Consider the following 51,827-nt stretch of genomic DNA (forward strand, 5'->3'; position numbering starts at 1 on the left):
ACGCCATCTTTCAATTTTGAACCATGCGGTTCAAAATGTTATCCGGTATTAGCTCCGGTTTCCCGGAGTTATCCCAATCTTACAGGCAGGTTACCCACGTGTTACTCACCCGTCCGCCGCTAATCTCAGGGAGCAAGCTCCCATTGATTCGCTCGACTTGCATGTATTAGGCACGCCGCCAGCGTTCGTCCTGAGCCAGGATCAAACTCTCCAATAAAGTGTTTGATATAGCTCATAAGTTTGTACTATAATAGTACGTTGTTTTGTTAATTAAAAATTAACGTTGGCACGCTTGGTTTTGTTTAGTTTTCAAAGATCATTTATTGTCGTTTCGTTCAGAAGCGACCTTATTAATATAACACTTTAAATTTTATAAGTCAACATCTTTTTAAAAGTTTTTTCAAAACAAGATGTTAGCATTTCAGCCGCTCGTTAGCGACGAATAATAATATAACATTTCTTTTTATTACGGTCAACTATAATTCTAAACTTTTTTCTTTATTATTTGATATCTTATAAAACAAACATAAAAGAAGTTCTCTTCTCTCCTTTAGCGCTCTGAATTTTGTCATATCACCCCTTCCTACAATTTCTGCCTTATCCAATAACGCCCTTACCTCCATCAATTCATTACAAAGAAGATCCACTAATTGTACCCTCTCTTTTTCACTAAACAAATAATAAATCACTTTCTCCCTCCTTAATATTCATCAATCATTATTTCTAATAAATTTCTTTTCTAATCATTTTCATTAAAGGCCAAGCATAAACTTGTCACAAGAGTAAGTAGGACGAGGGGGACCATTATGAACCAGTTTCATGTCATTCATATGAAGAAAATTAAGCAACTTGCACTGATTATGATAGCAGCTTTTTTTACTGCGGGAATTTTATATGTTGAAAATGTATTAAATTACCCTGTTTTTTCTACCTCTGATGGACCAAAAGCTATTTATAGAGGTGAAACAAAAAACAATGAGGTAGCATTAACCTTTGATATTAGCTGGGGTGATGTAAAGGCTGAACCTATACTAGATACGTTAAAAAAACAAAATATTAATAACGTAACATTTTTTCTGTCCGCTTCCTGGGCAGAAAGACATCCAGATATAGTTAAACGTATTGTTGAGGAAGGCCATCAAGTGGGAAGTATGGGATATGCCTATAAAAATTACAAGGATCTCGAACCAAATGAAATAAGAAGAGACTTATCAATGGCACAGGAAGTTTTTACAGAATTAGGTGTAAAGGATGTTACATTGTTACGACCGCCTAGTGGAGGCTTTAACAAAGAAGTACTTTCTATGGCTGAAAAACATGGTTACAGTGTTGTTCATTATAGTATTGATTCAGATGATTGGACGAATCCTGGCGTTGAAGTGATTGTAAAAAACACCACATCTAAAATAAAGGGTGGGGATATCGTTCTTTTACATGCTTCAGATTCAGCTAAACAAACAAATAAGGCTTTACCACTTATCTTAAACGAATTGAAAAAGAAAGGATTAAAAAATGTTTCTGTCGGTGATATCATCGCCAATGCAGATGCAAAGTCTTCTGAAGTTAAATGAAAATGGAAAGAGCTAGCCTAAGCTAGCTCTTTTTTGATTTAATAAATTTAGGTAACATTAATAGTTGATACGCATTACAAACCTGTATAGGGATTAGCATAAGTAATAACCAATCCTTCTCATTTACTCTTAAGGCAGGAAACCATTCGATGGTTGTAACCACAATCATAAAAAAGAGAGCAGGAATAAACGCCTCTTTATTTGTGTTCGACCTTTTTATTAATGCGATGATTACTCCTAAAATAAACACATAGAACGCCAAAAGTAGATAAGGGATAATTGTTTCATTTCCCTCTGCAAAAAGCTGAAATCTGAAATAGATTAAATCGAATAAAACAAAAGCAATTAATATGATTTGAGCTAAATTCCACATTGAAACAGAACGAAAAATCCCCAAGCCAAACCTATGTACTGTTAAGTAAGCAAAAAAGCCCATTTGACTAATTACACTAAAAATTAATCCAACTCCAAAAAGCCAGAATAAAATTGAAACAATCTCAACTAAATTAAAACTTATAAATAATTCTTTATATTCTGACCACTTTAACGCAAATCCAATAATTCCTGTTGTTAGACCACCAACAAGTAATGTACTTAGAAAGAAACGAACCCAATTTCGACTATTCACTACATTATCCTCCATCATGTTACTCCTATTGATTTTACCAATCATTTATTAAAAATACCACATCATAAGCATTTTCCTCGTATAAATTCTCTTAACTAATTCAAAATATAAATAGCAAAACGTAAATAGAAAGGGGCTAGGATTACCATGAAGAGATACTCGCTCCTCATGATTGTATCAATGACTATTATTTGTTTAACGATCTCAGGATGTGCACCTAAAGAAGAAGCAGGACAGGTAGATTACGAAGAAACAAAAAAGATGGTTGTTGATATATTAAAGACTGATGATGGAAAAAAGGCCCTCCAAGAAGTGATGAAAGACGAAGAAATGAAGCAAGTTCTTATAATGGATCAAAAAGTTGTAACTGAAACCATTCAAACAACATTAACATCTGATAAAGGGGCAAAATTTTGGCAAAAGGTCTTTGAGGATCCTAAATTTGTGGAGAGCTTTGCAAAAAGTTTAAAAGAAGAGCACGAAAAAGTAATAAAGGGATTGATGACAGACCCTGAATATCAAAAATTACTTATAGAGGTTTTACAAGATCCTGAAATGGAAAAAAGTATTCAAACCTCTATGAAAAGCCAGGAATTCAGGAAGCATCTTCAAGAATTGATCATGGAGACCCTATCTAGTCCTTTATATAAAGCAAAAATCCAAGATACTTTATTAAAGGCTGCTGAAGAGGCTGGGCAAGGTGGTAGCGGTCAATCTTCCGGAGGTGAAAGTGGCCAAGAATCAGGTGAAAGTCAAGAGCAAGGCGGAGGAAGCGGTGGTAGCTAATAACATTCCCGCACCTTGTTTAGCAGAAACAACTTCTTAACACTGAATTACTTGTCATTTAAAAAAGCGCTCAATGAGCGCTTTTTTAAGCTTTTACAGGTATGATATTTGTAACCTGCTTAGCGATGGATTGATAAATTTGTCCCGTTGGATGATCCTCTCCATACACTGATGGAGCAAAGTCATCATCATTCCAGTCAGGCTGCTGTAATGGAATCTTCCCAATAAGTGGAACGCGAAGCTCTTCAGCAAGCTTTTCTCCTCCACCACGACCAAATACATATTCCTTCTCACCAGTCTTTTTACTTTCAAAATAAGCCATATTTTCAATGACACCAACAATTTCATGATCTGTTTGAATGGCCATTGCCCCCGCTCTTGCCGCTACAAAAGCAGCAGTAGGGTGTGGAGTTGATACGATGATTTCTTTGCATGATGGAAGCATTGAATGCACATCTAAGGCAACGTCTCCAGTTCCAGGTGGTAAATCTAATAATAGGTAATCAATTTCTCCCCATTCCACCTCATTAAAGAAATTATTAAGCATTTTACCTAACATAGGGCCTCTCCAAATTACAGGAGCATTATCCTCAACGAAAAACCCCATTGAAATGACCTTCACTCCAAACCTTTCTACTGGGATAATTTTCTCCCCACGTACAACTGGTCTTTTCGTGATTCCCATCATATCAGGTACACTGAAACCATAAATATCAGCGTCAATTAATCCTACCTTTTTACCTAAACGCGCGAGCGCAACAGCAAGATTAACTGAGACCGTAGATTTCCCAACCCCACCTTTTCCACTTGCAATTGCCAAGAAGGTCGTTTTACTACCTGCAGATAATAAAGAATCAGATTGATTAGTAGTAGAATCCTGATATGCAGCAATCGTTTCTTGCGGAAGTTCATGGAAGCGAAGGCCTACTGATTCAGCTCCCGCTTCTTTAATCTTCTCAACAATTTGCTGCTGTAATTGAAGCTGTTCAGCCGTATTCGTTTTAGATATGCCTATTTTTAAGCTAACATGCGATTTTTCTTGTTTTATTTTTATATCTTCAATCGCATTTAGCTCTTCTAACGATTTATGTAAAAAAGGATCTTGTAATTGTCCGATGATTTGTCTTAATTCTTCTTCTCGCAGCATATTTACCACCCTTTTGATTTCGTTTACATAAATTATAACATAATTATCATCTTTCCTAAGTTACTAACCTTGAAAAGTTATGTCTTATTATTCAGGCGGATTTTTTTCATTCGAGAAGTATCGTAAAATACCGTTATATATTGATGCTGCAACTTTTTCTTGATATTCATCTGTAGACAGTAAATTTTCCTCTTGAGGGTTTGATAGAAATCCTACCTCTACTAATGCACCAGGTTTCTCTGTATTTTTAAGTAAATAGATCCCATCGATCGGTTTTGCTTTACGTTCAGTATTCTCAAGGTTTCTGCGTAGCTCATCTTGAATATATTTTGCTACGTTTTCATTTTCAATAAATTTACCGTGAAAAAAGGTTTGAGCACCACTCCATCTAGAAGAGGGAATAGCATTTAAATGTATACTTAAAAATAAGTCAGCATCAGATTCATTAATAATTTTAACGCGATTCTTCAAATCCTCTGCTTTTCTTCTACTGTAACCCGAAGTATCTTCATCAGCTAAATCTACATCTTCTTCTCTAGTTAATAGCACCAGCGCACCTTGTTCTTGTAAATAATCTCTTATTTTCAGTGAAATGCTTAACGAAATGTCTTTTTCTAATGATGAGTTTCCTACAGCTCCACCATCTGGTCCACCATGGCCTGGATCCAGATAAATAACCTTTCCTGTAAGTGGCAGATTCCATGATTCCCATGATTTATTATTGGTGAATTGCCACTGGAAAAGGATTAATAACAATACAAACCCCGCTATAAAGCCAAGCCATTTTATTTTTTTATTCATTTTATTCCCTCCTGCTCGTCCTATCTTCTTCAATATATGGGACAATTAGGAGGAATATGATAATGAAGTGATCGAACTTATATCTTAATGCAACCTCAATTTATATCGTTTTTCCCCTTTAGTAAACCCAAGTTTCCACCATGATTGAATATAATATTCACATGCAAAATAAACTTCTCCAAAGGAGATATCTTTCTCATTCAAATTACCCCAGTTAATAAAATAATCATATAAATCATCAATTAATCGTTTTTCCTCCAACTGACATCTTTTATTAGCTGTCTGCATCGATTCACCATAGTATCCAAAACGGCTATACTTTGCACCAAGCAAAAATGCCTCAATCGCAAAATCAATACACCCATCTTCAATAACTTCCTTTTTACCTTTTTCTGCAAAGCTTCCAAAGCTACCTTCAATACCACTCTTTATTTCTGTTAAAGAAAGCTCCCTAAGCATTCTTTTCTCATATTTTAATTCTTTTTGGTGTCTCTTCTGCTTCAAAGAGATAATATCATTCATAATAGAAGCCTCCCTTTACTTTTATTGTTTAACCGTCTATATTTATCATTCGAGAAATCTCTTCCAATTTTTTTAAAAAATAACTATTGATATGCATGTTTCATTTATCAAGAAATTTGTTCCGAAGGCACCAAAATAATCTGTTCGATAAAAATAGGAATTAAAAAAGGGAAAAACCACACGGATAACCGCAGATTTTTCCCTTCTTTTTTCACTATTATATTTTTTATTTATTTACCTCTGCTAAATTTGATACCTGTGAAGGAGTTAGAGCACCTTCATAAATACGTAATTCATCTAATAATCCCTTGAATGGAGTATCCCAATAGTTAACACCTAAACTAAAGTTAGAATTCGTAGATGTAAATATATTTGGGAAGTTTGTTCCCGTAAACTTTTGAACACCATTAACATAGACATTAATCGTACCGTTATCAACTGAAAAAGCCAAATGTGACCATTCATCATTATTAATCTTCATACCCGCTGTAGCATCATACCAAGTACTACTGCCCGACCATACCATGGTATTGCCATTTGCTGGTCCATTCGGAACTAGACTCAACCAGTTGTTACTATCTCTAGCTCCAAAGAAAGTAGTTGTATACATAGTTAACTGCTCCGGTTTTAACCAAAGTGATACAGAATATGTGTTGCTTGAGATAAGGCCATTTGGTAAGCGGATTCCCGATTCTCCGTTAAACACCGCGGCTTTACCAGTCTTACCGTTCGCATAAGTGATTGTGCCACCTTGATTATCAATTCTATTACCTGTTACTGTACCCGTCTCAAAGTTGCCTGTTAGTTCATTTAGCCCATCTTCAAATGAATATTGAGCAACCAAACCAGCCTCTTTGTATGGCAACACTGTAATTTCAAAGCTTTTTGTTTTCGTTATATCACCCTTTGTGATAGTTGCAGTAAGTGAAGCTGTCACACTTTCAGAATTAACTTCTGGACGATTTATTACACCTGTCTCAGTTACAACTTTAGAATCTGAGGTCTCCCATGAAATTTCTGTGTGTCGAGTTCCTTCAGTAGGCAGTGTCAAATTTGAAATAACATTCTCTGTATCTCCAAGGCTCAAATCATTTAAAACATCTTCTACAATTTCATCATCAGTCTTATTAAGTACTTTACTTCCCCAGACTGATACCCCTTCTTTTGAAACAGCTGTAAATGACATCACATATCGTTCCGAAGTTGGGTCCCATTGACGTACAAATACTCCATCAAAGGTTTCTCCATCCACTGTAATTTCCGCCTGATTATGACTCGTCTTTTTCCATGTACCATCTACATCACCAGTAACTGTATTGTCCTTATTTAAACGAATAAACACAGATTTATGGATGTTTGCAGAAGTATCCTTTCCTTGGTTAATAAATTTGTATTCACCAATTAGATCTTGTCTATTAACTTTATCAATCGTTTCACCTGAATATCGGTACGGTGCTACCACTGGCCATCCATCTTTGTTCATAAACATTTGATGAATTCTCAACTCATGCATCTCACCTGTTTCTGGGAAGCGTGTATGGAAAACCAAAAACTGCTGACCTGTTTCAGAATCATAATAAACAGAATTATGGCCTGGAGAAAGATAGCCATAGCCTATACCTTTACCAGGGTCCCCAACTTTTCTTTCAAATAAGAAATTACCCATAAGCTTCATACCATATGGAGAATGATCTACATTACCTGGTAGAACAGCACTCTTTCCTTCTGCATCTACATAAGGACCATCTGGACTAGTTGATCTGAACAATCTCATATTATAACCACCATCTGCCCCTAACCAACCATAGGTAACATATAAGTAGTAATAGCCTGTATTCTTATCATAAACAATATAAGGGCCTTCACCTGATTTTCCATATCCTCCTGCGATTTTTGTTCCAAAGTAGCGATCAACAAGCCTGCCATCATCGGTAGTTCCATCTTCACCCGGATAGATTGCTTGTCCAGTGGTTTTATTGATTTCAAGCATAAATATTCCGCCAGACCAAGAGCCATATGTCATCCACAATTTCCCGTCCTCGTCATAAAACAGATTAGCATCGATTGCATTTGGGAAGTTACTATTTGCATAAGATCCATTACTATTAAACCAGCCAGATCTTGGTCCTGTTAATGTACCGTTATCAATCAGTTTATTTATATTGGTATTCGTCCATTTCTTATTAACATTACTATTTGCATCATACTCTTCATTTTTAGTAAAACCAGAATATACAATGGTATCAACAGCCTTATATGGTCCCTCTATATTTTTAGATACAGCATAACCAATTGCGGAACGTATATAAGTAGAAGATGCACTATAATAAATCATATAGGCGCCTTTAGTTCCATCATCATTTACGTAATCTTCATTCCAGAAAACGTCCGGAGCCCATACGGCATAACCCCCTTTACTATCAGAGTCATTTTCACCTGCCCAAGTAAAAGAACCCGCTAAATTTTTTGATAAATCTCCATATATCGCATTTCCTGGCGTAGTGTAGCCATTAGCAAAGCTTGTCCAACTTTTTAAATCCTTTGACTTAGCAGCCTCAATATGCGAACCGAACACATAATATGTATCACCATCTTTTATTATAGAAGGATCGTGAACAGATACATTTTTAAACACTGGCGCTTCCCCTTGGAAATCAGTATTTGGCTTGTTACTATTTTCACTAGCCTGATTAACTTGTTTTTCTGTCCCTAAGCCAAGTACAATACTTGGTATCATTACTACAAGAATGAATAAAACAAATGTGGATTTTCTTACGAAATTTTTTCTCATTCTGATGTTCCCCTCTCCTTTTGGAAAAACAAATAAATGCAAATCTAACTCTAACTATGATATTCAAGCGCAGTTTTTTATACGTACCTTATTATTAGAAATTAAATTGTTGTATTTTTCTCGGTGTATGTAGGTTAAGACAATGATGTTGGCATTAAATAACATGTAGCTTTGATCTACATTGTTAATAATGTAGTTTCTGAAGTTGGTGAGTTTTGTTTACCGAAGTTAAATAAATGTTTATCTCACAGAATCCCCCCTGTTAGACCAAAATAACTAAAACGCTTACATTTAGTTGATTAACATATATGTTAATAACTTAATAATAATATAAAATACAAAGACCCTCAAGAGGACCTTTCTCTTATTTTGAAGAAATCGATAGTCGGATTTTTTGCCATTATTCCTTGATAATGTGTAGGGCTTCTTGTAACCTTCCTTAATGGCCAGTATAGTTAAAAGCCATTTTGTTCATAAAAAAGGCCTCAAACAAAAAGTTTGAGAGCATGAACGTATATAATTTACATTTTCAGGACTTTGAAACGCCAGTAATTAACGTTTTGAGAACTGTGGTGCTTTAACATTGTTAAAAGCCTGTTTTAGGAATCTCAACAGGTGGAGTAGATAAAGGCATCTCCACACCAGTCCTTATCGAGTAAATCCGATCATGTGCCATTTTCACTTGTTCTATAAATTCCTCATATGGTCTTTGGCAAACATCAACAAAACCAACTTGATAGTTTTCACCATCAAACCTTCCTAATACCGCTTGGTCATTGTATTGAAAATAATGAACCCCTATTAAGCCTGGAATAGTAGCTGCTTGTTCAACATAATAACGATAAGCCTTTCCTCTATCTGCTTGTGTAGCTACCGCTCGTATCCCGTAAGCAAGAAGCCCTACATCTGCTGCTCCAAAGTGAAATTCACCAATCATTACAGGCATATTTAATTTTTTACTGATATGATCAATCTGATCCGCAACCGGTTTCAATTGATAGGAGTTTATCGAAAATACATCAAACACTTCACAGCCCTCTAATAGGTCATCGTTTGAAATCCAAGCATAGCGCATGCCAAGATTTAAATGATTAGGATCTACATCTTTACAATAATTAGAAGGCAATTCGACATATCTACGTATTAAGATTCGATTAAATGAGGCAAAGTCTTTTTCACGATTTTCATTTACAATTCGCTCATATTGATATTCATCAACGATATGTTCAAAGCTTGAAAAAGACGCTCCCCACGATTCATTTAAATGCGTTATCGTTTCGTACTTTTCCATTAGCCATTGAATAAATCTTTTCTTACTCTCAAAAGGAAATGACTGTTCCATCATCAATTCAGTTAAATTTAAACCATCAACAAAAGCCCAATGTGGCTCATTTCTAATAAAATATCCTACGAGCAAAGGGTCTTCTTTTAACGGGTGAAGCTGTTGGGCAAATTCTTTTGCTTTCACATCATATTCATCACTAAAAACATCAGGAAAATCACGATATATATTCATCTTTGTCGTAGGAAAATCATTTAATGGGTAAACATAAGGGATTTGAGAAAACTTAATAAATTCCCGCTGAGACCAATTTGCAATAGTATTCATTTTCCATTCTTTCAAGCGATTTGTTATTATCTCTGCCCATTTTTCCCACCAAGAGTTTCCGTAGGCCCGAATCATATTAGCAACAGCATAGCTAAAACTATGGTCTGTCCATGCAGACTCATATTTCCCTTTTTTATCTGGAAGCCATGAAACTAAATGCTCCATTCCCGAAACTTTCATCGTATCGTACGGTTGAATACAGTCGATACCTGTACTAAACATTGCATATCCATCTGGATCGACTAGCCACCATTTTTCGTTATCAAATTCCGTGCGAAAAAAACCAGTTTTCCTAAACTGTAATTCTTTCCATCCTCCGAACCTACTTAATTCATTGTTATCACTTTTATTTTGGTGATGTAACTCTTTTTGTAGATATTCTTCTAGCTCTTTTAAAGACGATGTCTTACTATGCCAGTTTCTAATTGCTAGTTGTCCCATTTCATCAATATACGGTTTTCGATCACATAAAAATTCAGGCTTATCTTCTCGCAACTGAAAATTTGAAATTTCAAATTTTCGCCCCTTTTGTGACGGAATCGTTTCAATACTAAAATCATCTATTTTCGAGCGATCAATTGAACTGTCTCCTCGTAGTACACATTGCAGACTACCTGGATAACGATCAAGAAACAATTTTTCACCATTTACTGCTTTTAAAGGAAAACATAATCTCGTTTTAACAAATGGAAGTATTCCGTAATGAACACTTATATACCGTTCATCTTGACTAAACTTTAATATAATGACCAGTACATCTTCACATTCATGATAAATATCAGCTACAAAAAAATCATAGTGTGACCAAATGCTTACATCATATTTTTGTCTATCTAATACAATATTTCCTCCTGCAGGAGATGTTTCAACATGCAATTTTTCATTTGATGCGATTTGCAGGTTTGTATTTTCGCAAGGATAGAATGTATTTACAGTTAATTGCACGATCATTCACCTAACTTTCTGTATACACTATTCTTTCACTGATCCAAGAACAATTCCTTTAACAAAATATTTTTGTAAAAATGGATAAACAAGTAATATTGGTAGTGCACCAATAAAAATTTGAGCTGCTTGAACGGTTCTTTGTGACAGATTTTCTAGCAAGCTAGGGTCTGCACTTATCTTACTCATGTCCTGTTGGACAACAATAGTCTGTAAAAATGTAGCTAATGGGTAGTTTTCTGCTTTCATCATATAAATCAAACCATCAAACCAAGAGTTCCAATGACCAACCATTGTAAAAAGTGCAACTGTAGCAATACCTGGCATAGATAAAGGGAGATAAATCTTAAATAATATTTTAAAGAACCCCGCCCCATCAATACGAGCTGCCTCTTCAAGAGAAATCGGTATCGTTCGAAAGAAATTCATTAATAAAATTAAGTTGAAAACACTAAGGGCACCCGGCAAGACAAGAGCCCAAACCGTATCAATCATATTCAAATTACTAATTAAAATATAATTTGGTACTAGTCCACCTGAAAAAAGCATTGTAAATACTAAAAACCACATATAGTAATTTCTACTTTTAAACTCTTTTGATAATGCATATCCTGCAAAGATCGTAACTGACATCGCTATAAATGTTCCTAAAACTGTACGATAGAAAGAATTAAATAAGGCTTGCGTAAACTGTGGATTTGTTAACGTCTTTTCATACGCATCCAAAGTAAAATCGACTGGTAATAGATTGATAATATTTGCAGAAGCTGCTGCTTTTCCACTGAACGAAACTGCTAACACATGGATTAAGGGTAAAACACATAAAATGGCCATAGTAATGAGGAAAATATGGTTAAAAACACTAAACCATTTATAACCTATCGTTTTATGATACATAATGAGTTACCTCCCTATTTTTTATAAGGCTCTTTTCTAAGGTATTGTTGCTTTTAAAACGAAAACTGTTAAGGTTGATTGGAGCGGAAGTGCGAGACTCCTGCGGAAGCAGCGGGACAGGTGAGACTCATACAGGCATTTACGCCGAGGAGGCTCACCGCCCGCCCCGCGGAAAGCGAGCAACTGGAGCGGAAATCAACCATACCCGCACCACTTAGTAAATAGCTACAAATTTTACAAAAACAACCTTTTTAAAAGATACGATAATTTGCGAATTTATAAGCCATTCGATAAGAAATAACAATTAAAATAAAACTTATGACTGATTTGAACAATCCAACTGCTGTAGCAAAACTAAAATCACCTTGTAACATCGATGCTCGATAAACATACGTATCAATGATATCTCCCTTGTCATATACAAGAGGATTATATAAATTAAAGATCTGGTCAAAGCCTGCATTTAAAATATTTCCCAGCTGCAATGTACCAACAACGATGATAATTGGAAGCATCGCTGGAAGCGTAACATACAATGTTTGTTTGAATCGTCCTGCTCCATCCATTTCTGCTGCCTCATATAAATTTGGATTAACACCAGTAATGGTAGCCAAATATACAATCATTCCAAAACCAAACTCTTTCCAAATGTCACTAACAATAAGCACAAACCGAAACCAATCTCCATCACCTAAAAAGAAAATAGGTCCTACACCGAATAAACCTTCTAGCATTCTATTAACTACTCCGCCTTTAACAGAAAGAAGATCAATTAAAATTCCACCTAAGATTACCCATGAAAGGAAGTGAGGTAAGTATACGAGTGTTTGTATGCTTCTTTTGATCCCAGATTTACGAACTTCATTTAATAATAATGCCATAACAATTGGGACAATCATCCCAAACACAATCTTTAATACTGCAATAATAAAAGTGTTCCAAATGATCTGAACTGAATCTTCAAATTGGAATATTGCTTTAAAATGCTTTAATCCTACCCATTCTTGGTCAAAAATACCGAGCCAAGGTTTAAAATCTTGGAAAGCTATGACAACTCCAAACATCGGTATATAGTGAAAAACAATTGCTAAAACAAGTGCTGGAAGAACCAATACATGGATTGGCCAAGTTTTCTTTAAATCTTTTAACGGATTAAATGCCTTTTTTGTTTTCGTTTGGATCTTAATATCGGTAACGCTTACATCCTGTTTCAAAATGAATCCTCCCATCCAAAATAGTAATTGAATTTTCTTTATTATCTGATATTATTATATCAATCTAAGGAATTCGAACCTATGTCAAGGTATTAACTTTTATATACCCATCTACAACTTTGTGGGATTGTTTATAATATAGAATAGTTTTAAAACCTTTATTGAACGTGAGGATTTCTTTTTTTCACTTGAAATAAAGTATATTGGCATCTTTTCTTAAGAGCACATTAATGTAAGCCGTTTCATAACAACAATCTCTTCGAAAAGGAGCCTTACACAAGGTTGGTGAATAAATGGTAAAATATAAGATTTTTAGAAATAGTATGATATTTTTGCTGATGCTAGTTATACCCACAACTATTCTTTTTTCCTATTCACATAAAGTAAGTAAAGTTGTAGTAAGAAAAACACTTGAAGATTCTGCTTCCAAACAATTAAAGTTTTCTATGAATCAATTAGAAGATGATTTGCGTCAAGTAGAAATGCAGTCAAGTACACTCCTTTACGATTCAAGTGTTAAAGCTTTTGAAAGTTCAAATGATTTTTCGGAGTACTTAGACCATTTGATGGACAGAAAATATTTAGAAGAAAAATTAAAAATCCAGAGAAGTGTAAATTCATTTTTATATGATATAACGATTTATTTACCAAATTATGATAAGGTCATCTCTACAGAAGATGGAAAAACATTTAATAAAGAATTCTTTAAAGCTGCTCCTTTTTATAAGTGGTTTACCTCTACTGAAAATGGAGAAAAAAAGTTTCATTACCTTGTTTCAAGTCCATATCAAACAAAACCTAACCTTTTAAATTCTTCTATTATTATCGAATCTACTATTAATAGTAGCTATTTAAAAAACGTATTATCTAGTGTAGATGCATCTGGGATTGGGACATCTTTTTTTTATTTTTCTAATTCTGAAATTTTTACTAACGCAGAAATTGATCCGAAAATTATCAAGCTACTAAAAAATAATATAAATTTTAATAAAAATCATTCTACCACTCCATCACTTTCTGTTTTAGAAATGAATAACAAACAATATCTAGTCCAGACCCTTTACTCTACATCACTAGAGGGAACATTGGTAAGTTTCATAGAGCTAGATGAATTTTTGTCTCCCTTAGAAAATGTAAGCTTGCTAGTGAATGTTAGTTTATTTGTTTTCTTTATTACTGGTGGTATTTTGACATTTATTTTATATCGACATTTTCGACTGAACATTAGACATTTAATAAAGAAAATTGAGTTGCTTGGAAAAGGAGATTATAAAAGTCGTGTCACAATAAAAGCAAATAATGAGTTTGATTATTTGTTTGGTCATTTCAATAATATGGCAGAAAGAATTCAAACTCTAATTGAAAATGTGTATGAAGAACAAGTCCGAACCCGTGAAGCAGAGTATAAACATTTGCAATCACAAATTAATCCACATTTTTTATATAATTGCTTATTTTACATTATAAGTATGGCTCGTAAGTCTCCTGATGCTGTCATTGCGATGGCAGATAACTTAGCTAAATATTATCGATATAAAACGAAAAAACCTGGAAATCAAACTTCATTACTTGATGAAATCAAATTAAGTGAAAATTACTTAAAAGTACAATCATTAAGAAATAAACGGCTTCACTATTCGATTAACATACCTGAAGAAATGCATAAGATCATCGTTCCAACCTTATTACTTCAACCAATTATTGAAAACGCTATCAATCATGGGTTTGATCAAAAGATAGATTCTGGAAAAATTCAAATAAAGGGTCATAAAAGTGAACAAAATTACATGATAGTAATAGAAGATGATGGTATTGGAATGTCTAATGAAGAAATAAATAGGTTATTAAAACGAATCAATCAAAAGCAACTTCTCGACGAGGTCGGCTGCGGGTTATGGAATATCAACCAAAGACTTATTAACCAGTATGGTCCTTCTTCAGGTATCCATATTACTAGGAGCAGCTTAGGTGGACTTTGTATAAAGATAGTGATAGATAATCATGAAAATGAGGTGTTACAGAATGGAAATATTACTAGTTGATGACGAAGAATATGTACTTGACTATTTAGAAGAAACCATTGAATGGAGTACATTCGGTTTTGAAAGAATTCATAAATCCTCTTCAGTGGATGAAGCATTAGTTATTTCAAACAAAGGTAATATTTCAGTTGTTATAACAGATATTCGAATGCCTGAAAAAAGTGGCCTTGAACTTTTACAAACATTACGCCAAAAAAAACCTGCAATAAAGGTTATCCTTCTTTCAGGATACTCTGAATTTGAATATGCAAAGGTAGCGCTTAAAAATGGTGCGACTGATTATTTGCTTAAGCCCATTATTGAAGAAGACTTAATAGAGAGCATAAAGAAGGTCCTAATAGAGATTGATAAAGAAAAACAAAATGAAATAGACTTGGCAACCGCAAGAGATGTCTTAAAACATGGAACCTTCCGAATGAGAGAGCATCTTCTTCTCGATTTATTACACGGGAAAAAATTTAGCGATGATGAGCTATTACAAATTATCCAACCATTAAATATTAATATCCAATTAAAACAGGAATGTATTCTTGCTATGATTCAAATTGAAACAATATCTGATGGGGATTCAAGAGAAGACTTTGAGCTTTTTTCATCAACCATTTTAAATTTAGCTGAAGAATTATTTTATGAGAGGGTAACCACTCCACCTACCATTTGGTCATGTACCGATTATCATCATTTTATTATTATGGTCCTCCCGACTCATAATAAAAATGAATTTGAGCATATTCAATCGAAACTAAATGAACTGATAGAAATCGTAAATTCGTTTTTAAAGAGGTCGATTTCAATTTTACTTTCACCTACATTTACCTTTTATCAAGAACTTCATTCAATTTATATTAAAACATTAAATTATTTTTTATCAAACATGGTAAGCACGCCTAACAGTATCCATACGATGGATCGGGTTTCTACAAAAGGAGAATTCAAACCATTAACAAAGCTTCATGAATCACCAGCAATTTTGCAGTTAATGGAGGGAAATCGGTGGGACGAGGTATCCGAAAGAATTGATGCTGTACTAGAAGAATTAGATCATTCATCATGTCATACCCACAGTCAAAGGATACAGATTGTTTATTATTTATATAGTTGTTTTTCATATATCTCACATCAAACTGGAGACCCAATATCAGAAGAGATCATTGGAGATTTATCATTCTTTCAAAGCCAGTTTCAATTCCACTCAACAGACCAAATTAGACAATGGTCTGAGTCATTGATTAACCAATATAAACGTAGTATTAACGAAGACAATGGAGGGAAATCTCATATCATTAGACAAGTACAAAAATTCATCGAAAATAATTTACATGAGGATGTTTCTTTAAATAAAATAGGTGAACATGTTTATTTACATCCTGTTTACTTATCAAGATTATATAAAAAAGAGACAGGTGAAAGTCTATCTTCCTATATATTACTTACACGTATGGAAAAAGCAAGCCATTTGCTAACAAACACGAATAAAAAAATAGGAGATATTGCTAAAGAAGTAGGTTACCAGAAACCCCAGTATTTCATTCGCTTGTTTAAAGAATTCTATCATACCACCCCACAAAAGTTTCGAAATGAAAGGAATTAACTATTTTGAAAGTAAAGAGGTGTCCCAAAACAAATTGTCTAACACTGACATCTACAATATCTCTTTTAAATCAACATAAAAAGAGATATTGTGTATGTCATGTAGTGTCAGACACTTATGGGGCACCCTACTTTTATTATTGGTTCACACTTTCATACCATTCATTTACTTCTTTCTCTATTTGCGTACCGCCTTTTTCGTACCAATCCTTAACAAATTGATCATAACTATCTAATGGCACTTTTCCATAAACGATTTTATTGAAGATCTCCACTTCCATCGTTGTCAAATTTTCACCTTTACTTTGCATTGTTTCTGTCGGACCTCCTAAAAATACATCAGGCGCACTAAATTCTCTCATTTGATAATTCAATGCTCCAGCTTTAATTGTATTTTCATTTGCTTGGGAAATTCGATCTTGTAGATTTGTTTTTGGTTCATTACCTTCATAAATATAGTTTTGTTCTTCTGACAATTTAAATGGAACCATCGGAGTAGCCCATAGTAGGCTGTATGCACCTGAATCATAAATTTGCTTTTGAGGTTCAGGGAATTTTGCCGGGTCATATACAGGTTTTCCATCTACTAATGCATAATCATATCCTTCAGCATACCCATATTTAAAATCGCCTGTTTCAAACTCTCTATCATACATTTTATCTAAATACACAAAGAACGCTTCCATATTTTTGAAGTCTTTATTAAAAAGCATAACCTTGTTTTCATTAAGTGTTGATCCAAAACGTGCAGTCTTACCATCAGGACCTGTTGGTAACTTATATGGCGCAACCTTCGCATCTGGATTATTACCTAATATGTCTTTTAACGGCCAATCATATGCAAATGATGGCGCTGCAATCATTCCTGCTTTTCCTTGAATAAAACTCTCTGTTGCCTTCACTGGATCCAATACAGCTAATTCCTTATCTAAATATCCTTTGCTATACCAATCTCTTAATCTTCCAAGTGCTTCTTTAGTACCAGGTTGTGTTGAACCATACACAAGTTTACCGTTATCAGATACTTGGTATGTTTTCGGGAGATATTTCCCAGTATAAGCTCCAAAGACAAAACTAGCATCAGACATCCAGTTGAGATAGCCACCACTACCAGAGAAAGTAAAACCAAATGTATCGTCCTTACCATTTCCATCTGGATCATTATGTGTAAATGCATCCATTACTTTTTCAAATTCTTCAATCGTCGTTGGTGCCTCCAGATTTAAGTTGTCAAGCCAGTCCTGACGTACCCATAACAAAGGGTCTGTAGCATCACCCGTTGTAAAAATAGGAAGTCCCATTAATCTACCATTTACTCTTACCTGATCTAATCCTGCATCATTTTCTTCATATATTTTCTTAACACGTTCAGAAGCATATTTGTCAAAAGCGTCCTGGATATCCATTACTTTCCCTGATTCCATAAGGTCAGCAACTAACCCACGATTTTGAACAACAAATGCATCTGGAAGAGTTTCTTGTGATGTTAAAGCCAATCGAATCTTTGTATGATAAGCTCCATTATCTGCTGAATCCCACATATTATTAATTTTAATACCTAGTTCTTCTTCTGCCCATTTTGTATGAACATTATTATTGATGTCTTCACCATCTTTAAATAGTATACCTGCTGTCGGTCTAGCTGTGTTTATTTCTACAACAGGATCAAATTTTCCACTTTCCGTTTTTGTGGATGAGGATTTTTCTGTCGTTTTCGATGCCTCCTCATTACCCCCATAACTACAGCCTGTCGCTAAAGAGAAAGCGATTACAATCAATGTTAACATGAGTATCCATTTCTGTCTTAACATAATTACCCTCCTTTTATTTTCTTTACAGTTATTATTCTATCAGCCTCTATTTAATCCTTACATGCCCTAATCTTAATAAATATATCCCTTTTATAAACTAGTGAAAGCGTTGTCAATTCAATTGTTTAATAGATTCCTTTTATTAACAATAGGAATCAAAATATAAGATAGCATTTTGCAATTCCTTGTTTATTTAAACTCCTTATTATATATCATAAAAAATAAAAGTAGGGTACCTAGTTATAATAAACTATTGCACCCTTGCGGAAAATAGGTTTATTTATCAGATGTTAGCTACTCTTAAGGTTAGTTTTAAAAATCTTACAAATTTCGGTGGAATATTTAATCAATGTAAAACATCAAGAACAAGTGATGGAATAAAACAATCAAAGAAACTAGATTGAAGCTATTTTAACAAGAGTAAATGACTGAACAAAAAGAAACTAGCTTTTTAACTAGTCTCAAATTTTTGTAGGAAACGTTCCACACTTCCTCTTTATTCAATTATTCTTAACCATTTTGAATTGAATTTATTTTAAATCGGTTAATGACCACTCATCATACCATTTTATTGTTACTTTTCCATTATCATCTATTGTTAGTGGCAACCAAACATAAGGTGATTTCCCTAATTCATCTGGTGTCCAACGATCACCAATATAAATAAACTTTCCATTTTCCTCATCAATCGGTATCACATATGTACTTTGTGAATAAAATGTGGTTCCTTCTTGATCACCCTCACATGGATCACCTAATGTAACATACTCACCAAGAACACTGTCTGCAATCGCATACTCTGCTGGATTAGGTTTCCATCCAGTACATGCAGAGGTAATTAAATAATATTTATCTTGATATTTAAATGGTGTAGGTGCTTCACGCATTTTCCGAATAAATTGGCGAGACCAGACATCTCCTAGTTGCTCTTTCGTACATTGCGGTCTTATACGTGCCGAATTGTCTGTTAAATCAATCCATGTATAATCAGCATTTAATCTGACAATATACATTGTCAAGTTCCCCTCTGAGCTATAGAAGACATATGCATCATTTACACCATCACCATAGGAATCCATATTATCAACAAACAAGTGCATATCACGAAAAGAATTTCCTAGCTCTTTTTCATTCGTATGTTCATCAAAGCCTTCCTCTGGTTCAAATAATACTGGACGATCATAAAATAAAAACTCAAAAGGTCCTACAGGGCTATCACTTATTGCAACTCCTGCACTTGAAAAAGCATAACCAGAGCGCTCAGCATGCATCCACATGACAAATTTATTTGTTTTTGCATTATAAATAACTTTCGGTCTTTCAATTCGACCGTTATTTTCTCCCTGTAATTCTTCAGGCATGTCCTCTTGTTTTAAAACAGTGCCTTCATGCTTCCAGTTATATAAATCTGTCGAAGAATAACAGCTCACCCCTACATTATTTAAGTACCCTTCAGAGTTATCTTCTCCATACCAATAGTAGATCCCTTTATGGAAAAGTATCCCTCCACCATGTGCGCTAATATGTTTCCCCTTATTATCTGGCCATATTTTTCCTGGTTTAAAACAAGGTACATTCTCCATACCTTCATATCCCCTTCTACCATAATATTTCTCTCATTATTAATAAGCTACTTAATCTAATTTAGTTATGATAGCGCTATCTATACAATTCCTACATTGATATCTTTCATTCACTCTATAGTTAAAGTAACAACAGTCATAGGAGGAAGTTGAAGTGCCTAATTTATCTTTTAGTACTTTTATTTTCGAATAATAATATTGACTTAAGCGAACTAGTGCTTCGAAGTAATAATAATCTCCCCATAGGTTACTTTCATTGATTCCCATTCCTCGAGGTTTGTTATATACTCCCTGAAGAAGACCGTGTTCAGCAATTCTAGTTTAGACTATATTGGTAGCTTTCTATTTTCACTAAAAATTCCTTCTATTAAATAAATCCCAATCAAACTTAAATTTCAGGTATAAACTAGTTATTCATCACATGGTAAGCTCTACATTTTTATCAATAACAAACTTATTAATAAATTTATTTTGGAAGAAGATATTTAATAACTTGTCGAGTTCCTGACTTACTTTTAGTGTTTCCTCTGATGAAACCCCATATTTTTTTGCACAAATCTCCATTTCTGTACGTTTCATTTCAATTTTAAAGTTTAATAAAAGCATCTTTATCCTATCCCTTCTCATAATTTATATCCCTCAGCAGAATTTTAAATGTCTCATAATAATTAAAATTATTTTTACTGTTGATATGAAATTATTTCAAATAGGTAACATAAATAACAGAAGTACCCTAATTTTGTTGATAGAACTTTAATTTACTTTATTTAGCTAATTCTATATTAGACTCAAAAGTAATATTATGTGCATACTCATTCATTTCAAAACATTCACTGTCAACACTTCTGATAGCGCGTCCATTAATTCTAAGATTACTAAATGAAACATCTTCAACCGTACGTTCAGAATCATATCCATGTATTCGAGAAGACTTTTCATTTTTACCGTTATATTCAATATTCTTAAACGTTATATTTTGAATTTTATTGCCTGGAACAGGATTATATTTTTTATTAAATACAACTCTAATATCTAATAATTGGCCTAGTTCAAAATCCTCCACGCGTATGTTTTCGAATATGATGTTTTTAATTACATTCCTATCCCCAGCATTGATGGACATTGCTCCCCAATAATTTTCTTGTGGTTCATGATGTTCAAGTATATCAATATTTTCAAAATGAATATTCTCTATCGTATCTCCATTTCCCCCGTGGTCACCGTGTGTCCCTATATTAATAGGGTGTGCTACATCGGCCCACAGAATCGAGTTTTTCACTTGTACGTTTTTCGTGTCACCAAAGAAGTCACCTCGACTACCATAGATGGCAATACAGTCATCTGAATTTCGCATAAACACATAATTAACATTAATATTAGTGCTAGACATCATATCGATCCCATCAGACCAACCTCGAGTGCTAAAAGATTTGAAATTGTTTATCTTAATGTCAGAAGATTGACCAATAAGAATACTGTAATGTGGTGGATCAACCACAATGATACCATCAATCGTAATGTTTTTTGAAGATTCGATCTGTATCCCCCTAAAGTAAGTCGTCTTTTCTATATCAGCCAAATAAATGATGCCTCTGCCTCGAATTGTCACATCTTGTACGGAGTCACATACGAATGAACCAACAACAACACTACCACCGGCTAAATAAATTGTTTTACCTGATGGCACAAGAAGCTGGCTTCCAATCAAATAATGGTAACCAGGTGCAAAATACACCGTATTAGGAATTTCTTTGTCTGAATTTGGCTCTGTAGCTAAACTGACAATATCATCTGGAAGATGAATACCTGGTTCGATTACTACTACATGTCCATGAGTCGAGTTAGGGTGATCCTTTTCTATTGGATTCGCAAATAAGTGAAGGTTATGAAAACGATCTCCATTAATTTCAATCGACAGCTTACACGGATGATCCAACTTCATATTGATGACCTTTTGATATTGTTCGTATGAAATTTTATATGACAACGGACGAATCGTCACATCTTTCACTTCATCTGTATTGTTACATGTTATTTCTACTTCGATGATTCCTTCCATATCAAATTGAACCATCGAAGCCTTCCGAACATTATGCATGTCAACTTTCACTTCATAAATAGATAATTGTTTCCATTCTCCTCCTACTTCACGGACTCTCACAGAAAAATCATTGTTACATACAGCTTCTTTTGGTGCAGGAAATGTTTTTAATATACTCATGAAATCACCTCATAATCTCTCTTAATATCTATAAAACATCTTCATGAACGTTTACTGCGCAAAAAAGAGAAAACTGAAAAACCATTAATAATCTTTCAGTTTTCTTAGTATTTCATTTATTTATAGATTATGTTCTGCTACATACTCATCAACTTGTTTTTGAAACTATTCTAGTTCATTCACTCACAAAACTTCTAACTTCCTTCTATATTAATAAATTATCATTTACAACCCTAACGCCATAAACTCCACCTACTGGCTTAGAGTGCCCTGCTCAAAAAACGGTCGTTACTTAATCTTTCAATTGTATTAATAAATTTAACAATATTTTTGTGTTTTCTTCTGAAATTTCTTTTCCACTTTGAGCTTTTAATTGATTTTCGAAAGCATTTATTTGACCATTCATCGCCTGTTTATTGTTGTTTTCTGCTGATACTTTAGCCTCTTGAAGCTTTTCGATAAGGGAAAGTGCAACTTCTTCCTTGGTGACGAAAGATTCAGTTAAACGACTTAAACTATCAAAGTCAACAGTGACTGTAAATTGAATTTCTTTCTTCGTTGTATTACCTACGTTATCAGTCGCTGTAGCAGTCACCTTATTTATTCCCAATTTAAATTCATATGCTGTTCCCTCAACATTTTGGCATTCCTCTGAAGCAATACCGGACAATTCATCCGTGATATTACAAGTAATCTTAATAGTAGAATCCACCGAATAGGTTTCTTGGTGACCAATAAATTCTATCACTGGTGCAGTGGTGTCAAAGGTAATCGTCTGTTGATATGACTCGCTACTATTTCCGGCTTGATCTTTAAATTCAACAAAGACTGTTTTCTCCCCATCACCAGATGGTAACGTTAATTCTTTTGATGTGTTATATTCCTCCCAATCAGTCCACTCTTCTGCATTAGTGGAATAACGTACAAAGATCCCTTCGCTCATATCATCCGTAGCCTCAAGTGATAATTTGACGGTTTGATTATTTGTAAATTCGGCACCATTATTAATCGTAAACTGACCTTCTGGTGGTGTTGAATCAACTGGTTTTTCTAAATTTTTAATAGATTCATCTAATGCTGCTGATGCATGATCAACAGCCTCTTGTGTCAGATCACCTTCAAACACCAACTCTGCTTGGTCAATCGCCTTCAGAAGTTGTTCTTTTCTTTCATCCGGATAATCTCCTTGATTTAATGCTTTGTTTGCTTCATCCAATAAGAAATCAAGTAGCGTGGTATCCACATTTTCTATTGGATTGTTGTTATATACATCCATAATCTGATCGGCACTCAATGCATAATTAAAAATTGAAAATTCATCTAACATCCCGTTAAACAATGGATCAGGCCACATGCTTTTTCCAATATAGTTGATCGTTGGCGCGAAATCGCTTGGTTTAATGGTAATACCGTCAGCAGATGCAGCTTCCTCACCATTTACGTATAGTTTCGCAGTTTTATTTCCAAGTGTGACCGCCACATGCACCCATTCATTCACTGGTAATGGTGAAGTTTCAACAAATTGTTCCCCACCACCATTTTTTAGTGCAAACCGAAGTTTGTTACTTCCTGATTTAGGTGTCAAAAATAAATACTCGCTTGTATTATTACCAAAATCAAAAATTCGTTGCCAATTACTACCACCATTCCATTTTACCCAAGTAGCTACTGTCATTTCATCATAGTCTGAAAGAGGATGGTTCTCAGGTAGAGTGATATAACTATCACTTCCATTCAATTCAATAGCTTGACCGATTTTCCCATCCTTGTACACAGATGTACCAGATACGGTACCATGTGATATACCGTTAGAACTTTCAGCATTTCCTTCGAACGAATATATGGTCCCTAAATCTTGAACGAGAAATGATTTTGCATCATAAAGCATTTTTGCAAGTTCTGTCTCAGAGTATTTTGGACTATCCAGTTTATCCTTCACCAATTGGACTTGGTTAATGAATTGGTAGTAACTTAATCTTGTATAATTTTCTGCGTCTAGATTTTCTGCTTCTTCTAAAGCAACGTCTAGTGAATCAATTACTAATACCTCTGTGTCATCAGTGGTATTTCCAACAGTTGGACCATTGTCAGAAATAATAACAAATCCAAGTTTACCAACTGTATAATTTCCCTTATCAACTGTATATTGAGCTGACCAAGTTCTGTTGTCTTTAGAAAATACATTCAGCTCTTCTTTACCAAAATACACACGAGCATTTTTAAGTGAATATTCGGTTGTAAATGTCAATGTTACTGTATCTCCTGGTAATGCAATGGAAGAATCGTCAGGATTATCGGATCGAATAGAAACATTTTCTATTGGTACAAAATTCTCCACAAATGACTCACCGTGAAATCTTACTTCTGACATGTTGCCATACCAGTTGCTCGAGTTGTAAATGCGGATATAACGGTATTTCTCTGTACTGTTGATTGTCAAGGTTTGCCACTCCCGTGTAGCAGCAGCTCCATCGGAGATCGTTGACCACGTCTCACCATCATTGGATCCTTGAATTACCGTATTCCCAATTCGGTTATAGTGTCCATCTTGCCTAGCAAGCAGCTCCACCCTTGTTAGCTGTGCATAACCGCCTTCTTTAAAATCAAAAGTAACCCATCCACCGTATCCACTGCCATTGACCCTATAATCTGTTATTGATCCTGGGTCTCCGTCAAATAATACACTCGCCGTCTTCGCCGCATCCTCCTTCGATCTTCCACTCGAATCGGTGATGTCGGTAGTTTCAATGATATACCTAATCAGATCACTTTCATCGGCAAGGTACAAGGAAGAGTTGTCAGTGGTAAACAAAGTTTCCGCTGCTTCGACACCGTCTTTTGTTTTGTAATTAATACTAAATTTCACAGTTCCCACAGTTGCATCGGGACCCATCACTGCTTTCGCTAACCAGTTGATACCGTCATCCGACTTGACCGTAGCGGGTTGACCTTGAATCGTCACATTGACATCCTTGATTACTTCAGTCGATGTGAATGACAATTTCACCGTATCGCCAGAAACGATCCGGTTTTGTTTGCTTTGATCCGAGCTAATGGAAACCGACGAAAGCTTGTTGACAACCTCATGCCGCTCTCCGAAGATTCGAAACTCCGCCAATTCGAACATTGATTTTTCTCCTGAAGGTGGATCAATCATTTGTGCTTTTAAAAAGCGGAACTGCTTATTCTTCAGATCATCTGACACTGCCAAAGTCTGCATATCCTCCGAAACGATTGTCGTACCCTGTGTCAATCGCGTCCAGTTTTCTTTATCATTTGAACCGAAGAGGGTAACACCTCCGATGCGTTCAGGAAAACTCGCTCTAACTTGCATTTGAAATGAATCAGCTGAAACTCGATAGTCGGACCCAAAATCCATGTAATACGTTAAATTCTCGGCTAGGTAATAACCTGCGAACGAATCAGGGGCGCCATCCAAAAGATTAGGAAGTTGATTGCCAAAAGTCGAAGAAACAAACATATGGCTATAATCCATGCTTCCATCCTCTAACAAAGGAGTTAATTCCAGTAGATTCTGAACTGCAATGTTCAATTCTTCTAGCTTCTGATAGAAAACATCGTCCGATGCACTTGAAATAAGGTTCATGACATCGTCATACGCCTGATTATATTGATCCAAAGTGGACTTAATATACTTTGTATTTGCATCATACGGAGATATAACAGCGTTTACTGTAGACTGGCGGTCTTCCGCCACTTTAATTTGTACTTCCCTTGTCGTCACAACAGTTCCGTCCGATGCTCCTACCACAATGGAATATGTTCCGGATTTAGCAGGTTTCCAGGAAAATGCACCAGTGCTCTCATCGAACATGGCACCTTCCGGCTTATGGTCCATCTGATATGAAATAACTTCAGATGCATTTTCATCTGTTGCGGAAAAATCAAATTCGATCATCGCATCGGACCCAACATAGCCAAACAATTTCAAAGTAGTATTCCCAGATTTGAACGTTGGCGGTGTTAGTTGCTCACCCGCTTTCGTGTTAATATGGTCAATGTCAACCATTGTACCCATATTTCCTTTGATCGTGAGATAAACTAGGTCACCAAAAAACTGGAAATCACTCAAGTTATACGTCATGTATTTCCATTGTCCTTTTGTATCCGGCAGTGTTAATTTACCTTCTAGGCCGAGATTAATATTCATGTTGGCTGTGCCATTGGTCCGAATTCGGAAACCGATTGTTTTTGAACCTGTAGCTGAACCGACGATTGCCACCTTGCTGCCCTGTTCCGTTGCGTTCACTTGGACAAATGATGTATCGCCTTCCTGCACAGCATTTGAATTGGCATCAAGGCTTGTGTATCGTTGTTCAAATTCGATCCAATCTGGATTAGCGGATACTTTCGGAAGAAGTTCTGCTCCTTCAGCTTCTGCTTCTTTCGGTATATAAAGCCAATAATCTCCTCCGCCATCAGGCGATTCCCACCAAAAGGGCAGTCTCTTCTTGAACATCTCGGTAAAATATGGTGCCTCTTTCTCCATATCTAATCCTTGCGAATATTTGTAATAATAGTAAAGACCATATACGTTTCCTCCGATTCTGCCTCTGTAACCGCCCGCCAGCTTTTTATAAATAATCGTCGGATCTCCGTTTACATCAGTATGTGCCGCCAACGGTGTCCACGGCGTATCATAGCCTAACATATACTGGGCAAAATAGTCGGCCCCATCTAATATTCTCTTATTTAGAAAATTGTACGGATTCACAGCGTCACCAGCTGTAGACGCTTTGCCTGTTTCTGGGTCAACTTTTGTTCCCTGTGCATGCAAAATGCGGGATAAATATTCCACATTGGTAACGTCTCCGGCGGAGTGCGCCTGGTCTCTTCCCATTTCCGCAATTTGAACCACAGGGGTCTCTAATTTTTCTCCAGTTAAAATATTCGTATCAACCAGTCTGAATAATTGCTTTATCGAGCCATTTTGTCCTTGGTCAACCGCCGATTCGTTCACAGTGAACCATTCGACTCCTTCGTTATAGCGATTGCGGTTGTCGGTGAAAATATAGCCTGACATAGCTCCGATCAATGGATATAGGTGTTGATTCATGAAATAGTTATTATTGTGTTGTAAAGTTTCGATAGCGGGGTTTATCATGTTGTTCGTGAAATCAGCTGTATCTTTGTCCGTCCACTTAAGATCTGGATTTTGAGTACTCGTATACCTCAGAATTTCCGCGGCTGAAACCATACGAAAAAGAGGAATACCTGAATGAATGTGTGCATCGCTATAATAAGCGTATTTCTCAGGATCCATTTGAGACCAGATCCGGATAATATGCATCGCATTGGCCCTGTATGCTTCGTCGCCGGTTACATAATAGATGATAGACTGTGTATAGGCTTTTAGAGCATCTGCAATAAATTTAGATTGAATAGTTTTGCTGTTAAAGACGTCCGTCGCCGGTTTTGTTGGATCCTCACTACTCTGGTTGCTCGACGAGGCTGTTTTTGAAGCAGCAGATGTCATCAGCATTTGATTGAAATACGTGTTCCAAGGCTCTTTTTGCGCCCGCACCTGCGTTCTCAAATTTTCAAGGATGTCTTTGGTAAGTCCGATACCCGGATGTTTGAAACCACTTGAACTAATTACCTCATTTATAGTTGGTTGATAATCTGTCATAAGTGATTGTTCTGTTTCCTCCGCTTTAGATACTTTTGGTGATAAAGGCACGATCGTTGCAATTAAACAAAAGGAAACAACTACAGGCAAAATAAGATTAAACATATTTTGTAAGCAAAACCTTTTTCCAAATCTCATTAAATTCCTTCCCTCTCTTTCCCTCTTCTATTTCTTAATTCTTTTTTTTGAGGTTACTAATGACTGTGTTCACATCCAAAATAATTGATGAGTAGTTATTAATCCCTCTTCCACAATAATGAAAAACTGTTCCATCACCTCCCATAAGATTGACAGTTAATCTCTTAACTTTGAGATTGAATACCCCAAAAATAGAATTCAATTTGTTTTTAAAATAGGAGTATTTATAAATTAATAGTTCAAAGAGTAGGATTTTTGAGAAATTAGGTAACTATTACTTTTTCTATGGTAAACTGTTTTGTTTTTACTTGAACCACGGTAACGCTTACATATCATTCCAAAACGAATTCTCCCATCAAAGGTGGTTATTGAATCTTCTTAATTATCTGATATTATTATATCAATCTAAGGATTTTGAACCTATGTCAAGGTATTAACTTTTGTATACCCTTCTTCAACTTTGTGGAATTGCTTATAATATAGGATAGCGTCGGGGAAATGCAGTTTAACACGGTTAAGAAAGTTCCATTATAAAAATCCCAATTTCTCATTTTTAATTCTGAGAAATTGGGATTTTTTTGTTACTCCATAAATGCTCCCGTTTCTAGAAGATATGAAAAGATTTATATCTTCCAAGTCAACTGGATTGTAGTCTTTCACTTATGCTTTACAACTCTTCCTTCAAGGAGTTCATTGTTGCAACCCGTTCTTGTTCGCCTTGTTCGTCATATAAAAGTTGTTCAATGAACTCCCAAATATCTTTTAGCTTTCTTCTTTCTTGATAAAATTCCAAGGCCTCAGGATCAATCGAAAAGTTTGGATGTTTTTTCGATAAACACTTAAAAATTCATTAAAATATGGTTTTTCCACGAAGAACATTATATCCGCTTCAACAGGAGCAAATTTCAACCCTTCCAAATCAATCAACATTTATTATCATTTCATTTATCCCCATAGCTTGATAGGTATGGGCTAATCCCCTCTTTACAATGTCTCCTTTTTCTCTTTTTGGAACCAAGTCTCTAACAGCTCCTTCTCTCTTTCCCTTGATATCCCTGTTTTTCGGTCTGAATCCTGTCTCGTTTTCTCCCATTGATATACATCATGAATTGTGTCTTCAAGAGGTCGGAATGAAAGACCCGCGTTAACAGCTTTATCTACACTAATGAAAGAAGCTCCTTGCCATGGCTCTGTTTCTCCTTCTAATGGGAAGTGTTCAGGAATCCATAAAGGCATTTCCGTCCATGGCTGTATGTTATGATCCAATACAAATTGTTCATCTGCCCATACAAATTCGGCATCACCGTTTGTGACAGCGTTACAGGTGTTCAATAGCTCTTCCATCGTCAATTCATCATCTGGTCCTGTTACATTGAACGTCCCTATTTTTCTGTTTTCTACCATATCGAATACCCATGTTGCTACATCTTTTACGTCAATCAATTGAACTGGACGATCAGGTCGTCCTGGAACCAATACCTTTTCACCTTGTGCTACACGCTGTACCCAATACGGGAGCCGATCCGTATAGTCAAAAGGCCCGACAAGCTGCCCAGCTCTTATATGCAAAACACTCCCTGGCCAATGCTTCTCCGCCTCTGCTTCACAAAGTACTTTCAAAGCTCCGTAATACTCGTATGGAGAAATTTTCCCCTCTTCAATGTCTTTCAATTTATTATCAGGCAGCATGGATTGTAAATAATAGTCTTCGGTAATATTGGGCGGAATCCAATCTTTATAAACAGAGATGCTGGAGATATATGTATAATGTTTAATATTATCCCCGAGTATAGCAGCAATTTTTTTGATTTGATGAGGAGCAAATCCGCATGTATCCATTCCAACATCCCATTTCCGGTTTTCCAGCTGTGATACATCACTGTCTCTATTGCCGATAAGCTGCTCCACATCAGGAAACGTCTCTATATTAGTGCCGCGATTAAATAAAGTGATTTCGTGCCCTCTTTTCAATGCTTCTTCTACCAAAGCTCTTCCCAAAAAACGAGTACCTCCTAAAATCAGGACCTTCATAATAGTTTTCCCCCATTCACTTTAATAGCCTGCAAAATACCTTTCTTTTAAAGAACGTTTTTCCCTTGTAAAAAGTTACGGGGAGTATGAAAAATTTATACCCTTTTATTAAATAGGCGCCCGATAGCTGAACAAAACGAAAAGGACTGTCCTATATAAGACAATCCTTTCATTACATTATTTTTTCATTCTATAATTTTCAAATTCCTTCCTTTAGATGCCATAACTTTTTATTTAATCTAGGAGTATACAAGACTAGGAAGCCGGATCGCCCAATCGTATAGACGATGAAGGCAAGCCATAGGCCATGATTATGCCAGATAGGAGTTACTGTGATTTGTATAATGATATAGATGATCATCGCGTAAATCATAGAGTTTCTCACAGGAGTAATTTCAGTTGCTCCTGTAAAAACACCATAAATGACAAGACCAAAACAAGCAGCAAACGGGTAGATCATGAGCCATGCTCCATACGTTGTTGAAAGTTCGATCACACTAGGTAGACTTGTAAAAAGTTCAATAATCTTTTCTTGAAATAATCCATATATGCTAGCTATGATAAAAGCCGTTATCACTGACCATTGCCTTGATAAACTAAGTGTTTTTTTATATAATTTTTTGTCATTTGATCCTACCGCTTTTCCGACGAGAATACTAGAGGCGTTGGCAAACCCATCAAAGAAATAAGCCATTATGTAATGAATTTGAAATAATACAGCATTTGCAGCTAGAAATTCTGTACCAAACGAAGCACCTTTTGCTGTAAACATATTAATAACGACTAATAAACATATCGTACGAATAAACAAATCCTTGTTACCGTTAAACATCTTTTTCATAGACTGTGTATCTATAAGTGTTTGAATAGATGGCATTTTCCATTCAAAAGATGATGCTTTCATAACAATGAGTAATCCTAAAACGAAGGCTATAATTTCAGCCATCAACGTGGCCGTAGCAACACCTTTTACTGCAAAAGAAAAGACATGGACAAAAAGTATGGCCAAAATCATATTCAAAACATTCATTAACACTTGTAAAAATAAAGATTCTTTAATCTTAGCCATCCCCATTAACCAGCCAAGAATAACGTAGTTCATCAATGTGAAGGGCGCTCCCCAAATTCTAATTCGAAAATATTCAACTGCAAACTTACTCACATCTGAATCAGGGGCAATCAATGTAAGAGCAGCATATTCAATCGGCCATTGTAAGAGAATAAAACACATACCTACAATTACAGCTATTAAAAATGGACGGGATAAAGCAAGTACTCCTTGAGCTGGATCGCTTGCCCCGTTAGCTTGTGCGGCAAAAGCAGATGTGCTAACCCGTAAAAAGCCGAATACCCAATACAAAGTATTAAAAATAAGGGTTCCAACTGCAACACCTCCAATATATGCTGGATCAGGAAGTTGCCCGACAACGGCTGTATCGACAGCACCTAATAAAGGCGTCGTCATGGTTGAAATCGTTAGTGGGATCGCCAAAGTAAGATATGCACGATGATTCATCCGACTATCCTCCTTCTAAAATTTTAAGATAAAATTAAAAACAAAAGCCCCGATTATGAATGAAATCGAGGCATTCGAATAAATATAAATACTTTTAAATTAGCTCTGTTAAACCTAGTTGTTGATTTCCGCTGGAGGTCCGTGAGCCTCCCGAATGAGTCTCACACGTATCCGTTCCAGTCAACAAAGTCCCAAAATCAACAGTGAGCTTTAACTGAGCCTTTAAATTAAGTATGGCTTACCCTTGTTCTAATCGATCGAAAACGTGGGTGCTCTGCAAGTATGGAACCTCTCATCTTTTTTACTACAGGATGTTCTGAAGTAAAAAACTGATTTTTTGAATCATAAAGCTCGACTAATTCTCCTTTTTCTAGTACACCCAATGTATCACTTATTGAATAGGCAGCTTTAATATCATGTGTAATAAAGAAATACGATAGCCCGAAGTCCTCTTTTAGCTCCCTTAGTAATTCTAAAATAAGTGTTTGATTTACCATATCCAGACTACTAACAGATTCATCTAGGACTATCATTTTTGGTTTGAGGGAGATCGCTCTTGCAATATTGATCCTCTGCAATTGCCCGCCGCTAAATTGGTGCGGGTATTTTTTTAAGTCTTCTTCACTCAATCCGACCCTTTCCAATAATTCAACAATCGTTCGTTTCTGTTCAGCTACTGTAAGCTTTTCATAGTTTTCTAAAGGCTCTGCAATAATACGTTCGGCTGTCATGCGGGGATTGACTGATGAGTATGAATCCTGAAAAACAGCTTGAAGATCTCGACGGATTTTTTGACGAGTATGCTTATCTGCAGTATAAATATCATGCCCCTGAAACAGAATTTGTCCTTTTTGTGGTCGTTCCAAACCAAGAATCACTTTTCCTAACGTACTTTTACCTGCTCCACTCGTACCAAGCAATCCTAAGCATGTTCCTTCTTCAATGGAGAATGAAATACCCGAAAGTACTTTTTTAGAACGGTCTTTCCAGTTGAAAAACGATCGGGACCCGTAGCTATGAGTTATGTCATTTACTTTTAATAAACTCATTTGTTCACCCCTTTTAAAGGCTCATCATATTTCAAGCCAAATGAATGATTGATTCATCTAAATGTAATATTGAGCGTGCATTTAATAATTTTTTTGTGTATTCATGCTGTGGCTCATCAAATAGCTGAAACACATCCGCTTTTTCTACGATTCTGCCATTTTGCATAACGGCTACTTCATCTGCCATTTCAGAAATAACTCCGAGATCATGGGAAATTAATAAGATGGCTGAATTATATTCAGTGCGAATTTTATCTAAGTGGCGCAGCACGATCTTTTGATTATTTACATCAAGTGCGGTTGTTGGTTCATCGGCAATAATAACGGCTGGATGTAAGCATGCTGCAATAGCGATCATCACCCGTTGAAGCATCCCTCCACTCAATTGAAAGGGATAGTATTTTAAAAGTTTAACAGGATCTGGTAAGTTCACATGATGCATCGCCTCAATGGCAAGCTCTGTTGCTTGTTTTTTATTACAAGGTGTATGTGAGCAAATGGTTTCAATAAATTGATGACCAATAGTAAATACAGGAGTAAAAGCATTCATCGGATTTTGCATAATAAAGGCTATATCCTTGCCACGGATCTTACGCATTTCTTTATCGTCTAAATCGTTCAATTCACGTCCTTGTAATACGATACTACCTTCAATCGTTGTCGTTTTCCGATCAAGAAGCTGAAGAATGGACATACTTGTAACGGTTTTACCGCATCCACTTTCTCCAACAAGACCAAGTACCCTCCCACGCTTTAGTTCAAAATTTATATCTTGGACGAGGGTGGTAGTACTATTTTTTGTTTTTACCTTTACATATAAATCTCTAACTTGTAATATATTCGACTGGTCTGTTCCCAATATTCTCATTCCCTTTTAAAATCGACGTTTGACACCGTAACGTTCTGATAACGCTTCGCCCAATAAATTGAATGTTACAATAACGAGCATAATGATCAAACCTGGATAAAGCATTAATTCTGGATTCGTCCGAATATACGATTTTCCTTCATGAATCATCGCTCCCCATTCAGGTGTAGGAGGTTGTACTCCTAATCCAAGAAACGACATGGCGGATATATCCATGATGGCCCAGCCCATTTCTAATGTTCCCATTACGACAAGTGGAGGGAGAACATTTGGGACAATATGATTCTTAATTATCTTCCATTGAGAAGAGCCGCTTATTTTTGCAGCTGCAATAAAGTTATGTTCTTTCAGACTAAGTACCATTCCTCGGAACATTCTCGCATAATAGACCCATTGCACAAGCATCAGCGCTAAGATGACTTGCGGTAGTCCAGGTCCGAACATTCCAACCAATCCAAGAATAAGGATAAGATTTGGGAAAGCCATAACACCATCGCAAAATCTCATCAAAACATGATCAACCCAGCCGCCTTTATACCCGGAAAAGGTTCCAACGATTAAACCGATGGCTAATGATGAAATGAAAATGAGCATCGCACAGCCTAATGAAATGCGTGCCCCATATAATATGCGTGATAGGTTACATCTTCCTAAATGATCGGTTCCTAATGGGAAATCCCAGGATGGGGGATGCAGTTTATATGCTAAATTGACAGCAATAGGATCATTTGGTGCTATCCAGGGAGCAAATATTGCGATGATAAAAAGAATACCTAATATTATGGAACATATGGGAATCACTTTTTGACTTTTGAACATCTTCCGTACACTCGTTATCATCGATGATGCCCTTCTTTCCTGGAAATGCGCGGGTCAATATACATTTGAATAAGATCAACAATTAAGTTACTAACTATAAATAAGCTAGCTGCAATTAGCACATAGCATTGGATGACAGGTATATCACGATTAAAAATAGCTTCAATAAAATAACGGCCAAACCCTGGCCAAGAAAACACCGCTTCAACGATAATCGTTCCAGTCAGTAGTTTTCCAAGATTCATTCCAAGTCCAGTAACCATCGGTGAAATGGCAATCCTCAAGACATGTTTTGCCATAATCGTTTTTTCATTAATTCCCCTCGTCCGAGCAAATAGCACATAAGGCTCTTGCAAATTTTCAAGAACACTAGCACGCAACAATCTTGTATACATCGCAATTAAGGGGAGAGCCAGCGTAACAGAAGGCAGAACAAGATGCTGCCATGTTCCAATTCCTTCAACTGGAAAAAGGTCAAGTCTAACAGAAAAGAAAAAAATTAATAGATAACCTAGCCAAAAAGAGGGAATAGATGCCCCGAAAAAGGAGAGGAAACGACTAAAATGGTCAATTAGGCTATTTTTCTTTATACCAGCAAGGAAGCCTAGAGGCACACTGACTAACACTGCAATCACAATACTCCCTAAAGCTAGCTGAATGGTAGCTGGCATTCGGTATGTAACCTCATCCCAAACAGGTTTATTCGAAACATAAGATATGCCAAAATCAAGTTGGCATATCTTAATAATAGAGTTTACATATTGACTGAGAAATGGTTGATCTAAACCAAATTCATGTCTTTTCTGAGCCAAAATCTCATCAGTCGGTTGGATATGGGCAGCCGTTAAATAAGCCTCAGCCGGATCCACCGGTGAAAGGTGAATCATTCCTGTCGTAAGAAGTGTGGCCAAAAGAAAAACTGGAATAATGGACATAATTCGTTTCAAAATATAAGTGCCCATGAAAGCCTCCTGATACTTACTGCTTGATGCTAATTCCTGTAAATGGATGTTCATCACGATTAGCAGGGAAAGTAAAATTAGTGACATCTTTTTGATAAATTGCTGTTTTCTTAATATAAGAAATTGGAACAATTGCTCCCTGGTCTTGTATTGATTTTAAAATAGACGAGTAAAGCTGTTGGCGATGTTTCTCATCTGTTGTTTTAGGAACCTCTGCTATTTGTTTGAATAATTCATCTTTGTTCGGATACGCTGAAATTGCCTCATTAAATCCAAATCCTTCTGATGCTACAATGTTTAAAAAAGTATGTGGATCATAAGGAGCACCATAGTTACTAAAGAAATTAATTTCAAATTCATTATCTTTAAATCTTTGAATTTGATCTGTTAGTTCAACCCCAACAATGTTTAATTTAACACCAATGGCTGCCCACTCAGATTGAAGAGCTTCTGCCATCACTTTTTGAATCGATTCTGCTGAATCATACATCAGCTCGATTTCAAGTGATTTTCTATCATTTTCACGAACTGTTTTCCCTTTAGGAAGCGTCCATCCTGCTTCATCTAATAACGATTTCGCTTTTTCTACATCATATTCAATTGACATAACATCAATGTTTTTAGTGTAAGGGAAATTTGTCGGTAAAATATGATCTGCTTTTTCCTCGAAACCAGAAGTGATTCCTTCAACCATTGCTTCTTTATTAAAACCATAATGTAACGCTTGACGTACGCGTTCATCGGAAAGCTGTTCTTTCTTCGTATTTATAACAAGTTGCCTCGTTGCGACTGGGTCAGAAATGCTAGTTTCGTAATTACCAGTGGATTCCAACTGCTTGAAAGCATCTAAACTGATGACACCTTCTCCATAAATAAGGTCTAGCTCACCTTTTTCAAAAGCAAGTACCCTCGTTTCCGCATCAGGAATGATTTTCACTTTTATTTTCTCTACGTTGGGAAGCTCACCCCAATAATTTTCATTGCGTTTGTAAATAGCATAGTCATCAGCTTTATATTCTTCCAAAATCCATGGACCAGTACCGACTGGTTCAACAACACCTTTTGAAGTATCACCATCTTCAGGGAATCCAGCTTCACCTAAGAAACGAACTGGTCGAACAACAGCTAACTCCTGAATAGTTGGATAGTAAGGTTCAGTTAATGTCAGTTTAAATGTATTTTCGTCGATTACATCTGTTCGATCTATTTTCGATATGAAACCTAACCAACTATGTAATTCAACATTATTTAAAATAGTATCAAAATTCTTTTTCACAATTTCTGCATTAAAACTTGTTCCGTCAGAAAATTTCACATCTTGACGTAGATGAAAAGTATATTCTTTGCCGTCGTCAGAAATATCCCACGACTCAGCTAGATGCGGTTTTAGCTCGCCTCCATCTTGGTAGCTTACTAACGGTTCATAAACCATCGACTGAGCAAATAATTGTGAAGGATTATAAACATGAGGATTCATTTCTCCTACATCTCTCGGCCAACCCATCACTAACATGTTGTCTTGATCGCCTTTTGGCGCTGAAACATCATTGGCATTTGTACAACCAAATAATAGTGTTGATAATAATAAAATAAGTACAGTTATAAATAACATTTTTCTTCCATTAAACATAATGTCTTTCCTCCAAGGCTGCTAATGATAATCATTTTCAATTGTATTCAGTTTGCATGGTACTGTCAATACAATAACAGAAACTTTCGAAAATTAGTTTATATCATTCAGTTTTCCGAATGATATAAACTTCAAGCAAACCAAGTTTTTAGTTATGCTTTAAAATGGAAAGTAGCCCAAAAAAACCGTTGGAGGAATGTAAGTATAATAAAAAAGACCCCCAAACCAAAAGGTCTGAGAGCCTTGAACGTAATATTAACGTTTTGAGAACTGAGGTGCACGACGTGCGCCTTTAAGACCGTATTTTTTACGTTCATTTTTCGATGTACTTTCAACCCATTTAACGAGACATCAAAGCCTTTATTAATAAGGATTTAATACTTTTTCAATTTCAATGGATTTCATTAAAGTGCATCAAAGGGTATTCAAGGTATTCAAAAAATCATATGCTGGCGGGCAATATGTATAAAAGATAACCTACTATTAGAGTATTCGCTCCATAAAAAACCTCTAAACGTAAAGAAAAAATCCCTATCCATTATTAACCTCAATAGGGATAAACATTTTTGATATATCCCTTCTGTCATTATAAGAACTATATGAAACGCCTAGGCGGTTACACAACATCTAGGGCTACCCCTTAGGGAGTAGATCAAGATGTCTCTCCCCCTTCGGTTGCTAAATCAACCGAGTAACTGAAAAGTCACTATTAATAAAACAATGAGTTCAATAAGATCCGATAGATTCACATTCGATATTTTTCTTATAAACGTTCACCGTTAACAGTTACCTAAGAATCCCCTTTTATATATTCAATTTACATTCCATATAGTTCTTATAAAACTCTCTCTTTTATTTTATGTTAAAATCCCTTATTTTATAATTTTTACGTGGTATACCTTTATTCAATATGCCGCAGACCTACATTTTTGTATTTAAAGAAATCTAAAAAATATGGATAAAGCCATTAGTAGTAACGTTTCTTCTATACTTTTCAGATTAGGTTCGAAACAACGTTCAGTGTTCGGCTTCGGGTTAATACAATCTTTTCTTCAACCAACGGGTACCAGTTAGTTAAACAAGACATCATAATATGATTCAACTTTTTTTAAACCAATATTTACATTGAATACATGTAAATATGTAAGACACACTGATATTCCAACAGTTCTCACATTGAAGTTAAAATAATTTGTATTTCCTGACGCTATCCATAAGGTGAAAATCATTATTAAATATTCGTTAATCGGCTCTTTATTAGAGCTTTATCTAATTCACGTACTTTATCATATGAATGTAACAGTTGCTCAGGGATCAATGTTCTCCCGTAATCCCAAGCATTCGTTTCTATTTTAGATTTAAGCTTTCCTATTTCTTCATCGTCACCATACATTAGAATCCTTAAATCATGTTTGTTTTTCTTAAAATCTAAGTAATAACCAATCACATGATAAAGAAGAATTTTAACAAAGTTTTCATCTGTCTCTTTAATTCTAATTTTACTGATATAACCGTTAACTTGAAGATAATTAAATTTTATAATATTTGTCGATACGTTATAACTCATAGGTACCGTGAGATTATTGTTAAATTCATAGTTAATATTTAAATTGTGCTTATCTAATGTATCTTTAATGATCTTCTCAATATTCCATGCATAAAGCATTTTACTATCACTTCCTTAAAGTATAAAACAATTAAACAAAAAAAGAGTCTCAAATAGGCACCTTATTTACGGAATATGGAGAAAAGCCTCCCCCAATTTTCTTTAGGTTTTTGTATCGCTTCTTCTAAACGTTTATTAAAATCATTTTGTGAACGCCATTCTTTTTTCTGTTCGTCCCGCATATTTTGTATTTCTTTTTGTAAGAATTCGCTTTTTTGTTTTTCTTGTTGCAGCAATGTTTCGTAATGGATCTTTTGTTGTTCAGTTAATTTTTCAATTTTAGAATGAGTTTTTTGCGCTGAATTTCCAATACTAGAACTTATAACATGATGATCTTGCTGGAGCCGGGAAACCGTTGTTTTAAGCTGAGATATACCGTTTGTCAGTTGGACATTCATTTCACGTGTGGCAGCAAGTTCATTGGCTAAAAACGTTAAAAACTCTTTTAATTGATTGGGATCTTGGGGTAAATTGTCATATGTATTGGGTATCGCAATCTCTGTTTCATTGGATCCTTCTAATCTTTCTGTTTGTTGATACACAAGGTCTTTAGCTGTATCGTCTAGGGGCTTGTCCGTATCGCGTAACGCTATAAGCGCTTCGATGTCGGATTGAACAAAGATACGCCTATCACCATCTTTAAAAAACACATATCCATTACGCTCTAAGATTTGACCATACTTTCGAACAGTGGGTGTTGCAATCCCCACTTCTTCTGCCACTTCCTTGGAAGAGAAAGCTCGTTCATTTGATTGTATATCATTTCGCATATCGGAACTCCTTTTCTATTAAATATGAAGGTTTTTTGATGAATTCGCAAGTTATATTGCCCCGCGATACGAAACACTTATAACAAGATGATCTCGCTGGAGCCGGGAAACCGTTGTTTAAGCTGAGACACACCGTCTGTCAGTTGGATATTCATTTCATGTGGCTGCGAGTTCATTAGCTAAAAACGTTAAGGGCTCTTTTAATTGATTGGGATCGTGAGGTAAATTGTCATATGTATCGGGTATCGCAATCTCTGTTTCATTGGATCCTTCTAATCTTTCTGTTTGTTGATACACAAGGTCTTTAGCTGTATCGCATACGGGCTAGTCCGTATCGCGTAACGCTATAAGCGCTTTGATGTCGGATTGAACAAAGATACGCCTATCACCACCTTAAAAGAACACATATCCATTACGCTCTAAGATTTGGCCATACTTTCGAACAGTGGGTGTTGCAATCCCCACTTCTTCTGCCACTTCCTTGGAAGAGAAAGCTCGTTCATTTGATTATATATCATTTCGCATATCGGGCTCTTTTGTATTAAATATCAAGGTTTTTGATGAATTCTTATGTTATATCGCCTAGTGATACAAAACAAAAAAAAGTCGATCAGCCCCTTTCTTAAGGAATTCTATTAAGGAGGACGCTTGTTTTTGATCAAGGTTCTCAACCGCCTCAACTCCCATTTTATCAAGCATGCCTTTTTGGCTTTCTTTAAGTTGTGTATTTTGTTTAGATACATATCGCTTAAACAGATCTCTATTGAATTTCACTTGGGACTTAGGTTGCTTTTAGATCGTCCGATACATTGGATGTATCGCCGAGTTCTTCAATTACCTGTCCCCTGGGTGCAACAAAAAGAGCCGTTTTGTTCAATCTCTTCTTCAACTATCGCTCTTTGTTAGTTAAATAAAAGGTAATAATTCTCATGGGGATAATCCATTTGCGACTTCCCTATATTGTCTGATCTTAATTCTAATAGGGAATAAAACTGGTAATACACAAACAAATTGTCCTTTCATCAGGAATATTTGCTTATTTCAGGATAATCGGCTATTCAATTATTTGCTGAAATATCATAGCATTTGTTTAATCAGTGCCCAGAAACTCTTTATGACAATAACAAACCTTAAAGGAGATTGAGAAATATGACAATGACATTAAACGAAACCAGAGCGTCTGCACTTTCAGGATAATTATCGAAGAGCCCCAAGGATTTCTTTCGATGATTGATTAATCTTATTAATATCGATATTATCCAATAGACTATCTGATAGGTTATATTTCTTTTTTAAGTGTAAAATTCTTTCAACGCTTTTATCTATTCTCTCTTCGCTTACAGTCCCGTCCTTTACTGCGTTAGTCAAACTGCTGACAGCTTTTATTTTATTTTCATAGCCGTGGGATACCAAGATAATGTCGTTTCCTGCTTGAACGGCTTTTACGGAAGCTTCCCCAATATCATAATTTTCCATAATAGCCCCCATTGTCATGTCGTCCGTGATCACTACCCCATCAAAGTTAAATTCTTCTCTTAAAATGTCCGTGATTACATTTTTGGATAAAGAGGAAGGATAGTCGCGGTCAATTTCAGGCAACAATATATGTGCGACCATCGTCATATCTGCTTGTTGATTAAAAGCATGTTGAAACGGCAACAATTCCAATTGTTGGAGCCTTTCTGTACCATGATTCACAATCGGTAAACCTAAATGGGAATCCACATCTGTATCCCCATGACCCGGAAAATGCTTTACGACCGGAATGATATTTTTGGATTGGATACCCTTCATTTCTTCGATTCCCATCTTTGAAACAATTTCCTTATTATCTCCAAAAGCCCTCTTTCCAATTACCGGGTTGGCTGGATTGCTGTTAATATCCAGAACAGGTGCCATTGTCATATTAAAGCCAAAGAAACTTACCCTTTCACCTATGGCTTCCCCGACCTGGTAGGCAAGCGCTGCATTATTTGCATCTCCTATATCTTTACTGTCCGGAAGGTTTATGATTTCAGGTGGCATTCTTGATACTAAGCCTCCTTCTTCATCTACAGAAATAAAGATCGGGGTATCGTGTAACCGAGAATTTATTTCTTTTATTTTATTATTCAGATCCAATAATTGTTGCGCACCTGAAATATTTTTCTTAAATAATATGACCCCTCCAACATGATAATCTTCTATTAATTTTCTAGTTTCATCATTGACTTGTGAATCTTCAAATCCAAACATTAACATTTGGCCAATTTTTTCCTCTATCGACATGGAATCCATTATTTCTTTTATCGGATCCGTCACTGCATTAGGCGGAGATTCTTCAGAATCATTTACTTCCTCATCCTCTTCATTTTCGATCTCATCATTATTACTTTTATCTGCAATATTTTCTGTGTTGTTATTATTTTCTTCCATGTTATGGTTGGAAGCTTGGTTACATCCGATCAGAGTTAGTATCATAATGAAAGAAAAAATAAAAAATAACCTGTGCCAATTTTTTATATTATTCATAATTTCCTCCCTTGATTGGTGTTTTCACATCTAATATTCAACAATCGCGCCCTTTTCTTGAATAACATTTATGGTTTTGTATATAGGACTCCATTTATTTCCAATCCATTAAAGATAATAAGTTATTTCTTTTATTTTTTCTTAATTCATTAGCCGCTAACAAAGGTATCATATCAAATGCTCTCTTTTATTACTGTCAACCTGTAAGTGATAATAACAGATATTGATTTTATCAATAAAACTATATCATTTAAGAAGACACTGGTTGTAACAAAAGGGCAGCAACTCTTACAGACGCCCAAAACACCTGCATCACGCCGTTTAATTAGTATTGATAACTAAACCCCTAACAGTGTTGGAAAAATGGCGTAGAAGGCAAATAGAAGAGTATAAAGACATAAATATACCTTTTATATGTGATGAACATCAACCATTGTTAACTCGGTTCGACTACAATGAAAGAAAAATGAAGTTAATCCGCTTAGCTAGCTTAAATGATAAGCTAGCCGCTATTTTCGAAAAGCACAAAGAATTTCAGCCTATTACCATTCATGGATTCCGACATACCCATGCTTCTATACTATTCGAAGCTGGAGCAAGTATTAAGGATGTTCAAGTAAGACTAGGTCATACAGACATTCAAACAACAATGAATATCTATACTCATGTGACAAATACAGCGAAAGAAAAAGTAACAAATTTATTTAAAAGTTATATGGATTTATGAGGAAGGGTATTCAAGGGGGATTCAAGGGGGATTCAAATGGATTATTTCACAATAAAAAACCCTTCCTTGGAAATCCGAGAAAGGGTTTTAAACGTTGATATATAAAGAATATTAACGTTTTGAGAACTGAGGTGCACGACGAGCGCCTTTAAGACCGTATTTTTTACGTTCTTTCATACGAGCGTCACGAGTTAATAGACCTGCACGCTTAAGAGTTGCACGGTATTCTGGATCTGCTTCTAATAAAGCACGAGAAATACCATGACGGATAGCGCCAGCTTGACCTGTAGTTCCACCGCCTGAAACGTTAACAAGTACATCGTAGTTACCTACAGTTTCAGTTAAGTTTAATGGTTGCTTAATATCTTCGATTAATGCAGCTGATGGGATATAATCTTTAATTTCACGATTATTTACAACAATACGACCTTCGCCTGGTACTAAACGTACACGAGCTACTGAGCTTTTACGACGGCCAGTACCGTAATATTGAACCTGTGCCAAATTAATAACCTCCTTTATAATTATCCGCGAAGTTCGTAAACTTCAGGTTGTTGTGCTTGGTGTTGATGTTCGCTACCAGCATATACATGTAATTTTTTAGCCATTTGACGACCTAAAGATCCTTTTGGAAGCATTCCCTTGATTGCTAATTCAAGCATTTTTTCAGGGTAGTTCGTACGCATTTCCAATGCAGTTCTTGTTTTTAAACCACCAGGAAATTGACTATGACGGTAGTAAATTTTATCTGTTAATTTTTTACCTGTTAATTCAATTTTCTCAGCGTTGATAATGATCACATGATCTCCTGTATCAACATGTGGTGTATATGTTGGTTTATGCTTACCACGTAAGATAGATGCAATTTCACTTGAAAGACGACCTAAAGTCTTGCCTTCAGCATCCACTACGTACCATTTACGTTCGATATTTCCAGCGTTTGCCATAAACGTTGTACGCATGTTTATTCCCTCCTAGTAAATTAAAATATATTGGTTCTTACTTCTATTTCATAACACGATAAGATTCCGGGGCTTATTCGTGGGGTTGAAATACATACCATTAGATATGATATAACTTAAAGAGCATAATGTCAAGAAAATGTTACACCTGGTTTAGTTGTCATAATGAACTTTCCATAAATATAATCCATGACCAGGGACCGTTTTACCGCTTAAGCTCCGATCACGCCCCTCAAGTATTACAGGAATACTATTGGGATCTGTATAACCTTGCCCTACATCTAACAATGTCCCAACTAGGATTCGTACCATATTATACAGAAAACCATTTCCAATAAAACTAAAAATAATTTCTGAATCATCTTCTATAATCTCGATTGAATAGATCGTTCTTACTTTGTCTTCTACCTCTGTTTTCGCCACACAGAAGCTCGTAAAATCATGTGTCCCACATAAATGGATAGAAGCTTGTCTAATCGCGCTCACATTAAGCTTATACGGATAATGGAAGCTGTAATTTCTCTTAAAGACATCTTTCATCTTTTGTTGATTAATACGATAGCGATATTCCTTAGCAGTCGTATTAAAACGCGCATGGAAATCTGGACTTACATAGCTAGCTTCTACTATCACAATATCCTCAGGTAGTAAGCTATTCAAGGCATATGGCCACTTTTCCTCAGGAATCGTTAAACTGGTATCGAAATGAAATACTTGTCCAAGAGCATGAACCCCTGCATCGGTTCTCCCTGAGGCATGAACTTTTGTAGGTTTACCTTTATGGAGCTTTAGTAAAGCTCCTTCAATTTCGCCTTGAACCGTCCTTTTGTTTGGTTGGACTTGGTATCCACTAAAATTTGTGCCGTCATAAGAAACAATACATTTTACTCTCATCTTCTGCTCCTATGTCCGTAAATAAATTAATATTAACCCTAAAGCGACTAGTAACGATATAACTGAAGTGTCTAGAACTCCCCATTGTAACTGTCTCAGCTTAGTTCTACCTTCTCCACCTTTATATCCTCTAGCTTCCATTGCTGTAGCAAGCTCCTCAGCCCGTTTAAAGGCACTTATAAAGAGAGGAACTAGTAAAGGTACAACAGCCTTCAAACGGTCTTTAACAGGTCCGCTAGTGAAGTCAACGCCACGTGCCATTTGTGCCTTTAATATCTTATCTGTTTCTTCCATCAATGTCGGTATAAAACGTAATGAAATTGACATCATTAAAGCAAGCTCGTGTACTGGTAACCCTAGTTTTTTAAATGGAGCCAACAAGCTTTCCATCCCATCAGTAATTTCTATTGGTGTGGTCGTGAGTGTTAATATTGTTGTCATTAAAATCAGATATAAAAACCGTAATGAAATATAAATCCCTTGTTTTAGCCCTTCTTCATAAATACGGAAAAAGCCTAAATCTAATAGGATTTCTCCTTCTTTTGTAACAAAAAGATGGAGAATAAACGTAAATAAAATAATCCATAATACAGGCTTAAGACCTTTTAGTAGAAAGCTCACTGGTAACTTTGTTAGTGCCACGATAACCAATGTGAATATTCCTAGTACAAAGTAAGTTAAAAGATTATTCGCCAAAAACACAATAAAAACGAACACAAAAATCATCATTAACTTTGATCTTGGATCCAACCTATGAATAAGTGATTGACCAGGAACATACTTCCCTATGATAATACTGTCCATCATAATGGGTTCACCTCACCCATCAAAGCCTTTATCTGATCAACAGTCTCATCAATTGTTAGTGGAATCTCGTTAAATAATAAACCCCTATCCATTAATTGACGTTGAAGCTTAACTGTTTCAGGTAAATCCAGCCCTAGAGCTGACAACTTATCTGCTTCACTAAATATTTCTTTTGGAGTACCGTGCATTTCAATTGTTCCCTTTTGCATAACAATGATCTCATCGGAATATTTAGCCGCATCCTCCATACTATGGGTAACAAGGATAATCGTAAGATTTTGCTCCTTTTGCAATCGATAGAATAAGTCCATAATCTCTTTTCTACCTCTAGGGTCCAGACCTGCAGTTGGCTCATCTAAGACAAGAACTTCAGGACCCATTGCCAATACACCGGCAATCGCAACCCTTCTCATTTGACCACCACTTAAATCAAAGGGTGATTTTTGTAGAATTGATTCTGGTAATCCAACAATTTCTAAAGTCTCTCGTGCCTTTATGATTGCAGCTTCTTCACTTACGCCAAAATTCATTGGGCCAAACGCAATATCCTTTTCAACTGTTTCTTCAAAAAGCTGATGCTCAGGAAACTGAAAAACAATCCCAACAAGGCTCCTTACTACCTTAAGATGCTTTTGTTTTTTTCCCGCCTCAATAATGTGTTCTCCAATTTGAATTGATCCCTTTGTAGGTTTTAATAGTCCATTCAAATGCTGAAGAATCGTTGACTTACCAGAACCAGTATGTCCAATGATCGATAAATACGTTCCCTTCTTAACCGATAGATTTATATCATAGAGGGCTAGTCTTTCAAATGGTGTACGAGCCTGATAACGATATTCTAAGTTTTTGATTGTAATGTCCAAAGCTCATTCACCAGACCTTCCTCAGTTAAGTGGTTGTTTTGAATAGGAACTCCTGCAGCTCTTAACCTTTTGCTTAATTGAAAAGGGAACGGTAAATCTAGACCAATTTCAACTAGTTTATCATCAAGCATAAATACCTCTTCAGGTGTACCTTCCGCGAACTTGCGTCCACCATTCATAACAATCATTCTATCAGCTTTTGATGCTTCTTCTAAGTCATGAGTAATTGAAATAACCGTTAAATCCCCTTGATTATTTAACTCACGTACTGTTTTTATAACTTCACTTCTACCAAGTGGGTCTAACATAGATGTGGCTTCATCTAAGATGATGATGTCAGGTTGAACAGCAATTACCCCGGCAATCGCTACACGTTGTTTTTGCCCCCCTGAAAGATGATGTGGTTCATTCTCAAGAAAAGCGTCCATTTTAACCTGCTTAGTAGACCATTCTATTCTATTTACCATCTCATCTCTTGGTACACCATTGTTCTCGAGGCCAAAGGCAACATCGTCCTTAACGGTTGTACCGACAAACTGATTATCTGGATTTTGAAAAACCATGCCAACATGCTTTCTAATGTCCCAAATCGTTTTATCAGATAGTTCAATCCCACAGACTTTAACTTTTCCCTTGTCAGGTATATATAGCCCGTTTAAAATACGTGCTAAAGTAGATTTACCAGAGCCATTATGACCAACAATAGCAAGCCACTCACCCTGTTTAACATTAAGAGAAACATTTTCTAGGGCGGGAGCAGCTTCCTGATGATAATGGAACGTTACGCTTTCTACATCTATGATTGTTTGACTCATTGCTCGACTCCCCTAAACTCTTTCTTACTAAGAAAAGCGCAAGCGCCTTGACCAGCCTCTATCAAATTAGACGACGTGAATAGAAGATACTCGAGTGTTCTCCCTCCTCCTATTCACTCGTCCAAAAAAGAGCTAGGCGCTAAAAGTATGATTTAGTAAAATACTTCTTATCCTATAAAAAAAGGGCATTGATCCAGTTTTGCAACTGTCACGCCCTTGTAGTAAAAAAGTAATATTAAACTAATTCAATGATAACCATTGGTGCACCGTCACCGCGGCGAGGTCCAAGTTTCATGATACGAGTGTAACCGCCTTGACGATCTTCGTATCGTGGAGCAATATCACTGAAAAGCTTTTCTAAAGCATATTTTGGTTTTTCCTTCTCTTTACCTTCTTCAGTTGTAGTAGTTACAACCTCTGCCACTTCGTTACGTACATAAGAAGCAGCTTGACGGCGAGCATGAAGGTCTCCGCGCTTTCCTAATGTAATCATCTTTTCAACAGTAGAACGTAATTCTTTCGCACGAGCTTCAGTTGTTTCGATGCGCTCACTAATAATTAAATCAGTTGTTAAGTCACGTAGCATAGCTTTACGTTGAGCACTAGTACGACCTAATTTTCTGTATGACATGTGATGTCCCCTCCTTCGTTGTATAATGTATGTTTTTTAGAACATGTTAATATAACGTAAATAGAAACAATTGATCTATTGAAACATACGAAAACGCTAGTTAATTTTCTAACTAGTCGTCAGTCGTCTTTTCGAAGACCTAAACCTAGTTCTTCTAATTTTGCCTTAACTTCTTCAAGAGATTTACGACCTAAATTACGAACCTTCATCATATCTTCTTCTGTTTTATGAGCAAGCTCTTGTACTGTATTAATACCAGCACGTTTTAAACAGTTGTAAGAACGAACAGACAAGTCTAGCTCTTCAATCGTCATCTCAAGAACCTTTTCTTTTTGATCCTCTTCTTTTTCCACCATAATTTCTGCATTTTGAGCTTCATCAGTAAGCCCAACAAAAATATTTAAGTGTTCTGTGAGAATCTTTGAACCTAAAGCAATTGCTTCTTTCGGTCCAGTACTACCATCTGTCCAAACATCAAGTGTCAGTTTATCATAGTTAGCAATTTGGCCAACTCGTGTTTTCTCTACTTGATAAGAAACACGTGCAACTGGTGTGAAGATTGAATCAATTGGAATAACTCCAATTGGTTGATCCTCTCTTTTGTTTGAATCAGCTGGAGTATAACCACGTCCACGCTTAGCTGTTAGTCTCATTCTAAAGCTAGCATCTGATGCAAGAGTTGCAATATGAAGATCTGGATTTAGAATTTCTACATCACTATCATGAGTAATGTCAGAAGCTGTTACACTTCCTTCGCCTTGAACATCAATCTCAAGCGTCTTTTCTTCATCTGAATAGATTTTAAGAGCAAGCTTTTTAATGTTTAAGATAATCGAAGTAACATCTTCAACAACACCTTCGATCGTTGAAAACTCATGAAGTACGCCATCTATTTGGATCGATGTTACAGCGGCACCAGGGAGTGAGGATAAAAGGATACGACGTAAGGAGTTACCCAAAGTAGTACCATATCCACGCTCAAGTGGCTCGACGACGAATTTACCATATTTGGTATCATCGTTGATTTCAACCGTTTCGATTTTTGGTTTTTCAATTTCTATCATCTATAAACCCTCCTTCAAAACGTCGAAACCCCGGCTAGACTAGAAATTTGATAAAACGTCTAACCGAAATTCCCCATTCAAAAGTTCCCGAATGTGCACAACAACAAAGTGATTCTGCTAGAACTTATATACTGTATCATAACCCATTATAGACAGGGATACAAAATCTATACAGAAAATTTACACACGACGACGTTTTGGCGGACGGCATCCATTATGTGGAACTGGTGTAACATCTCTAATAGCCGTTACTTCTAAACCTGCAGCTTGAAGTGAGCGAATTGCTGCTTCACGTCCTGCACCTGGTCCTTTAACAGTAACTTCTAGTGTTTTTAAACCATGCTCCTGTGATGCTTTTGCTGCTGTTTCAGCAGCCATTTGTGCAGCGAAAGGAGTAGATTTACGAGAACCTCTAAAACCTAACGCACCAGCACTAGACCATGAAATTGCATTACCATGAGTGTCTGTAATAGTAACAATCGTGTTATTGAAAGTTGAACGAATATGAGCAATACCACTCTCAATATTCTTTTTCACACGACGTTTACGAGTGTTCGTTTTACGTGCCATTACTGGTTAACCTCCCTTACATTATTTTTTCTTGTTTGCAACAGTACGACGTGGTCCTTTACGCGTACGAGCATTATTTTTCGTGTTTTGTCCACGAACTGGTAAGCCACGACGGTGACGAAGACCGCGGAATGAACCGATCTCGATTAGACGTTTAATGTTTAAAGAGATTTCACGACGAAGATCTCCCTCAACTTTAAGCTTATCGATTACATCACGAATTTTTCCTAACTCTTCTTCCGTTAAATCACGTACACGAGTATCTTCAGAAACTCCAGCTTGTGCTAGAACTTTCTCAGCAGTTGGACGTCCGATACCGAAGATATATGTTAATGAAATGACAACACGTTTGTCACGAGGAATATCAACACCTGCAATACGAGCCATTAAGCTTGCACCTCCTTATAGATTAACCTTGTTTTTGCTTATGTTTAGGATTCTCACAAATAACCATGACTTTGCCTTTTCTGCGAATGACTTTACATTTTTCACAAATCGGTTTAACAGATGGTCTGACTTTCATGATCTTAATACCTCCTTAGTAGTACGGAGTGCTAAATTATTTAAAACGGTACGTAATTCGTCCACGAGTTAAATCATATGGAGATAATTCTACCGTTACTTTGTCTCCAGGTAAAATACGAATGAAATGCATGCGAATCTTTCCAGAAACATGCGCTAAAACCGTATGACCGTTCTCAAGTTCTACCTTGAACATTGCATTTGGCAATGTTTCAATGACAGTGCCTTCTACTTCAATTACATCGTCTTTCGCCATCGAACTGTTCTCCCTTCTCAAAATCAGTAACTTGCTCATTGACAAACTTAAAGTTCAACTTCCATTTGTCACACGACCTGTTTCCACTATACTGTTCTGAACTTCCGGAGATACTCAGGTAAAGAATTCTAGATGATGAACATTCTTCTACTAGGAGAATCAAACTTTCGCATTTCTCCATCAGCATTTTAAACGAAATGACATCCGAAAATTCCAATCAATATGGCATATAGTACTTGCCTAATTTAAGACAAATTGACATATGCATGGAATCGAATTAGGTTCGTTCAAGCAATGTCACCTTCTGGTTAGGCTTTTGTTAGGATTTCATAGCCATTTTCAGTAATAGCAACTGTATGTTCAAAATGAGCACACACTTTACCATCAACTGTAACGACTGTCCATTCATCTGCCAATGTTTTAACATAACGGGTACCCGCATTTACCATTGGTTCAATAGCTAATACCATCCCAGGCTTTAGCCTTGGACCTTTATTAGGTGGACCATAATGGGGGATTTGCGGATCTTCATGTAATTCTTGCCCAACACCATGGCCGACATATTCTCTTACAACAGAAAAATCATGTTCTTCAACATAAGTTTGAATTGCATGAGAAATGTTTGAAAGTCTTTCACCTGGTTTTGCTTCTTTAAGTCCTATATATAGAGACTCCTCAGTAACATCTAAAAGTCGCTGAGTTTCATCAGAAATTGCACCTACAGCATAGGTCCAAGCAGAATCACCATGATAACCATTGTGTTTTGCACCAATATCGATGCTAATTATATCTCCTTCACGCAATACACGATCACCAGGTATTCCATGAACGAGCTCTTCATTAATAGAAGCACAAATGCTCCCGCGGAAACCATTATACCCTTTAAAAGATGGAATTGCATCACATCCGAGAATATACTTTTCGGCAATTGCATCCAATTCTTTTGTAGAGATACCAGGTTTAATGTATTTTTGCAGCTCTTGGTGTGTTAAAGCAACGATTCGACCAGCTTCTCGCATAATCTCAAGTTCACGCTGAGTCTTACAAATGATCATGCACTAATCCTCCAAGCAGCTGATTAACGTCAACAAATACTTTATCTATATCCTGTTCACCATTAATGTTTCTTAAATAGCCTTTATCGTTATAAAAGTTTAATAATGGTTCAGTTTGCTTAAGGTTAACTTCTAAACGATTTGCAACCGTTTCTTCGTTATCGTCTGCACGTTGGTAAAGCTCTCCACCACATTTATCACATTCACCTTGAACAGCAGGCGGATTAAATATTAAGTGATAAGTAGCTCCACAGTCTTTGCAAATACGACGACCCGTTAAGCGCTCCATAAGGATATCTTTATTTACTTCAATGTTGACTACATAATCAATCTGTTTGCTTAGTTCTGCTAGAATACCCTCAAGCGCATCTGCTTGAGCAACAGTTCTAGGAAAACCATCTAAAAGGAACCCATTTTGGCAATCATTCTTTCCCAAACGTTCACGAACAATACCTATGGTCACTTCATCTGGTACAAGTTCACCTTTGTCAATAAATGACTTAGCTTGTAAACCTAGTTCTGTTTCTTCTTTCATAGCAGCTCTGAACATATCTCCTGTTGAGATATGAGGGATGTCGTATTTTTCGACAATACGTTCAGCCTGAGTACCCTTACCAGCACCTGGAAGGCCCATCAATACTAAATTCATTTGTATTCCCCCCCTCAGTCTCTATTTTGAGGGAATGGGAAGTGTTTCCCATAACCTCATTACTTAATAAAGCCTTTATAATGACGTTTCACTAACTGACTTTCAAGCTGTTTCATTGTCTCAAGGGCAACCCCTACAACAATCAACAAGCTTGTTCCACCAATCTGAGCCGATTGAGGAAGATCAGCAAACTTAATGAAGAAAACAGGAAGAACAGCTATAGCTGCTAAGAAAAGAGAACCGA

The 51,827-nt window shown here is 36.1% G+C and carries 44 protein-coding genes, 1 rRNA gene and 3 pseudogenes; 5 read left to right on the forward strand and 43 right to left on the reverse strand.

Annotated elements, in window-relative coordinates; all coding sequences use genetic code 11:
• Both I7822_RS27170 and I7822_RS27175 read right to left on the reverse strand, forming a co-directional pair.
• Window positions 1-217: ribosomal RNA gene (locus I7822_RS27170) — 16S ribosomal RNA — on the reverse strand; the annotation flags it as partial.
• A gap of 259 nt (window positions 218-476) precedes the next feature.
• Window positions 477-689, reverse strand: a complete 213-nt coding sequence (locus tag I7822_RS27175) for a hypothetical protein (protein ID WP_207982182.1) — start codon at window positions 687-689, stop codon at window positions 477-479.
• 117 nt (window positions 690-806) lie between these two features.
• On the opposite strand from I7822_RS27175, the gene pdaB reads away from it, so the two are divergent.
• Window positions 807-1,571, forward strand: a complete 765-nt coding sequence (pdaB, locus tag I7822_RS27180) for a polysaccharide deacetylase family sporulation protein PdaB (RefSeq protein WP_207982183.1) — start codon at window positions 807-809, stop codon at window positions 1,569-1,571.
• Between the two features lie 22 nt (window positions 1,572-1,593).
• On the opposite strand, the gene I7822_RS27185 is transcribed toward pdaB, so the two are convergent.
• Window positions 1,594-2,199 (reverse strand): KinB-signaling pathway activation protein, encoded by a 606-nt coding sequence (locus tag I7822_RS27185; protein ID WP_207982184.1) that lies wholly within the window; start codon window positions 2,197-2,199, stop codon window positions 1,594-1,596.
• Between the two features lie 147 nt (window positions 2,200-2,346).
• Between I7822_RS27185 and gerD the strand changes: the two genes are divergently transcribed.
• Window positions 2,347-2,985, forward strand: coding sequence for a spore germination lipoprotein GerD (gene gerD, locus I7822_RS27190; protein ID WP_207982185.1), 639 nt, complete (start codon window positions 2,347-2,349; stop codon window positions 2,983-2,985).
• Between the two features lie 85 nt (window positions 2,986-3,070).
• Here gerD and salA read toward each other — a convergent pair whose 3' ends face one another.
• From salA to I7822_RS27225, 7 genes are all read right to left on the reverse strand, one after another.
• Complete coding sequence (gene salA, locus I7822_RS27195; RefSeq protein ID WP_207982186.1) at window positions 3,071-4,132, reverse strand: iron-sulfur carrier protein/transcriptional regulator SalA; 1,062 nt, start codon at window positions 4,130-4,132, stop codon at window positions 3,071-3,073.
• Between the two features lie 87 nt (window positions 4,133-4,219).
• Window positions 4,220-4,933 (reverse strand): N-acetylmuramoyl-L-alanine amidase CwlD, encoded by a 714-nt coding sequence (gene cwlD, locus I7822_RS27200; protein ID WP_207982187.1) that lies wholly within the window; start codon window positions 4,931-4,933, stop codon window positions 4,220-4,222.
• Between the two features lie 84 nt (window positions 4,934-5,017).
• Window positions 5,018-5,455 (reverse strand): DUF2521 family protein, encoded by a 438-nt coding sequence (locus I7822_RS27205; protein WP_207982188.1) that lies wholly within the window; start codon window positions 5,453-5,455, stop codon window positions 5,018-5,020.
• Window positions 5,456-5,681: 226 nt separating this feature from the next.
• Entirely contained in the window at window positions 5,682-8,246 is a 2,565-nt protein-coding gene (locus I7822_RS27210; RefSeq protein ID WP_207982189.1) for a LamG-like jellyroll fold domain-containing protein, read from the reverse strand.
• Between the two features lie 586 nt (window positions 8,247-8,832).
• Window positions 8,833-10,800 carry a beta-galactosidase gene (locus I7822_RS30515; RefSeq protein ID WP_207982190.1) on the reverse strand — a complete coding sequence of 656 codons (1,968 nt, stop codon included), beginning with the start codon at window positions 10,798-10,800 and terminating at the stop codon, window positions 8,833-8,835.
• A gap of 27 nt (window positions 10,801-10,827) precedes the next feature.
• Window positions 10,828-11,697, reverse strand: a complete 870-nt coding sequence (locus I7822_RS27220) for a carbohydrate ABC transporter permease (RefSeq protein WP_207982191.1) — start codon at window positions 11,695-11,697, stop codon at window positions 10,828-10,830.
• A 251-nt stretch (window positions 11,698-11,948) separates the two neighbouring features.
• A complete protein-coding gene (locus I7822_RS27225; protein WP_372442242.1) occupies window positions 11,949-12,878 on the reverse strand; it encodes an ABC transporter permease in 930 nt (309 codons plus the stop codon).
• 326 nt (window positions 12,879-13,204) lie between these two features.
• On the opposite strand from I7822_RS27225, the gene I7822_RS27230 reads away from it, so the two are divergent.
• On the forward strand, window positions 13,205-14,953 hold the full coding sequence (locus tag I7822_RS27230; RefSeq protein WP_207982193.1) for a sensor histidine kinase: 1,749 nt from the start codon (window positions 13,205-13,207) through the stop codon (window positions 14,951-14,953).
• A complete protein-coding gene (locus tag I7822_RS27235) occupies window positions 14,934-16,544 on the forward strand; it encodes a response regulator (RefSeq protein ID WP_207982194.1) in 1,611 nt (536 codons plus the stop codon). Before I7822_RS27230 ends, I7822_RS27235 begins: the two co-directional genes overlap by 20 nt.
• A gap of 136 nt (window positions 16,545-16,680) precedes the next feature.
• On the opposite strand, the gene I7822_RS27240 is transcribed toward I7822_RS27235, so the two are convergent.
• The 17 genes and pseudogenes from I7822_RS27240 to nagZ all read right to left on the reverse strand — a co-directional run bounded on the left by I7822_RS27240 (window position 16,681) and on the right by nagZ (window position 41,768).
• Window positions 16,681-18,354, reverse strand: coding sequence for an extracellular solute-binding protein (locus tag I7822_RS27240; protein WP_207982195.1), 1,674 nt, complete (start codon window positions 18,352-18,354; stop codon window positions 16,681-16,683).
• 530 nt (window positions 18,355-18,884) lie between these two features.
• Window positions 18,885-19,937: a glycoside hydrolase family 43 protein gene (locus I7822_RS27245; protein WP_207982196.1), complete on the reverse strand. Its 1,053-nt coding sequence runs from the start codon at window positions 19,935-19,937 to the stop codon at window positions 18,885-18,887.
• 417 nt (window positions 19,938-20,354) lie between these two features.
• Window positions 20,355-20,543 carry an aspartyl-phosphate phosphatase Spo0E family protein gene (locus tag I7822_RS27250; protein ID WP_207982197.1) on the reverse strand — a complete coding sequence of 63 codons (189 nt, stop codon included), beginning with the start codon at window positions 20,541-20,543 and terminating at the stop codon, window positions 20,355-20,357.
• A gap of 157 nt (window positions 20,544-20,700) precedes the next feature.
• Window positions 20,701-22,158 carry a glycosyl hydrolase family 28 protein gene (locus I7822_RS27255; protein WP_207982198.1) on the reverse strand — a complete coding sequence of 486 codons (1,458 nt, stop codon included), beginning with the start codon at window positions 22,156-22,158 and terminating at the stop codon, window positions 20,701-20,703.
• Window positions 22,159-22,450: 292 nt separating this feature from the next.
• Entirely contained in the window at window positions 22,451-26,800 is a 4,350-nt protein-coding gene (locus tag I7822_RS27260; protein ID WP_207982199.1) for a LamG-like jellyroll fold domain-containing protein, read from the reverse strand.
• A 2,130-nt stretch (window positions 26,801-28,930) separates the two neighbouring features.
• Window positions 28,931-29,977 carry an SDR family oxidoreductase gene (locus I7822_RS27265; RefSeq protein ID WP_207982200.1) on the reverse strand — a complete coding sequence of 349 codons (1,047 nt, stop codon included), beginning with the start codon at window positions 29,975-29,977 and terminating at the stop codon, window positions 28,931-28,933.
• Between the two features lie 199 nt (window positions 29,978-30,176).
• Complete coding sequence (locus I7822_RS27270) at window positions 30,177-31,493, reverse strand: MATE family efflux transporter (RefSeq protein WP_207982201.1); 1,317 nt, start codon at window positions 31,491-31,493, stop codon at window positions 30,177-30,179.
• Between the two features lie 227 nt (window positions 31,494-31,720).
• Window positions 31,721-32,542 carry a nickel import ATP-binding protein NikE gene (nikE, locus tag I7822_RS27275; RefSeq protein WP_207982202.1) on the reverse strand — a complete coding sequence of 274 codons (822 nt, stop codon included), beginning with the start codon at window positions 32,540-32,542 and terminating at the stop codon, window positions 31,721-31,723.
• A gap of 31 nt (window positions 32,543-32,573) precedes the next feature.
• Complete coding sequence (nikD, locus tag I7822_RS27280; protein WP_207982203.1) at window positions 32,574-33,401, reverse strand: nickel import ATP-binding protein NikD; 828 nt, start codon at window positions 33,399-33,401, stop codon at window positions 32,574-32,576.
• 15 nt (window positions 33,402-33,416) lie between these two features.
• Window positions 33,417-34,250 (reverse strand): nickel ABC transporter permease subunit NikC, encoded by an 834-nt coding sequence (gene nikC / locus I7822_RS27285; protein ID WP_207982204.1) that lies wholly within the window; start codon window positions 34,248-34,250, stop codon window positions 33,417-33,419.
• On the reverse strand, window positions 34,247-35,191 hold the full coding sequence (gene nikB / locus I7822_RS27290; protein ID WP_207982205.1) for a nickel ABC transporter permease subunit NikB: 945 nt from the start codon (window positions 35,189-35,191) through the stop codon (window positions 34,247-34,249). Before nikB ends, nikC begins: the two co-directional genes overlap by 4 nt.
• 16 nt (window positions 35,192-35,207) lie before the next feature.
• Complete coding sequence (nikA, locus tag I7822_RS27295) at window positions 35,208-36,821, reverse strand: nickel ABC transporter substrate-binding protein (protein WP_207982206.1); 1,614 nt, start codon at window positions 36,819-36,821, stop codon at window positions 35,208-35,210.
• Between the two features lie 255 nt (window positions 36,822-37,076).
• A pseudogene (rpsI, locus tag I7822_RS30785) lies at window positions 37,077-37,139 on the reverse strand (30S ribosomal protein S9); the annotation flags it as partial.
• A gap of 913 nt (window positions 37,140-38,052) precedes the next feature.
• Entirely contained in the window at window positions 38,053-38,487 is a 435-nt protein-coding gene (locus I7822_RS27305; RefSeq protein ID WP_207982207.1) for a hypothetical protein, read from the reverse strand.
• Between the two features lie 62 nt (window positions 38,488-38,549).
• Window positions 38,550-39,257, reverse strand: coding sequence for a winged helix-turn-helix domain-containing protein (locus I7822_RS27310; protein ID WP_207982208.1), 708 nt, complete (start codon window positions 39,255-39,257; stop codon window positions 38,550-38,552).
• A gap of 393 nt (window positions 39,258-39,650) precedes the next feature.
• A complete protein-coding gene (locus I7822_RS30520; protein ID WP_307847904.1) occupies window positions 39,651-39,734 on the reverse strand; it encodes a hypothetical protein in 84 nt (27 codons plus the stop codon).
• A gap of 720 nt (window positions 39,735-40,454) precedes the next feature.
• Window positions 40,455-41,768 carry a beta-N-acetylhexosaminidase gene (nagZ, locus tag I7822_RS27315; protein ID WP_207982209.1) on the reverse strand — a complete coding sequence of 438 codons (1,314 nt, stop codon included), beginning with the start codon at window positions 41,766-41,768 and terminating at the stop codon, window positions 40,455-40,457.
• A 355-nt stretch (window positions 41,769-42,123) separates the two neighbouring features.
• Here nagZ and I7822_RS27320 point away from each other — a divergent pair, with 355 nt between their 5' ends.
• Window positions 42,124-42,495 carry a tyrosine-type recombinase/integrase gene (locus tag I7822_RS27320; protein WP_243459720.1) on the forward strand — a complete coding sequence of 124 codons (372 nt, stop codon included), beginning with the start codon at window positions 42,124-42,126 and terminating at the stop codon, window positions 42,493-42,495.
• 111 nt (window positions 42,496-42,606) lie between these two features.
• Here the strand turns inward: I7822_RS27320 and rpsI (I7822_RS27325) are convergent, their stop codons facing one another.
• The 16 genes and pseudogenes from rpsI (I7822_RS27325) to I7822_RS27395 form a co-directional block, all read right to left on the reverse strand.
• Window positions 42,607-42,999 carry a 30S ribosomal protein S9 gene (rpsI, locus tag I7822_RS27325; protein WP_066330395.1) on the reverse strand — a complete coding sequence of 131 codons (393 nt, stop codon included), beginning with the start codon at window positions 42,997-42,999 and terminating at the stop codon, window positions 42,607-42,609.
• A 20-nt stretch (window positions 43,000-43,019) separates the two neighbouring features.
• A complete protein-coding gene (rplM, locus tag I7822_RS27330) occupies window positions 43,020-43,457 on the reverse strand; it encodes a 50S ribosomal protein L13 (protein WP_207982210.1) in 438 nt (145 codons plus the stop codon).
• A gap of 153 nt (window positions 43,458-43,610) precedes the next feature.
• Window positions 43,611-44,351 (reverse strand): tRNA pseudouridine(38-40) synthase TruA, encoded by a 741-nt coding sequence (truA, locus tag I7822_RS27335; protein WP_207982211.1) that lies wholly within the window; start codon window positions 44,349-44,351, stop codon window positions 43,611-43,613.
• A 9-nt stretch (window positions 44,352-44,360) separates the two neighbouring features.
• Window positions 44,361-45,158, reverse strand: coding sequence for an energy-coupling factor transporter transmembrane component T family protein (locus I7822_RS27340; protein WP_207982212.1), 798 nt, complete (start codon window positions 45,156-45,158; stop codon window positions 44,361-44,363).
• Window positions 45,155-46,021, reverse strand: coding sequence for an energy-coupling factor ABC transporter ATP-binding protein (locus tag I7822_RS27345; RefSeq protein ID WP_207982213.1), 867 nt, complete (start codon window positions 46,019-46,021; stop codon window positions 45,155-45,157). The genes I7822_RS27340 and I7822_RS27345 overlap by 4 nt, the downstream gene beginning before the upstream one ends.
• On the reverse strand, window positions 45,997-46,836 hold the full coding sequence (locus I7822_RS27350; protein WP_207982214.1) for an energy-coupling factor ABC transporter ATP-binding protein: 840 nt from the start codon (window positions 46,834-46,836) through the stop codon (window positions 45,997-45,999). Before I7822_RS27350 ends, I7822_RS27345 begins: the two co-directional genes overlap by 25 nt.
• Before the next feature lie 235 nt (window positions 46,837-47,071).
• Window positions 47,072-47,467, reverse strand: a complete 396-nt coding sequence (rplQ, locus tag I7822_RS27355) for a 50S ribosomal protein L17 (RefSeq protein ID WP_066330401.1) — start codon at window positions 47,465-47,467, stop codon at window positions 47,072-47,074.
• Window positions 47,468-47,586: 119 nt separating this feature from the next.
• On the reverse strand, window positions 47,587-48,531 hold the full coding sequence (locus I7822_RS27360; RefSeq protein WP_207982215.1) for a DNA-directed RNA polymerase subunit alpha: 945 nt from the start codon (window positions 48,529-48,531) through the stop codon (window positions 47,587-47,589).
• A gap of 180 nt (window positions 48,532-48,711) precedes the next feature.
• Window positions 48,712-49,101 carry a 30S ribosomal protein S11 gene (gene rpsK / locus I7822_RS27365; RefSeq protein ID WP_066330403.1) on the reverse strand — a complete coding sequence of 130 codons (390 nt, stop codon included), beginning with the start codon at window positions 49,099-49,101 and terminating at the stop codon, window positions 48,712-48,714.
• Between the two features lie 21 nt (window positions 49,102-49,122).
• Window positions 49,123-49,488 carry a 30S ribosomal protein S13 gene (gene rpsM / locus I7822_RS27370; RefSeq protein WP_066330404.1) on the reverse strand — a complete coding sequence of 122 codons (366 nt, stop codon included), beginning with the start codon at window positions 49,486-49,488 and terminating at the stop codon, window positions 49,123-49,125.
• Between the two features lie 22 nt (window positions 49,489-49,510).
• Window positions 49,511-49,624 carry a 50S ribosomal protein L36 gene (rpmJ, locus tag I7822_RS27375; RefSeq protein WP_003156543.1) on the reverse strand — a complete coding sequence of 38 codons (114 nt, stop codon included), beginning with the start codon at window positions 49,622-49,624 and terminating at the stop codon, window positions 49,511-49,513.
• Between the two features lie 36 nt (window positions 49,625-49,660).
• Window positions 49,661-49,879 (reverse strand): translation initiation factor IF-1, encoded by a 219-nt coding sequence (gene infA / locus I7822_RS27380; RefSeq protein WP_010191517.1) that lies wholly within the window; start codon window positions 49,877-49,879, stop codon window positions 49,661-49,663.
• Window positions 49,857-50,109 (reverse strand): annotated as a pseudogene (locus I7822_RS30075) (KOW domain-containing RNA-binding protein); the annotation flags it as partial. The gene infA and the pseudogene I7822_RS30075, both read right to left, overlap by 23 nt.
• A gap of 78 nt (window positions 50,110-50,187) precedes the next feature.
• Complete coding sequence (gene map, locus I7822_RS27385) at window positions 50,188-50,934, reverse strand: type I methionyl aminopeptidase (protein ID WP_207982216.1); 747 nt, start codon at window positions 50,932-50,934, stop codon at window positions 50,188-50,190.
• Window positions 50,921-51,583 carry an adenylate kinase gene (locus I7822_RS27390; RefSeq protein WP_207982217.1) on the reverse strand — a complete coding sequence of 221 codons (663 nt, stop codon included), beginning with the start codon at window positions 51,581-51,583 and terminating at the stop codon, window positions 50,921-50,923. Before I7822_RS27390 ends, map begins: the two co-directional genes overlap by 14 nt.
• Before the next feature lie 59 nt (window positions 51,584-51,642).
• Window positions 51,643-51,827: pseudogene (locus I7822_RS27395) on the reverse strand (preprotein translocase subunit SecY); the annotation flags it as partial.

The sequence above is a fragment of the Metabacillus bambusae genome (assembly GCF_017497975.1).
Lineage (GTDB): Bacteria > Bacillota > Bacilli > Bacillales > Bacillaceae > Metabacillus > Metabacillus bambusae.

Bases quoted from the DNA above. Each gene is read 5' to 3' on its own strand.
- pdaB (WP_207982183.1), top strand. From the start codon at position 807: ATGAACCAGTTTCATGTCATTCATATGAAGAAAATTAAGCAACTTGCA.
- gerD (WP_207982185.1), top strand. From the start codon at position 2,347: ATGAAGAGATACTCGCTCCTCATGATTGTATCAATGACTATTATTTGT.
- salA (WP_207982186.1), bottom strand. From the start codon at position 4,132: ATGCTGCGAGAAGAAGAATTAAGACAAATCATCGGACAATTACAAGAT.
- cwlD (WP_207982187.1), bottom strand. From the start codon at position 4,933: ATGAATAAAAAAATAAAATGGCTTGGCTTTATAGCGGGGTTTGTATTG.
- I7822_RS27205 (WP_207982188.1), bottom strand. From the start codon at position 5,455: ATGAATGATATTATCTCTTTGAAGCAGAAGAGACACCAAAAAGAATTA.
- I7822_RS27210 (WP_207982189.1), bottom strand. From the start codon at position 8,246: ATGAGAAAAAATTTCGTAAGAAAATCCACATTTGTTTTATTCATTCTT.
- I7822_RS27220 (WP_207982191.1), bottom strand. From the start codon at position 11,697: ATGTATCATAAAACGATAGGTTATAAATGGTTTAGTGTTTTTAACCAT.
- I7822_RS27230 (WP_207982193.1), top strand. From the start codon at position 13,205: ATGGTAAAATATAAGATTTTTAGAAATAGTATGATATTTTTGCTGATG.
- I7822_RS27235 (WP_207982194.1), top strand. From the start codon at position 14,934: ATGGAAATATTACTAGTTGATGACGAAGAATATGTACTTGACTATTTA.
- I7822_RS27240 (WP_207982195.1), bottom strand. From the start codon at position 18,354: ATGTTAAGACAGAAATGGATACTCATGTTAACATTGATTGTAATCGCT.
- I7822_RS27245 (WP_207982196.1), bottom strand. From the start codon at position 19,937: ATGGAGAATGTACCTTGTTTTAAACCAGGAAAAATATGGCCAGATAAT.
- I7822_RS27250 (WP_207982197.1), bottom strand. From the start codon at position 20,543: ATGCTTTTATTAAACTTTAAAATTGAAATGAAACGTACAGAAATGGAG.
- I7822_RS27255 (WP_207982198.1), bottom strand. From the start codon at position 22,158: ATGAGTATATTAAAAACATTTCCTGCACCAAAAGAAGCTGTATGTAAC.
- I7822_RS27265 (WP_207982200.1), bottom strand. From the start codon at position 29,977: ATGAAGGTCCTGATTTTAGGAGGTACTCGTTTTTTGGGAAGAGCTTTG.
- I7822_RS27270 (WP_207982201.1), bottom strand. From the start codon at position 31,493: ATGAATCATCGTGCATATCTTACTTTGGCGATCCCACTAACGATTTCA.
- nikE (WP_207982202.1), bottom strand. From the start codon at position 32,542: ATGAGTTTATTAAAAGTAAATGACATAACTCATAGCTACGGGTCCCGA.
- nikC (WP_207982204.1), bottom strand. From the start codon at position 34,250: ATGATAACGAGTGTACGGAAGATGTTCAAAAGTCAAAAAGTGATTCCC.
- nikB (WP_207982205.1), bottom strand. From the start codon at position 35,191: ATGGGCACTTATATTTTGAAACGAATTATGTCCATTATTCCAGTTTTT.
- nikA (WP_207982206.1), bottom strand. From the start codon at position 36,821: ATGTTTAATGGAAGAAAAATGTTATTTATAACTGTACTTATTTTATTA.
- I7822_RS27305 (WP_207982207.1), bottom strand. From the start codon at position 38,487: ATGCTTTATGCATGGAATATTGAGAAGATCATTAAAGATACATTAGAT.
- I7822_RS27310 (WP_207982208.1), bottom strand. From the start codon at position 39,257: ATGCGAAATGATATACAATCAAATGAACGAGCTTTCTCTTCCAAGGAA.
- nagZ (WP_207982209.1), bottom strand. From the start codon at position 41,768: ATGAATAATATAAAAAATTGGCACAGGTTATTTTTTATTTTTTCTTTC.
- rplM (WP_207982210.1), bottom strand. From the start codon at position 43,457: ATGCGTACAACGTTTATGGCAAACGCTGGAAATATCGAACGTAAATGG.
- truA (WP_207982211.1), bottom strand. From the start codon at position 44,351: ATGAGAGTAAAATGTATTGTTTCTTATGACGGCACAAATTTTAGTGGA.
- I7822_RS27340 (WP_207982212.1), bottom strand. From the start codon at position 45,158: ATGATGGACAGTATTATCATAGGGAAGTATGTTCCTGGTCAATCACTT.
- I7822_RS27350 (WP_207982214.1), bottom strand. From the start codon at position 46,836: ATGAGTCAAACAATCATAGATGTAGAAAGCGTAACGTTCCATTATCAT.
- rplQ (WP_066330401.1), bottom strand. From the start codon at position 47,467: ATGTCATACAGAAAATTAGGTCGTACTAGTGCTCAACGTAAAGCTATG.
- I7822_RS27360 (WP_207982215.1), bottom strand. From the start codon at position 48,531: ATGATAGAAATTGAAAAACCAAAAATCGAAACGGTTGAAATCAACGAT.
- rpsK (WP_066330403.1), bottom strand. From the start codon at position 49,101: ATGGCACGTAAAACGAACACTCGTAAACGTCGTGTGAAAAAGAATATT.
- rpsM (WP_066330404.1), bottom strand. From the start codon at position 49,488: ATGGCTCGTATTGCAGGTGTTGATATTCCTCGTGACAAACGTGTTGTC.
- rpmJ (WP_003156543.1), bottom strand. From the start codon at position 49,624: ATGAAAGTCAGACCATCTGTTAAACCGATTTGTGAAAAATGTAAAGTC.
- infA (WP_010191517.1), bottom strand. From the start codon at position 49,879: ATGGCGAAAGACGATGTAATTGAAGTAGAAGGCACTGTCATTGAAACA.
- map (WP_207982216.1), bottom strand. From the start codon at position 50,934: ATGATCATTTGTAAGACTCAGCGTGAACTTGAGATTATGCGAGAAGCT.
- I7822_RS27390 (WP_207982217.1), bottom strand. From the start codon at position 51,583: ATGAATTTAGTATTGATGGGCCTTCCAGGTGCTGGTAAGGGTACTCAG.